We start from the raw sequence: 56,167 nt of genomic DNA, 5'->3' as shown, positions 1-56,167 counted from the left end.
CGCAACGCCGAGACCGAAGGCTTTGCCGTGATCTACCGCCGCCGTGACGGGAACTATGGCCTGATCGAACCCTCTTGAACTCGAGCCAAAATTCTGGTGCGGTCAACTGGCCGCACCATTTTTGTTATGAAGCCGTCGTACGCCAAACGCCAAACGCCGAAGATTACCAGCCCTCGAGCCTCGACGCGCCCTGCCCTCGGCAATCTCAGTAATACCGCGAGGGGTCAACCTGCACACCGTCGTCATTGGCTACGGCGAACCACAGGGTATCGGCGGGGATGAGGGCGGCGCCCCCTGTATAGCCGATGCGCTGGCCCTTGCTCACCTGCTGCCCTTTTTGCACCAGCGGGGATTGCAGGCCAATGTAGAAACTCGTTACGTTGCCGTGGGCGATGATGATCCACCAACCCGTGTTGCTGACGGGATACTCGTCCAGCACGACCCCGCTGGCCGCCGCGACCACCGGGCTGAAGTCGCCGGGCCCCTGGATCACCTGATAGGTGCCCTGCAGGCCAAAGGGCGCGACGATCCTCCCGCCGGGAACCGGGAATTGCAGGGTGCCCACGACGACGTTGGGGATGATGGCGAGCGGCTCGAGGCCGGAGTTGTTCTGCTGGGCGGCGAGTTGCTGCTGGCGGCGGCGTTCGGCGGCTTCGCGCTCTCGCTGCCGGCGGGCTTCCTCTTCGCGCCTGCGGCGTTCTTCGGCCAGGCGGCGCTGTTCTTTGGTGATGGCGGCCACCACGCTGTTGAGCTGGTTCTGGAGCTCGTTGCGAGCGATGAGCGACTCGCGCAGCAGCACCTTGCGCCCTTCAGCCTGCTGCCGCAACGCCGCCAGGGTGGCCTGGAGCTGGCTGCGGCTGGCGGTGAGCTGGTTGATCTTGTTCTGGCGATCGGCCTGTTTGGCGTTGAGGTCGCGCACCAGCAAGATCAGGCGCTCTCTTTGGCTCGCTAGCTGCTCGAGCAGGAAGTTGATGCGCTGGATGAGGTTGGTCTGCTGGTTGCCGAGGTAGCCCACCCACCTCGCCCGTACCGAGAGGTCGGTGAAGCTCTGGGCCCGTAGCAGCGGCAGGTAGCGCCCGGCCTGCTCGCGGTAAAGGCTGTTGATCAGGGCGGCGAGACGTTTCTTGAGGTCGGCGAGCTGGGCCTCGTTCTGGGCGATCTCGGCTTCGGTTTCCCTGACCTGCTGCTGCAGGAGGTTGATCTGCCGCCCCAGATCGGCCCTTTCCTTTTCCAACTGCTGGATCTGCCCCTCCAGGGACCTCAGGTCCCTCAGGCGCTGGGCGGTGAGGGCGTCGAGGTTGGCCAGCTCGCGGTTTAGCTTTTCGATGCGCTGTTGGTTGGCTTTTTGCTGCTGGAGGGTTTGCTGGCGCTGGCGCTCGAGTTCGCTGAGGCTCTGCGAGAACACGCTGGCAAAGAAAAGGGCGCACAGCACGAGGAGGGACAGACCCCAGATTCCCCCTCGGACGCCGCTGCGCTTCATAAGTCGCTCTCCTTGAGGTTAGCACGGCTCGACAAATAGGCCCCACCCACCCCCAGGACCACCGCCAGCAGCACCAGCGCCCCCGCGGCCAGCAGCAGGTCGTTGGTGCCCAGCACCGGCAAGAAGGGGAGCAGTTGTTGCAGGGCCGCAGCCAGGAACCTATAGGCCAGCAGGCCCAGCCCCAGCGCTGCCAGCGAGGCCAGCAGAGTCAGGAACAGGCCCTCCACCACGAAAGGCCCCTGGATGAAGCGCCGGGTGGCCCCCACGAGCTGCATCACCCGCAGTTCCTCGCGGCGGTTTTCGATGGAAAGCCGGATGGTGCCCATCACGCTGAAAAGGGTGTCCAGCAGCAGCAGGCCGATCAAAAGCAGGGCCGCCAGGCGCACCCCGCCCAGCACCTTCAGCAACTGCTCGGTGATCTCACCGCCATAGGTCGTGCTCTCGATGCCCTCCAGGCGCTCGATCTTGCGCGCGGCAGCGCGCACTTGGTTGGGGTTTTTGAGCACCACCCGCAGGGTGTTGGGCAGAGGGTTTTCGATGAGCTCGCGGGCCTGGGAGAGGTAGGGGTAGGAGAGCTGGAGTTGGGCCAGGGCCTCTTCCTTGCTCACGACCCTCACCTCGAGCACCTCGTCGAAAGCGGCGACCTGCTCGCGCAGGGCGCTGACGTCGCTGCCGGGTTTGAGAAAGGCCGCGATCTCGACCTCGCGCTCGAGCGAACTGACCACCTTGCCCAGGTTCCATAACACCAGGCCCAGCAAAAACAGCAGGGTAAACGAGACCAGCGAGGTGGTGAAGGTGGCGAGGGTGCTGGTGAGGTGATGGCGCAGGGCACACAGCGCCTGAGAGATGGCGTACACGCCCTTTAGTCTAAGGGTCAATAAGCCAGAAGCGTGAGCCTGGGCGGCCTTAGATGAAAAGAAACCTCAAGCCAGGCCCGCCACGGCCTCGATCAGCTCCCGTGGGCTCTCGCAAAGCAGGCTGGCTCCATGAAGGGTGAGTTCCTCGCGACTGCCATAGCCCCACAAGGCCCCGACGCAGGCCATCCCGTTGGCCTTAGCCCCGATCACGTCGAACTCCCGGTCCCCGACCATCACCGCCTGTTGGGGGCTGAGGCCATAGTCACGCAGGATGCGCCCGATCAGGTGGGCCTTGGGCTCGGAGAGCTGGGGCGGCGTGACGCCGTAGATGGCTTTGAAGTAGGGGGTGAGGCCGAAGCGCTCCAGCATCTCCTCGGCGAAGACCTGCCGCTTGGAGGTCGCCACGATGAGGGTGTGGCGGCAGGCCAGTTCGCGCAAGGCAGCTTCGATCCCCTTGAACACCGTGGCCTTGAACTTACCCTCGAGGTCGTAGCAGCGCCGGTACGTTTCTACGGCTTCCTCGACGTGGGCCGCCCCCACCAGCTCACGCCAGGCCTGCTCGAGGGGCGGGCCGATGAAGCGGCGTAGCTCGGCGTCGGTCTGACCGGGCAGGCCAAAGTGTTCGAGGGTGTGGCGAAGGCAGGCCAGGATGCCGGGCTCGGTGTCGAGCAGGGTACCGTCGAGGTCGAAGAGTATGGCAGCGAGCCGCATTCAAACCACCTTGCCCGGATTGAGGATGTTCTGCGGGTCGAAAAGCCGCTTGAGCTGCCGCATCCACTCCAGCGCCGCCCCGTGCTCGTGGGCCAGGTACTTCTTCTTGCGCAGGCCCACTCCGTGCTCACCCGTGCAGGTGCCGCCGAGCTCGAGCGCTTTCTCCACCAGCCGCGCCGAGAAGGCCTCGGCTTTGGGGTAGTCCTGCTCGCCCGTGGCGACGAGGGTGTGGAAGTTGCCGTCGCCCACGTGGCCCACGATGCTGCCACCCAGACCCATTTCCCGCAGCAGCCTTTGCGAGTGCCGCACGAGTTCGGGCATGCGGGAGAGGGGGACGGCGGTGTCGGTGATCATGAACTTGTGGCCGGGGTACTGAGCCACCAAGGCCCAGTAGAGCTGGTGGCGGGCTTCCCACTGCGCGTTGCGCTCCTCGGGGGTCCGTGCGGCGTCCACGGCGACGGCTCCGGCTTCACGCATGAGCTCGAGGGCCATCTGCGACTCGGCCTCGAGGGCTTCGCGGGTCGAGGAGTGGAACTCCACGAAGAGGGCGGGCTTTTCCGGGTAGCTTCGCTGAAGGTAGCGGTTGATGGCGCTGAGGCTCAGTTCGTCGAGCAACTCAAGCCGCGCCAGCGGCAGCCCCGAGCCCATGAGGGCATAGGCGGCGTCGGCGGCGGCCTCGAGGCTATGGAAAAAGACCCGCAGGGTGTGGACGTGGCTGGGCAGCGGGTGCAGCCGCAGGGTGAGCCGGGTGATCACGCCCAGGGTGCCCTCGGAGCCGATGAAGAGATCCTTGAGGTCGTAGCCTGCGCTGGTCTTGCGCACGGCCCGCCCCAGCTCCAGCACCTCCCCGTCTGCCAGCACCACCTGTAAGGCCAGCACGTTGTGGTGCATCCCGCCATAGCGCACCGTGGTCGTGCCGGAGGCGTTGGTGGAGGCCATGCCGCCCAGCGAAGCGTTGGCGCCGGGGTCCACGGGGAAGAACAGCCCCGTGCCCTTGAGCGCGGCGTTGAGCTGCTCGCGGGTCACGCCGGGCTCGACTATCGCCAGGAAATCCTCGGGACGAACCTCCAGCACCCGGTTCATACGGGAGAGGTCGAGGCTGATGGCCGGCCCTTGCGGCAGGACGTGGCCCTCGAGGCTGGTCCCCGTGCCGAAGGGGATCACCGCCAAGCCGCTTTCCCGCGCCCAGTCCAGCGTCCGCACCACGTCCTCCAGGCTCTGGGCGTAGACCACTGCCTGGGGCAGCGAACGGATGGGGTAGGCCTCGTCCTTGCCGTGGGTCTCGAGGTCGGTGGGTGCGGTGCTGACCTTGTCCGCCAATGCGGCTTTGAGGCTATCGAGCATGGCTCGAGTTTACCTGCTTGGGGCGCGGGGGAGGGAAGCGGGAAGCCGTCAGCTATCGACCATCGACATTCCCCTCGCCTTCCACGCCTCGAGCAACTCCGCTTCGCGTTCGCGGCTGATCCCGACGACCCTGACCTCGGGGAGGTTCTTCAGCCAGGTCAGTGTGTCCTGTACGGTCTCGAGCAGGCTTCGGTACTTCAGGCCGGCTTGCTGGCTGCGCCCGGTGGGGGTGTGGGAGAGGCCGTCGCCTGGGATCCAGGCGGGGAGGTCGACCCAGGGGCGCACGCCTTGTTGCTGCAAAAACCCAGCGTCCACCCACACAGGCTCGAAGGCGTTGCCGGTGGCCTGGGCCAGGGCCGATCGCAACTCGGCGAGGGTGAAGTGGGGGCGGGCTCCGTTGTAGGTGCCGGGGGTGTCCTGCTCGAGGAGGTGCACGACGAAGGCGGCGAGGTCACGGGCGTCGATGAGCTGCATGGCGTCTTCGGGCGGGGCCGGAAAGAGCATCTCCCCGCCCTGCGCGGCCCGCCAGGGCCAGTAGGAGAAGCGCCCGGTGTGGTCGTGGGGGCCCACCACCAGGTGCGGGCGCACGATGGTGGCCTGCTCGCCGTAGGCCTGCCGCACGATGTCCTCGCAGATGGCCTTGAGCCCGCCGTAGACCTCGGGGGTCATCTCCTGGGTTTCGGGGTTTTCCACCTGCCGCACGGGGCCGTCCTCATCGGTGCGGTTGGGGTCGGCGTAGACTGAGACCGTCGAGATGAACAAGTAGCGGCCCACCCGGCCTCTCAGCAGCGAGGTGCTCTGCCGCAACTCGCGGGGAAAGTAGCCGTTTACGTCCACCACCGCGTCCCAGGTGCCCTGCTCGAGCGCCCCCAAATCCCCGGCCCGCCGGTCCCCGATAAGCTTGCGCACCTGGGGGAAAAGCTGAGGGTTGGTCTTGCCCCGGCTGAAGCTGCTCACCGTGTGGCCGCGCTCCAGGGCCGCTTCGACGATGTGGCGCCCGACGAACTGCCCACCGCCCAGCACGAGAAGGTTCATGGCTTCGATTGTGAAGGCCCGTTTTCCAGTGAGACGTTTCTGAGCCGAAGATCGGGTCCTTTGGTGACGAATTGCCCATCCTCCGAGTGTTCCTTCGGCTACGCTGGGTCGAGTGATGGGCAGCTTCTGCCCGCTTGTGTTGGTTCGTCGGTGGGGAACACGCCTGGAACGTGTGATCCTGCCGTGCTTTAGGGTCTTCTACCATGAAATGCGACGCCTCCACCACCTTCCCTCCTCACCCACAAGAGGCCCTCTCCGATCTGCTCGGCCAGGCCCGGCACTACCTGCTCCACGACGAGCCGGGGCGGGCTTTGCGCTACGCCCAGCAAGCCGAACACCTCGCCCGCCGCACTGACAACCCTCCTCAGTGGGCGAAGGCGCAACTGCTGTGGGGAATTGGTTGCTTGCAACTCGAGCGCCCTGATGTGGCAATCCTGGTCCTGACAGGTGCTTTGGGGACTTACCGCCTTCTGGGCGATCGCGAGGGGGAATGGCACACCCTGCGGCTGATCGCCCGTGGCTGGGAAGCCATGAAGGACCTCGAGCAAGCTGGGCAAACCCGACAGGCCGCCGACGCTCTGGATGTGTTTCCCACCGACGGGTGGCTGGAGGACTTAGTCGATTTGGTCGCGCTATAAGCAATCTTTTTACCGTGCCATGGCTACTGAGCGGGATCGAGGCAAATCGCGCGGATGAAGGGCGTGATGGGTTGGCCTGGGTCATTGACACTCTAGGAGGTGAATTGTCAGGCACAATTTTCGGTTTGTGCCGTCCGGATCGGGTTATTTTCGCTTGACAGCTCGAGATAGCTGTTGCACGCTGAGGTATGGAGCGTCGAAAGACAGAAGTTTGGGAAGACGTCGAGGTTCATCTCGAGCTGGCGTTGGAGTTTGACCCCGAACGGCTCCAGAAGGAACACCCCGGCTTAGGCCTGGTGCTGGCCGAGTTGCTGGTTGGGCCGCCGCGGCGCTGGCGCGATGTGGCCGATCTCTGGCCCTATGCGGGTCTGAAGAGCCTCGAGGCTCACCTCGAGCGCCTGCGCTTCAACCCGCTCGAGACCCGCCGCCTGGGCCAGGTGCTCGACAAGCTCTTTACCGCCCTCGAGTTCGAGATCGTGGGGCAGAAGGTGATCTCGGTGCCCCTGCCACCCAACGTGGAGTTCCCCGAGGGGTGGCGGGCCAGGAGCGGGGTGTGGCTGTGCCATCTGCCGCTGGCTTCGTAAGCTTGCAACCCGCCACACCTACTTCGCCGGGTTGAGGATGCTCTCGATTTGCTCCAGGGCCTCCGGCGGCAGGTCCACTCCGGCGGCGCCGAGGCTTTCTTGGATCTGCTCGGGTTTGGTGGCTCCCGTGATGGCGCTGCTGACCCCTTTGTGGCGCAGCACCCAGGCCAGGGCGAGCTGGGTGCGGCTGAGCCCCAGGGAGTCGGCCACCTTCTTCAGGGCCTTGACCTTCTTGCGGTTTTCCTCGGTCAGGAAGCGGTTGGCGAACTGCGGGTAGCGCTCGAAGCGGCTGCCCTTGGGGATGCCCTTGTCGTAGCGCCCGGTGAGCATGCCCTGGGCCAAAGGGCTCCAGACTACCGCGCCCATATCGTAGCGCTCGAGTTCGGGCAGGATCTCTTTCTCGAAGCGGTCGTGGGCGAGCATGGAGTACTGCGGCTGTTCGACTATTGGCGGGTGCCAGCCCCCGGCCCTGGCGACCTGCACCGCCTCGACGATGCGGGCGGCGGGCCACTCGGAGGTGCCCCAGTACAGGATGAGGCCCCGGTCGATGAGGTTGCTCATGCTCGAGACGATCTCCTCCATGGGCGTCTCGGGGTCATAGCGATGGCAGAAGTACAGGTCCACGTAGTCGGTGCCCATGCGCCTCAGGCTGCGGTGGATGCTCTCGTGGATGTGCTTGCGCGAGAGGCCGCGGTCGTTGACGTCGTCGGACATGGGCCAGAAGAGCTTGGTGGAGAGCACCAGGGTGTGGCGAGGGAAGTCGGCGAGGGCCTTGCTCATCATCTCCTCGCCCTGTCCCTTGGCATAAGCGTCGGCGTTGTCGAAGAAGTTCACGCCCCCGTCATAGGCCAGCTTGACGATCTGCTTGATGCTTTTGAGGTCCTTGACCGCGTCGCCATAGGTGGTCCAGGCCCCCAGCGAGATCTCCGATACCTTGATGCCCCACTTTCCAAGTTTGCGATAGCGCATTGCCATAATCGGTACCCCCAGGCAATCTAACCCTGCCCTAGTTCAGCGAAATGTGAGGCTGAGCCGCTCGAGGCCGCCAATCGTCGCGCCTCAGAGCCTGGAAACATCGAGCACCAGGTCTTCGTCGAACTCGATCACGGCTGCCGGGGCCACGAAGCCGTTGGTCTTGTGGGTGCTGTCGCAGAAGGGCTTGTTGGCCGAGCCCCCGCAGCGGCACAGCGAAACCCTGGGTTTTTCAATGACCCTCTCCCCCTGCGCGTCGCGGAAAACGCAGCGTCCGCCGGTTTCGATGACGATGGGGCCGTTTTCCTTGAACTCGAGCTTCACTTTGCATCACCCCTGACCTGTCTTCAGTCTAGCGGTACTGGGCCCCTGCGAGCCAAGACCTGTGGCGGCTTGCGCATAGAAGCGCCGAGCTGTGAGCAAAAACCCTGTCGCGTGGGAGCAAGCCGCCGTTTCCTGAGCGCCATTTGACGCCGGGCAGAGCGCGTTTGACAATACGACCGATGTACACGACCCGCCTGGCCTACGTTCACCTCAAGGTGCGGCAACTCGAGGCCGCCGTGACCTTCTACACCCGCTTCCTCGACCTGCAACTGTGTGAGCGCTTCGACAAAACCTCGCTGCTGGTCTCTTCCGAAAGCGAGACCCACTTCGAACTCGCCCTGACCGAGGGCGAGCCCGCCGGGCCCGTCACGCTGGGCTTCGCCGTGGCTACGCCCGAGGACTTCGAAGCCGCCCGCAGGTTCGTGGAACTCGAGGGCGTGCGCCACGGGCTCGAGGACCGGGGCATCGCCTGGGTGCTGTGCCTGCAAGACCCCGACGGCAACACGGTCGAAGTGTTCCTTGATCGCCGGAAGTCGGGTGGAAGCGCCTTCTGGCGAGGGGAAACGGCTCAGCTTACCTAAAAAGCCTCAACGAAGAGCGGCTGGCCGATAGCCGCTCGCGTTTTGCGTCTTGCGTACGACGTACGACCTCTCAGCATCCCTTTCACTCCCCAGGCGTATACTTGTACTCAGTAAAAGGGGGTAAAATGCGCCGACTGCTGCGTTTTTTGGGTCGCCTGTTGCTGTTTTTCGTCGTCTTGGTGGTCCTCGCTGGAGGAGTAGGGTGGCTGTGGCTGCGGGGAGCCACCCTTCCTCAGCACAGCGGTCGCCTGGCCCTGCGGGGTTTGATGGCTCCGGTGGAGGTGCTGCGCGAACCCAGCGGGGTGGTGCACCTCAAGGCCCACAGCGAGGAGGACCTGTTCTTCGCGCTGGGGGTGGTGCACGCCCAGGACCGGCTGTGGCAGATGGAGTTCCAGCGCCGGGTGGGTGCGGGGCGATTATCGGAGGTGGTGGGTCCGGCCACCGTCAACCAGGACAAGTTCCTGCGCACCTGGGGCTTCTACCACGCTGCCGAGCAGGCTTATGACAGCCTTTCTCCCGAGGGCAAGGCGATCGTGAATGCCTACGTCGCCGGGATCAACGCCTATTTGGAGACCGATCCCCCCCTGCCCCTGGAGTACCGCCTGCTGGGCTTCCGCCCTGAGCCCTGGAAACCTGCCGACGTGCTGGTGTGGGCCAAGATGATGGCCTACGACCTCTCGGCCAACTGGGAGGAAGAACTCGAGCGCTACCGGCTGCTGGCCAGAGGGATCAGGCCCGAGCGATTGGCCCAGCTCCTGCCCGCCTATCCGCAAAATGGCGTGACCATCCTCCAGGCTGCCGACCTGCCCCCTTTGCCCAAACCCCAGCCTGCGCCTGCCCCCGCACCCAGCCCCACTCCGAAACCCGACGCCGCGACGCGGACTCAGGCCGAGGCGCTGCTCGAGCTCGCCCGGAGCATTCCCCGCTTCATGGAAGCTTCCAACAACTGGGTGATCGCGGGTTCGCGCACCACCACCGGCAAGCCCCTGCTGGCCGACGACCCCCACCTGGGCCTGGGGGTGCCCTCTCTGTGGTACCTGGCCCACCTCGAGGCCCCCGGCTACAACGCCATCGGGGCCACCTTGCCGGGTCTTCCGGGCGTGGTGATCGGACACAACGACCGCATCGCCTGGGGCGTGACCAACGTGGGCGCCGACGTGCAGGACCTCTACGTGCTGGAGGACAACGCCTCGACCGGTTACCGCTACAAGGGGCGGCTCGAGCCCTACCGCATTCGCAACGAGGTGATCAAGGTCAAGGGCGAGCCCGATGTGGCGCTGAAGGTGCGCGAGAGCGTCTACGGCCCGGTGATCTCCGACGTGGTGAGCGACGTGCCGGGCAGCAAGCCCCTGGCCCTGCGCTGGACCGCGCTCGACGCCCAGGACCGGCTGCTCGAGGCCTTCGCGGGCATCAACCGGGCCAGGAACTGGACCGAGTTCACCGAGGCCCTCGCACGTTACTCCACCCCCAGCCAGAACTTCGTCTATGCCGATATAGACGGCAACATTGGCTATATCGCGCCGGGCAAATTCCCCATCCGCAAGGCCGGGCACAGCGGCCTCACCCCCGTTCCCGGCGATGGCAGCTTCGACTGGCAGGGGTACGTGCCCTTCGAGCGCTGGGCCAGGGTGCTCAACCCGAAGGAAGGCTTCATCGTCACGGCCAACAACCGGGTGCTGCCGCCGGGCTATCCCAACCAGATGTCGCTGGAGTGGGCCGAGCCACTGCGGGCCGAGCGCATCCGGCAGTTGATCCTGTCCAAGGAGAAGCTCAGCCCCGAGGACATGCAGGCCATGCAGCAGGACCAGTACTCGCTGCTCTACCGCGACTTCCGCCCGCTGCTGCAAGCTCTGAGCGCGCTCTCTGAGCGGGCCAAGACCTGGAGGGCACGCTTGCTGGCCTGGGACGGCAATATGCGCCCCGACTCGGTCGAGGCGACGGTCTTCCAGACCTGGTACACCGAGCTCACTCGCCTGCCCGCGAAGGAGGTGGGCCAGGAGTTCTGGGACGAGCCCCGCTACCTGTTGCAGGCCATGCAGTCGGGCGACCCCAACTGCGACCAGAAGGAGACCGAGGTGGTGGAGGGCTGCCTGGACTTCGCTGCCCTTGCTCTCGACACCGCCCTCGACCGCCTGGGCGACAATCCCCCGGCCTGGGGCAGCTTGCACCAGGCGGTCTTCGACCACCCCATCCTGACCAACAGCCCCCTGAAGCGCTTCTCCGACCGCAAGGTGCCTTTCGGCGGCGACCGCTACACCGTCAACGTGGGGCCTTACAACGCCAAAACCTTCGAGCAGACCCACGGCCCCAGCTACCGGCATATCGTGGACTTGGCTGACCTGAACAACTCCCGCTTCATCCACCCCATGGGCCAGTCGGGGAACCTGCTCTCGGCCCAGTTCGACGACCTCTTGCCCATGTGGCAGAAGGGGGCCTACCTGCCCATGCGCACCGAAGGCTACCCGGTGCGGGAGCGGCTGTCGCTCGAGCCCGGTCGCTGAATCCCTCATTTCCGCGGGGGCGAACCACCGGCCTGCCGTTGGGGAGGGCTGGTGTTCAGCCATCAGCTATTAAGTACCCCACGGGAAGCTTTCCATCGTAGGCGGTTTGTGAACCGAAGCGCTCCTTTGGTATGGCTAAACGCTTCCCGTGGGGGCCCCAGGATGGGGACAAATTAGTTGGAGGGCACTTAGCTATCGGCTATCGGCTATTGACACTCCAGCCCCTTTAGCCTAGTGTACTAGTTAGCTAGTGCACTACATAGGAGGTCAAATGGTTCAAGCAATTCCCAAAACTCAGCCCATCCTGAAGGCGCGGGGAGAAACCGTACTGCGGGTCGAGGGGCTGAGCAAGCGCTTCGGGGGCGTGCTGGCGGTAGAGGGGGTGGACCTCGAGGTCCGCCGCGGCGAGATCTTCGGCTTCCTGGGGCCCAACGGGGCGGGGAAGACCACCACCTTGGGCATGATCCTGGGGCTGGTTGAGCCGAGCGCGGGGAAGGTGGAGCTGCTGGGGGAGCCCGTCCGGCCGGGGCGCACGCACGCGCTGCGCAAGGTGGGGGCTCTGCTGGGGGCGCCCGCGATCTACCCGCACCTGAGCGCGCGGCAGCACCTCGAGCTGATCGCGGGGCTGCAAGGGGGTGTTTCACGGCAGCGCGTCGAGGAGGTGCTCGAGCAGGTGGGGATCGCCAGGGCCGCGCACCGGGCGGCGGGGTCGTACTCCACCGGGATGAAGCAGCGGCTGGGCGTCGCGATGGCGCTGCTGGCTGAGCCCGAGCTGCTGATCCTCGACGAGCCCTCTAACGGTATGGACCCATCGGGCATGAAGGAGATGCGCGAGCTGATGCGCTCGTTGGCCACGCAGGGCGTTACCATCATCTTCTCGAGCCACATCCTGCACGAGGTTGAGCAGGTCTGCGACCGCATCGCCGTGATCCACAAGGGCAAGCTGGTGGCCCAGGGGGCGGTGCGCGACCTGCTGGCGCGCGGCGACGGGGTGCGGGTCCGGGTGGAAAGCCCCGAGGAGGCGGCGCTGGCCCTCGGCGGGCTGGCCGAACGGGCGGAGGTGCAGGGGGAGTACCTGCTGGTGCGTGGCCTCGAGGCCCGGGCCGTGGTGACCCGGCTGGTTCAGGCCGGGCTGCCGCCCAGCGAGGTGGTGCCCATCGAGGGCGGCCTCGAGGAGCTGTTCCTCGAGCTCACGGGAGGTGGGCAGTGACGATGGGAATTCTCAAGGTGGAGGCCGACAAGGCGTTCCGGCGCAGGGGCGCTTGGCTACTGCTGGCCTTCGCAGCCGCGTTGGTGGGGCTCGTCGAGTACCTGATGCTGCGGGAGCAGGCTCCTGCCCGCCACTACGCCCTCACGCTGCTGCTGAGCAGGGAGGCCGCGCGGAGCCTGGGCATCTTCGCCGCCGCGATCCTGGGTGCTTGGACGGCGCAGGAGTATAGCTGGCGGACCCTGGCCCTGCTGTTCTCCCGGGGCACCCCGCGCGGAGCCTGGCTGCTGGCGCGCTGGCTGGCGATGCTGGGCTCGCTGGCGCTGGTGGTGGCGATGCCGTTCGGGGTGAGCCTGACGGTCCTCAGCTTCTACGCAGGGGGTTGGCCCGCGCAGTTGCAGACCGACGGGGCCCGCATAGCGGCGACCGTTTTGCAGACGGCGGTGGCGGAGCTGCCGTACCTGGGCCTAGCACTGTTGCTGGCGGTGGCGGGGCGCTCGGTGGCTGCGGTGCTGGGCGGCGTGCTGGGCTACGCGCTGGTGCTCGAGGCGGTGATCCTGTGGTTCTGGCCCGAGGTAGGCCGCTACCTGCCGGCGGCGCTTAGCGAGGCCTGGCTGGGTGGCGGGGCCGGGCTCGGCGCCGAACTCGCCGGGATCGTGGGCTACGCGCTGGCCTTCGTGGCGCTCTCCTGGGCCGTCCTGCGCCGCCAGGACCTGGGGGGTTAGCCGTGGGCTCCCCCCGGCTTTCGCAGTCCATCGGCACCGTGCCGGTCTTCCGGGCCGGCCCAGGAGGTGGGTAAGCGTGTGGCAACTCGACACTGAAGCCGGACCCATCTACGCACAGATCGTTCAAGGGGTGAAACGCATGCTGGCGAACGGAAAGCTCAAGCCCGGAGACAAGCTCCCATCGGCCCGGGACCTGGCGACCGAACTCAAGGTCAACCCGAACACCGTCATCCATGCCTTCAGCGAACTCGAGCGCGAGGGGTTGAGCGAAACCCGGCGCGGGCTGGGTACCTTTGTCAAGGAGGATGTCGAAGTGCAGCGGCTCAGGCATTCCCTGTTGGTCGAGGCCGCGCGGCGCTTCCTGGCCGAGGCGAGGGCCCTGGGCTTGAGCAAGGAGGAGGCCCAGCAGGCTTTGAAGGAGGTGGCGGATGAGTAACGGGCCTACGGCCTCTGACCTGCTGGCTAGGCTCGAGGCCGTCAGCAAGCGCTACGGCGGGAAGGAGGGGCTGCATGAGGTCAGCCTCGAGCTGCCCCAGGGACAGGCCATCGGGCTCTTGGGGCTCAACGGGGCGGGCAAGACCACCCTGCTGAAGCTGCTGGCCGGGCTGCTGGTGCCCAGCCAAGGCAGGGTGGAGGTGCTGGGTGGCAGGCCCAGGGCCATGCGGGCCCACGTGGCCTACCTCTCCGACGCCGAGACCTACCCCTGGCTCTCGCCCGCCGACGGCGAGCGGCTGATGCAGGGGCTCTACCCCGACTTCAACCGGGTGCGCTATAAGGAGTTGCTGGCCTTTCTCGAGGTGCCCGCCCGCCCCTCGCGTTCGATGTCGCGCGGCCAGAGGGCCCGGTTGCGGCTGGCTATGGTACTTGCCCGCGAAGCCCGGCTGTTTTTGCTCGACGAGCCGCTGGCGGGCATCGACCTGATCTCGCGCGACCGCATTCTCAAGACCCTGGTGCACCAGTGGCGCGAGGAAGCCACCTTGGTCCTCTCCACCCACGAAGTGGCCGAGGCCGAGGGCATCTTCGATCGGGCGGTCTTCCTCAAGGAAGGGCGGGTGGTGCTCGACGCGAGCGCCGAAGAACTGCGCGCGCGGGGCAGGAGCGTGCGCGAGACCTTCGTGGAGGTGTTGGCATGAGCGCCCTGCCGACTTTGCTGTGGCTGGAGTTTCGCAAGTCCCAGTCCTTCGTGGCCGTACTGGCGGGCATCCTGCTCCTTACCGCGGTGGGCCTGGCCCGGCTGGGGGCCAATCCTTTGAACCAACCGGAAGAAGAAGCCATCGCCCTGTTCTCGGTCGCCGCGACCGTCGGGAGCACCTTGCTGGTGGTGGCGCTGTTCCTCAGCGCCCGGCAGGACGGTACGGGTTTGCTGCCCAGCGTGCCCGGCGGCCTGGTGCACCAGCTGGCTCGCTTCGTGTACTGGGGCGTGCTGGGGACGCTGTTTGCCCTGGTGCTGACGGGGTTGCTGTGGGCTTACTTCGACCGGGTGGTGCCGGGGATGCCTGGGCTGAGCAGCACGATGACGCTGCTGTTCTACGGGCTGGGTCTGTTCTGGCTGCCGGGCGTGGCTTATTTGCTGCTTGCCTTCAGCTACGTGCAGAGCTACCAGCTCTCGAGGCTGGGCTGGCTGGCGGGGCTGGTGGCCTTCCTGGGCTTCTTCTCACTGGCTGGCGCGCTGGTGCAGGTGGGCTCGAAGGTCGCCTACGCGGCGCTGCCCCCGCTGACGCTCTCCTTGCAGAGCCTGAACAACCGGCTCGACGACATCCGGTTGCCGCTCGAGCCGCTGCTGCTGAGCCTGCTGCTGGCTGTGGGTTTGTTGCTGCTGGCCGGGCGGGTGTGGGACGAGGTGGAAGCATGAATTTCACCTTCTTGAACTTGGTGGGATACACCCTGCTGGCGGTGGTGGCTTTTTTGCTGTGGCGTGGCAGTGCCAGCCTGAGCGCACGGCTGGTGAGCCTGGGGCTACTGGGACTGATCCTATGGGGCCTGCTCAGCGGCGACGGCACCGCGGAGGACAGCCGGTTCCGGGGCTACCAGGAGGATGCCTTTGAGCTCAGCTCAAGGGCCGACTGCGTGGGTTGCTCGACGGGCAAGCGCGATGGGGTCTGGTTCGTGCGGGGGACGGTGCTCGATGGGGTGATGGTGCTCAAAGCCAAGCGGGCCGTGGCCTACAAGATCGTCTGGGCCGGCGGCGGCGGGGTGTACGTGGACGGCAGGCTGCGGTCTGGGAACTGCTTTAGCCAGCAGCTAGGGCCCCAGGGTATCGCCGACCTCCGCCTTGACGGCGCCCTCCAGGCCCGGTTGGAGGTGGGGCCGGGCCTCGGTTGCGGCTGAGCGAAGGCATGACTTTAGTCAGTAGGCTAGGCCACGACAGTTTCCTATACTCGCCGCTGGAGGTGGAACATGCTCGAGGTATTGATTCAACCCACCCGCTTCTTTGAAGCTTTGCGCGAGCGCAAACCCAACCTGCTGCCTCCGCTGCTGGTGGTGGTAGGGGCCCTGGTGCTGACGGCGGTGGCGGGACAGATTTCCCTCCGATTGCTGCCGGCCCTGTTTCCCGGCGGGGCCATGCTACAACTGATCTTTTCCCTCGTCGGGGCGTTGTTCTTCGGGCTGGTCGTGTGGGCCATCGGCGGGGGGCTGATCCGCCTGCTGGCCGGGGAGGGCTCGAGGGCCTGGGAGCTATATGGCTGGGCTTCGGTTCCCGCGCTGGTGCTGGCTCTGGTGTTGCTTCCCCTGGCCGCGCTCTTTCCGGTGACGGGCGACCTGACCCCCCCTCCCCCCCTGACCGACGCCGAAGCCCTGCGGCGCTGGCAGAGGGAGTACCAGGACCTCGTGGCCTCGGCCCCCGGCACCCGGATTCAGCAGGTCTTGAGCGCGCTGGCTACCTTGTGGAGCTTGTGGATCATCTACAGCGGGCTGCGGGTGCTGGCTCCGGCACGGGCCGTGCTCGCTAGCGTGGCCGTGGCGGTGCTCACGCTAGGCCTGCTGCTGTGGAGCTTGTTGCAGGGAAGGATTCTTGGATGAAGCGATTGTGGTGTTTTGGCCTAGTCCTGCTTAGTCTGCCGGTGCTGGCTTTCGGGCCGCAGGAGGCCCTGGCCTACCAGAGCCCTGAGCTGGCTCCGGCCCGCAAGGCGCTCGAGGCCGCCCGTCTGCAGGCCGGGAGCACTGCGCTGGGGCTGGGAGCCAACTTGGGCTACGAGCGGGCTAACGAGAACAACAGCTACAAGGTGGGGCTGGGCTGGCAGTGGAACTTCACCGCCCGCCTCGAGGCCGAACAGGCCGTAGCCCGTGCTCGGCGCGAGGTGCGCCGGGTGGAACGCGAGGGGCAGAAGAACGCCCTGCTGGCCCACGCCGCCGCCTGGCAGGCCCAGTCGCGGCTGCTGGCGGCGGAGGGGCGGCTCGAGGCCGCCCGCGACCGGCTGGCCGAGGCCGAGCGCAAGGCCGCGCTGGGGGCCATCTCGCCCCTGCAACGCGAGGACGCGGCTTTGGCCTTCAAGCAGGCCGAGCTGAACTTGCGCCAGGCCCGCAACGCCCTGCGCTCGGCTCAGGCCGATGCCCTGCGCTACGGCCTGCGCGGGAACGCCGAGCCCCGCACGGTGCGCTTCGTCCTGCCCGCGGCCACCCCGGAGCAGACCGTGGCCTACCGCGAAGCGCTGGCTGCCCTCGAGCTCTCCAGGGCTCGGGTGGAGGAGGGGTGGCGCCGCCTGTGGCCCGAGGTCAGCCTGGGAGCCAGCTACAACGGCAAGGACGCGCTGTTCCAGAGTGGCTTGAGCTGGAGCGCCAGCGGCCCCGGAGCCAGCCTGGCGCTGGGCACGCCGCTGAGCGTGCTGCCCGGCACCCCCGAGGAGTGGAAGTTCACGCTGGGCCTCAAGCTCGATCTCCTGCCCCAGGCCTGGGCCGCGGTGGTGGCCGGAGAGGCCGACCTCGAGGGGGCCGCCCTGCGCTTAGAACGCACCCGCGAGGAGATGACCCTGCGGCTGGCCCAGGCCCGCGAGGAGGTGGCCCTTGCTCTGGAGGGCCTCGAGCTGGCTCAGGAGCGCCTGGCACTCGCCGAGCGCCTGGCCGCCAATGCCGAGGCCAAGCTCAAGGCGGGCATCGGCACCGCGCTCGAGCGACGGGAGGCCCAGGCCAGCCGCGCGGAAGCCGAAGCGGCGGTAGCCCAGGGCTGGCAGGGCTATATCCTGGCCGTTGCTGCTTATCTGGACCTGCTCGACGACGACTCGAGCAGCTGGACCATCCAACCTTAGAAACGGAGACGCCATGCACAGAAGCCTGATTTCGCTGCTCACCCTCATCTTCTTCAGCCTGGCCCAGGCGCAGTCCCTGGACGCTTTTCTCAAGGGGGCCTACCTCAAGGACTCCAGCTACCTCGAGGCCGGGCGCGCGCTCGAGGCCGCCCAGGACGAGCTGAGAAGGGTGCAGGGCGACCCCGAGGCCGCGCCCTTGAGCCTCACCCGTGCCCAAGAGGGCGTGGCGCTGGCCCAGGCCAAGCTGGTCCAGGCCCGCAAGGAAGCCGATGCCCGTGCCCTCGAGGCCTACACCGGGGTGCTTCTGGCCCAGACTGACTTCAACCTGGCCCGTGCCCGCAAGGAACTCTCGGCCCTTCAGCTCCAGGCTGCCGAACTGCGCTTCAAGGCCGGGGCCATCTCGGCGACCGAACTGGCGCGGGTGCGCGACCAGGACAACCAGGCCGCCAATGCCCTCAGCGCTGCCGAGCGCGCGCTCGAGCAGGCCCGATCTCGGCTGCGCCCTTACGGCGAGGTCGGGGTGCAGGCCCTGCCCGAGCCCGACCCGCTGGACCCAGGAAAGTTCAGCCTCGAGGGGCACGCCCGCCTGCTGGAAGCCCAGCAGCAAGTCCGGGAGGCCGAGCGGGCGCTGGTCCTGGCCTCCGGCCCCGATACCGCGCCGCTGGACAAGAGCGCCCGCGAGCGCGACCTCAGCCGGGCCCGTGCCGCGCTCAGCGACCTGCAGCGTACCCTCGCCGATGCCCTCGAGGCCGCCAGGAATCGCTACCGGAGCGCCGTAGAGAGCTATAGGCTGGCTCGCGAGACCCAGGCCCGCAGCGCCAGCGAGCTCGAGGCTGCCCGCAAGCGCTTCGCCGCCGGCTCCATCGCCCAGCTCGCCCTCAAGCAGAGCGAGATCACCAAAGCCGAGGCCGACCGGGGCGTGCTGGCCGCGCAGATTGAGCTGTGGCAGGCCATCTATGGCCTGAGGGTGGCGGGGAATGGATAGAAGTTGCCCATGGCCAATGGTCGATAGCCAATAGCCGATGTTATAGGAGGCACATGCGACGCTGGATTTGGATCGTGCTGATTTTGCTCTCGGGGGGGCTGACGCTGTGGGGGATTTTCCGGCCCCAGGGCCAGCAGGGGCTGGCGGTGAACGTGGTGCGGGCTGAAGAGGGGGAGTTCGTGCGGGAGGTGCGGGCCAGCGGCTCGGTGGAAGCGAGGCTCTACGCCCTGACCTTCCCGCGCCCCGGACGGGTGGCCGAAGTGCGGGTCAAAGAAGGTCAGACGGTGAGGGCGGGTCAGGTGCTGGCGGTGCTGGAGACCGCCGACGACCGCGAGAAGCTGCGGGCTAGCCGCGAGAGCCTGGCCGCGCTGCAAAGCCGGCTGAGTGCCCAGGAAGCCGACTACCGCTCCAACTCCGGCAAGCTCGAGCGCCAACTCGCCGAGGCCCGGCGCAACCTCGAGCTCTCCGAGCGGCTGCTGGCGCTGGGCAGCGTGGCTTCCAGCGAGGTTGAGCAACTGCGCCGCCAGGTGGCCGACCTCCAGGCCCAGCTCTCGAGCCTGGCCCAAAGCCACCGCAGCAGCCTGGCCGACCTTCAGGCCCAGATCGCCGCCCGACGCTCGGAGATCTCTGCGCTCGAGCGCAGCCTGGCCCAGGCTGCGTTGCGCACTCCCGTGGACGGGACGGTCTCGAGCGTGAGCTATCTGGTGGGCGTGGACACCGGCACCGGTCTCATCCGGGTGGTAGAGGCCGGAAGCCTGCGGGTGCAGGCCCGTCTGGCCGAGGCCGACGTGGGCAAGGTAAAGCCGGGCCAGCCGGTGCGCATTGAGCTCGACGCCGCACCCGGCGTGGCGCTGGAGGGCAAGGTGGAACGTCTGGGCGTGCAGGCTGAGGTCGCAGGTGGTGGGGGGAGCGCGGTGTTGCCGGTGTTCATCCGCTTCCTCAACCCCGACGCCGAGAACTGGGCCAAGCCCGGCCTCACCGCCACGGCCCGCATCACCACCCTGCGCCTGGCCCAGGCCGTCAGGGTTCCGCTGGAGGTGCTCGTCGAGGAAGACGGCCAGAGTTACGTCTGGCGGGTGGAGGAGGCCAGCAAGACTGCCCGGCGCCAGGCCGTGAGGGTGCGGGCCCGCAACCTCACCCACGCGGCGGTGGAGGGGCTCGAAGCCGGCACCTTGCTGGTCTCGCTGCCGCCTGAAACCCTCGAGGACGGCCAGAAGCTCAGCTACCGCCTACCCGAGCCCCAGAAGGAGTGAGCATGGCTGCGGTGGTGGAAATGCAGGGCATCACCAAGACCTACCGCTCTGGCAGCGGCGCCCGCACGGTCGAGGTTCACGCCCTGCGGGGAGTCGATCTCACCATCGAGCAAGGGGAGTACGTGGCCCTGATGGGTCCTTCCGGCTCGGGCAAGAGCACCCTGATGCACATCATCGGTCTGCTGGACTCGCCCAGCGGGGGCAGCTACCGGCTGGGAGGGCGATCGGTGGAGGGCCTGAGCGAGGTCGAGCTGGCCCGCATCCGCAACCGGCGGGTGGGCTTCGTGTTCCAGGCCTTTTTCCTCCTGCCCCGTCTGACCGCGCTGCACAACGTCGCCCTGCCCCTGGTCTACCGGGGGGTCTCGAGCGCCGAGCGCTTGAAGCGGGCCAAGGCCGCCCTGGAGTCGGTGGGCCTGGGTGACCGGCTCGACCACCTGCCCTCCGAACTCTCCGGCGGGCAGAAGCAGCGCGTCGCCATCGCGCGGGCACTGGTGCAGGAGCCCGATCTCCTGCTGGCCGACGAGCCTACCGGCAACCTCGACTCGCGCTCGTCGGAGGAGATCCTTGGGCTCTTCGACGAGCTACACCGCCAGGGCAAGACCATCGTGATGGTGACCCACGAGCACGACGTCGGAGCCAGGGCTCAGCGCATCGTGCGTCTGAGGGACGGCAGGATCGCCGATGGAGGCCACCCATGAACCCGCTCGAGAACTTTCGCATGGCCTTCGAGTCGCTGTGGGGCAACAAGCTGCGCAGCTTCCTGGCTCTGCTGGGCATCGTGATCGGGGTCTTCGCGGTCACGGCCATGATCAGTCTGGGGCAGATGGCCTCGGCGGGCATCACCCAGGACCTGGAAGCCATCGCCGGGCGCAGCATCTTCGTCCAGCCCAACTTCAACGAGGGCCAGAACTTCGACTCCGCACCCATCCGTGACGAGGACGTGGCCGCTTTACAGGTGCTGCCGGTCAAGGTGCTGCCCCAGCTTTTCACCAGCGCCCAGTACGAGAGCAAGCCCGGTGAGCGCCGCTCGATCACCCTGCAGGGCACCCCCGGCGACCTGCCCCGGCTCGACCCCACCAACAAGGTTGCCCGGGGCCGCTACTTCACCCAGGCCGAGGCCCAGGGTGGGCTGGCGGTGGCGGTTCTCTCCGACCGGGCGGCCAAGGACCTCTTTCCCAACCGCGACCCCATCGGCCAGGTGGCGCGGCTGTTCTACCCCAACGGGGGCCGCCTCGAGGTGACGGTGGTGGGCGTGCTCGAGCCTCCCAGCGGCCTGTTTGGCGGGCTGTCCTCGAGCGCCACCGTCTACGCGCCCATCCCCCTCATCTGGAACACCTCACCCCTCGCCCGCAAGGGACAGTACGACTTCCTGGTGCTCAGCCTCAACAAGGGGGCTAGCGCCCAGGAGGTCTCAAATCAGGTGCGCCGCATCTTCGAGGGGCGCTATGGCAAGGGCAAGTACTCCATCCAGTCCACCGAGAGCTTCCAGGACACCCTGCGCTCCATCACCGTGATCCTGCAGGCGCTGCTGGGGGCCATCGCGGGCCTGAGCCTGCTGGTAGGGGGCATCGGGATCATGAACATCATGCTGGTCTCGGTTACCGAGCGTACCCGCGAGATCGGTCTGCGCAAGGCTCTGGGCGCCACGGCGGGGCTGGTGCGCCAGCAGTTTTTGATCGAGGCCGTGGTGCTGACGCTGGTGGGCGGGGTGTTGGGGGTGGCGCTGGCCGCAGGTCTGCTGGTGCTGATCACCGCAACGGTGCCCTTCTTCAAGGTCTTCATCCTGAGCCCCACCACCATCCTGCTCTCCCTGGCGGTGAGCGCTTTGATCGGCCTGTTCTTCGGCGTGTGGCCGGCGGCTCGAGCCGCTGCCCTGGACCCCATCGAGGCGTTGCGGTACGAGTAGGGTGGGGGGCAGTCGTACGCAAGACGCTTTAGCCCTCGACCCTCGGCGACCTTACTGGCGGAGCCATTCATGCGCTGGCACTGTCCAGCAGCCGCATTTCATCCTCGCTGAGGCGCAGGCTCAGCGCACCTGCGTTGGCCCTGGCCTGAGCCGGGGTTTTGGCTCCGGGAATGGGCAGGGTACCCTTCTGAATGCACCAGCGCAGGGCTACCTGCGCGGGCGTGGCTTCGTGAGCCTGGGCGACCTCCTGCAAAACCCGGATGAGCCCAGGGATTTTGCTTTCCTTCGCGCGGTACTTGCGGCCTCGCATGACCCCAGTCGGCGGGTTTTGCAGGCTGTACTTGCCGGTGAGCCAGCCCATTCCCAGCGGGCTGTAGGCCATGAGCACGGCACCCTCAGCCCGCAGGGCCTCGAGCAGCCCGCTGTGCTCGGGTCTGCGCTCGAGCAGGTTGTACTCGAGCTGGTTGGCGGCCAACTTTACGTTGTGCCGGGCCAGGACCCGGCTCACCCGCTCCGTCTGGGCGAGGTCGCAGTTGGAAACCCCGACCGCACGGGCCAGGCCCAGTTCGTAAGCCTCGGCCAGCGACTCGGCCCACCCCTCCAGCGGCACGGGCGGCCAGGGCCAGTGCAGCAGGTAGAGGTCGAGCCGTTCCACTCCAAGCCGCCTCAGGCTGCCTCTGAGGGCCATGATCAGGCTCTTGCGGCTGAAGCGCCAGGGGAAAGGAAAGCACTTGCTCACGATCAGGGGCCTTTGCCCGCACGCGCGCACGAATTGCCCCAGCAAGCGCTCGCTCTTGCCCCTGCCGTAGACCTCGGCGGTGTCATAGAGCCGGATGCCCGCCGCCAGTGACTCTTTGAAGGCGGCCTCGAGGTCGCTGTCCTTGTAGTCCTTGCCATAGTCCCAGAACAACGTGTCTCCCCACTGCCAGGTACCCAGGCCGAGCGGGGGGATGGGCTCGAGGCCGGGAATTTGAATGGTCTCCACGGGTTTTAGCCTATTGGAGCTGCACGCCCGACGCAAAACGCAAGTAGCTATTGACCATCGACGCTCGGCAGCCCTAGTCCCGCTCCCCGTGCTCCCCGTTCTCGAGGTCGCGGAAGTGCTCGAGGCTCTGGCGCACCTTCTCGTGTACCCCGCCGAAGCCCTCGGCCCGTTTGCCGGTGAGGAGCTCGATGGCCTCATCGACCGTCTCGACCGTGTAGAGGTGGAAGCGTTCGTTGCGGATAGCTTCCAGCACCTCGCTACTCAGGGTGAGGTTGCTGAGGTTGCTCCTGGGGATCACCACGCCCTGGTCTCCCGTGAGCCCCTGGGCCTGGCACAGCCGGAAAAAGCCTTCGATCTTGGCCGTCACCCCACCCACCGCCAGCACCTGGCCGCTTTGATCCACCGCCCCGGTCACGCCCAGGTCCTGCCGCAGGGGCACCCCTCCGATGGCCGAGAGGATCGCCAGCAACTCGGCCAGGCCCGCCGAGTCGCCCTCGATGGAGGCGTAGTTCTGCTCGAAGACCAGGCTCACCGTAGCCGAGAAGGAACCCACCTCGGCGTAGTGACCGCGCAGGTAGCCACTGAGGGCCAGCACCGCCTTGTGGAAGATGTGCCCGCCCAGCCCAGCCTCGCGGTCGATGGAGAGCACCCCGTCGCGTCCAGGAGCGGCACGGGCGGTCAGGCGGGAGGGGCGGCCCCAGGGTGGATCAGTCTCGAGCACCACCAGCGCGTTGATTTCTCCCACGGCCTTCCCCTTTAGCCGGAAGCTCCAGGTGCCCTCACGCACTGCCCGCAGGAACTCCTCCTCGGAGTGGAAGGCCCGCTCGTCCCTGGCAGCGATGGCCCTCTCGACATCCTCGGCCCTCAGCGGCCCTTTGGCCAGCACCGCGGCCTCCTCGGCTATGGCCCTTAGCTCGACGAGGCGGGCGTCGAAGCGATCGCGCTGCTCGGCCATACGGCGGCCCTCGTCCCACAGCCGGGCCAGAGCGCCTTCGGTAAGCTGGAAGCCCTGTTGGCTCAGCCAGCCGCCAAAGGCCTGATAGTGCTCGGGCGTGGCGGGGAGGGTGGGGGAGAACTCCACCCGGATGCGAAACAACTCGCTGAAGGCCGGGTCGTGCTCGAGCGGCTCGAAAGCCTCGTGGCTGCCTACCAGTAGGACCTGGACCTGCACAGGGAAGGGTTCGACCTCCAGGCCCCCCGGCCCGTCGGCCTCGGTGACCGGCTCCACCTGCCCGTTGCGCAGGGCCCGCTTGAAGGCTTCCCAGGTGCCCTCGCGCACCAGGCTCGAGGCGTCGAGGATGAGGAACCCTCCCTGGGCGCGGTGGATCGCGCCGGGCCGGATTAGCCCGACGTGGGTGCTGCGCACGCCCCGCTCGGTGTGGTAGTCCAGCCGCCCGAACAGCCTGGGCGCGGTGGCGTAGGGCTCGAACACCACGGGGGGCGGTGAGCCGGTGCTGGAGGAGGTGAGCAGGTTGGGCCGCCAGGGGGTGGGGTCGAAAGACTCCCCGCTCTCGGCGGCGCGGGCCAGGCGGTCGCGCAGGGCCTCGAGGTAGGCCCTGGCCTGGGGAAAACGCCGGATGAGGGGCTCCACGCGGGTGTTCAGGTAGTGGCTGGCCCACTCCCGCCGCAGGCGACGCAGGGCCTGGGCGGCTTCGGCGGAGAGGGCCAGGTTGTGCAGCGTGACCTCCTCGAGGTGGGCCGCCAGCTCGGTGGGGACGCTGCCCTGCCCGCTCAGCTCGATCCCCTCCTCGCCCACGAGCAGGCTGAACCCGGCGGCCTGGGCCTCGCGGCGCAGTTGCTCGATCTGCTCCTCCTGCTGCTGGCGAAAGCGCGACTCCAGCCGCGATTTCTCCTGCAGGAAGGATCTCTGGCGAAACAGCGCCTCCAGGCGGTTGCCCTCCTCGAGCAAGCCCTCGATGGCCTCGGCTAAATCGTTTTCCTTGCCGCTAGGAAGGGTCAGCACGGCGGCGCGGCGCTCGGAGAGGGGCACGTAGAGCAGGTCGGGCGGGGTCTCCACCCGCTGCTGCTTGAGGTACTGCAACAGCGCCTCGTGCTTGCCTAGGCTGGGTGGCCCCACCACATAGGCGTGAAACCCCCCTTTCAGGGCCAGCTCGAGCGCCGCCCTGGCCCGCTCCTGCCCGAAGAAGGGCGGGGGGGCCGGGTGGTTTACCTCAACGGAGGGGTCGGCGGGAAAGGTGCGCCACTCGAGGTCTTGGTAGGAAATTCGCTGAGCCGACACGCAGAAGAGTCTACTGTAGCCAGGGAGATGGGAGCAGGTATGGGATGTCGATGCTCGATAGCTGATGGCTGACATCCTATCCCGATGACAGATTTCCGTTATGCTATTCAAAAAAGGAGGCGGGATGAGCGCTAAGTTGAAGGTCCTGGGGATGATCCTGGCCGGTGGGCAGGGTTCTCGTCTATTTCCGCTCACTGCCAAACGGGCCAAACCGGCGGTTCCGTTTGGCTCGAGGTATCGCATCATCGATTTCGTGCTCAACAACTTCGTCAACTCGGGGATCTACGGCATCTACGTGCTGACGCAGTTCAAGGCCCAGTCCCTCACCGAGCACATCCAGCGCCACTGGCGCTTTGGCGGCTTCCTCGACGACCATTTCATCATCCTGGTTCCGGCCCAGATGTACCGCTACGAGGAGTTGGGGCCGGTGTGGTACCGGGGCACTGCCGACGCCATCTACCAGAACCTGCACCTGGTCAACAACAACAAGCCCGAATCGGTGGCGATTTTCGGTGGCGACCACATTTTCAAGATGAACGTCGCTCACATGGTCGAGTACCACAACGACACACGGGCCGATCTGACCATCGCAGGCTACCCGGTACCCATCAGTGAGGCCAGCCGCTTCGGCGTCTTGCAGGTAGACGATCAGTGGCGCTTGGTGGGCTTTCAGGAGAAGCCCAAAGATCCCACCCCCATCCCCGGCAGGCCGGAGTGGGCGCTGGTGAGCATGGGCAACTACGTCTTCCGCACCGAGGCCCTGCAGGAGCTGCTCGAGTACGACTCACGCGACACCGCCTCCTCGCACGACTTCGGCAAGGACGTCATTCCCCACGCTCTGAAGGAGGGCTACCGCATTCAGGTCTACGACTTCAAGCGCAACCCTATCCCCGGCCAGGAGGGCCCCAACACCTACTGGCGCGACGTGGGGACCCTGGATGCTTATTTCGAAGCCAGCATGGACCTTGTCCAGGTCACTCCGGAGTTCGACCTCTTCAACCCCGAGTGGCCCCTGCGCACGGCCAACTACTTCAGCCCTCCGGCCAAATTCGTGCATGAAGCGGGCAACCGGATCGGCCAGTCCCTCAACAGCCTCGTCGCCGGCGGCTGCATCATCTCGGGCGGCACCGTGCGCGAGTCGGTCCTCTTCCGCCGGGTGCGGGTCAACTCCTACAGTCTCGTCGAGCGCAGCGTGCTCTTCGACGAGGTGGAAGTCGGGCGCAACGCCAAGATCAGGAACGCCATTATCGACAAGAACGTGAAGATTCCCCCCGGCACCGAGATCGGCTACGACCTCGAGGCCGATCGCGCCAGGGGTTTCACCGTCACCGCCTCCGGCATCGTGGTGGTGGCCAAGAGCTTCCGCTTCACCCCGGCGCTGGTTTGAGCGGGTGGCCGATAGCCCGTAGCTGGGCGCGGGTCGTACGTCCTACGTCGTACGTAAGACGCAAAACGCAAGACGCCCTTTGCTTACCCCCCTTAGTAAGGGGGGCCGGGGGGATATTCCCTCCCCGCCGGCGGGGGGGCTGGGGAGGGGTGACCACGAGCCACACGCCACCAGCCACGAGCCGAGCCTTCAGCCGAGGAAGCCTCGAGGTTGGCGTGCAGTCCTCATCTTTAGCAACGTAGCGAAGGCTGGAAATTTCTCCGTGCCTTGCGGTAGCCTGTTCGCCAGTACACCGCTGCTTATGGACAAGCACCCTGGCAAACTTTTCTACCGCCTTACCCGTCTATTCCCTGGAGATGGCTTGCCGGGGGGGCGCGCGCCTGCGGCCAAGGTGTATGCCAACCCGCTGGAATCGGTAGACCTGCCCACTCCCAGCAAGGAGGGCGGAGCCCCGGTGTGGAAGGTGCTCTCGAGGCTGGCCCCCCAGCCGCCCAAGGTGGGCTCCTCGATCAGCCAGGCCGAGATTTCCCAGCTTTTGCAGCCGTTGTCGGTGCGCCGGGGCGGGCGGGGCTACCCTTCGGCGGGCGGGGCCTACCCCCTCGAGGTCTACCTGGGGGTGCAGAACCTGCAAGACACCTTCCCCGGCATCTACCACTACGCCGCCAAGTCCCACCAGCTCGAGCAGCTGTCGGCCAAGCTCAACCTGGCGGCCTGGCGCGAGGCGCTGATGGACCTGGAGTCGCTCGAGCAAGCTGCCGTGTTCCTGATCTTCACCGCCGTCCCCGACCGCAGCGAGGCGGTGTTCGGGCTGCGGGGCTACCGCTACGCGCTGCTGGAGGCGGGCTACGCGGTAGGCGAGGTGATGGTGGCCGCCACCGCCTTGGGCTTGCAGGCCTACCCTGCCGAGACCTTCTACGACGAGAACGTGCGCGCGCTGCTCTCCTTGCCCGAAGGGGAATACCCGGCGGTGGTGCTTCTGCTGGGGCGATAGCTGTGGGGGTTCTATCTGCCTCGAGCGCTGCTCGAGGGAGCGACGTGCCCACCTTCTGGCGGGTAGCGTCCGCCTTCAGGCCGATGAGAACATCTTGACCCTTCGATGAGAGGGGCTTAGTCTATCGCCATGACTAAAGGAGGGATGGCGTATGTGGCGTAAATTCCAGCGTTTGGCAAGCCTGGGAATCGTGCTGGGCGCTCTGGCGGTGGCTCAGGACCGCACCAGTACCTTGATTTACGGCGGAGACTGGTCGGACCTGATCACCCTGGACCCGCAGGTGGCCTACGAGTTTTCCGGTGGCCTCATCACCGACAACCTCTACGAGACGCTGGTGAAGTTCGAGGGGGCCGATCTCTCCACCCTCAGGCCGGGTCTGGCCGAAAGCTGGAAGGTCGAGCGCGGGGGAGACTCCTGGGTCATTACCTTCAAGCTGCGCAGGGGCAGTAAGTTCTCCACGGGGCGCGAGGTCACTGCTAAGGACGTGGTGTTCAGCTTCGACCGGGCCATCCAGCTCAAAGGACCCTCTTCCTTCCTCTTCACCGACATCGCCCAGCTCAAGGTGGGAGGCACCCGGGCTGTGGATCCCTACACCGTCGAGGTTCGCATCCCCAAGACCGCTTCGCCGGGCTCCTTCCTCAGTATCCTCACCTTCAACATTGGCGGGATTGTCGATAGCGAGGAGGTGCAGAAACACGCCAAGGGTGGCGACTTCGGCAAGGAGTGGCTCACCAACAACTCCGCCGGGTCGGGACCCTTCCGCCTGGTGCGCTGGGACCGCGGCTCGCAGGTGCTGCTCGAGGCCAACCCCAACGCCCGCCTCAAGCCCAAGCTCCAGCGCATCATCATGCGTGAGATCAAGGAGCCCACGGTGCTGCGCACCGCGCTCGAGTCCGGCGAGATCGACATCGCCGAGGGCCTCACCCCCGAAGCCCTCAAGGCCATCGCCGCCAACCCCCGCTTCAAGACCCTCAAGGCCGACAGCCTGCGGCTGAACTACATGGGCATGAACGTCAAACCCGGCAGCCCCTTCGCCAACCCCAAGGTGCGCGAGGCCATGCGCTGGGCGGTCAACCAGGACGAGTTGGTCAGCGGCTTGGTCCAGGGCAATGGCGTCAAGATCCAGACCATCATCCCCAAGGGCCTGCTGGGCTACAACAACGCCCTGCCCTACAAGTACGACCCGGCACGGGCCAAGAAGCTGCTGGCCGAGGCGGGCTACCCCAACGGCTTCGAGTTCGAATTGCTCACCAGCACGGGGTTGTGCGGGGGCGGCATCCCCTGTCAGGACATCGCCACCAAGATCCAGAGCGACCTGGCCAAGGCCGGCATCAAGGCCAACATCAAGGCCATCGCCAACGCCGAGGCCCTGAAGATCTACCGCGCGCAGAGCCATCAGGTCTACCTAGGCGGCTGGAGCCCCGACTTCCCCGACCCCGACGGCAACGCCACCCCGCTGGCCGACTTCACCGCCAAAAGCTTAGCCTGGCGTAACGTCTGGGACGACGCCACCGCTTCCAAGCTGGCCAACCAGGGCTCGCTCGAGACCGACCCCTCCAAGCGGGCCGCGCTGTACAAGTTGCTCACCGACTACGCGCTCAAGAGCGGTCCCTACGTCATCCTCTACCAGCCCTCCATCCCGCTGGGCTTCTCGGCCAAGGTCGAGGGGTACGTGCGCAACGCCCAGGGCCAGGTGCGCTTCGAGAACATCAGCAAACTGCCCTGAGGCAGGGCCCCGTGGGGACGGGTGTCGGGCCGGGGGAAGGATTTTCCCGTCCCGGCACCCGAAACCCTGAACCCCATCATGCTTTCCTACATCGTCCGGCGCCTCTTCTTCGTGCTCTTCGTGGTTTGGGGGGTCACCTTCGCCACCTTCTTCATCGCCCAGGTGGTGCCCGTGGACCCCGCCATCGCCGCGCTGGGCGAGAACGCTCGCGAGGAGCAGCTCCAGGAGTTCCGCGAGCGCTACGGGCTGAACAAGTCCAAGCTCGAGCAGTACCTCATCTACATGGGCCGTCTGCTCTCGGGCGACCTGGGCCAGTCGTTGCGCACGGGACGAGCAGTGGCCGAGGATTTGCGTGAGTTCTTCCCGGCCACGCTCGAGCTCTCCCTGGTGGCTTTCGCCTTGGCCGTGCTGCTGGGCATACCGGCGGGAATCCTGGCGTCGCTGTTCCCCAACCGCGCTCCCGACGTGGCGGTGCGCATTCTGGCGCTGCTGGGCGGCGCCACTCCGGTCTTTTTCAGCGCGGTCCTGCTGCAATACCTGCTGGCTCAGCGGCTCGATCTCCTGCCTGTCCAGGGCCGCCTGGACGGCTTCTTGTTCCCCCCGCCCCGCGTCACGGGCATGATGAGCCTCGACGCGCTGCTGGCGCGCGACTGGACCGTGTTCCTCGACTCGCTCGAGCACCTCATCCTACCCGCCTTCGTGCTGGGCATGTTCTCGGCAGCCATCCTCGCCCGCATGACCCGCGCGACCATGCTCGAGGTGCTCGCCCAGGACTACATCCGCACCGCGCGCGCCAAGGGGGCGGTGGCCTCGTCGGTGATCTTCCGCCACGCCCTCAAGAACGCCTCCTTGCCCATCCTCACGCTGCTGGGTAGCCTGCTGGGGGGCCTGCTCTCGGGCGCGGTGCTGACCGAGACCATCTTTAGCTGGCCGGGCATCGGACGCTACGTGACCCAGTCGGCCACCAGCCTCGACTTCCCCGCCGTGATGGGCGTGACGCTGCTGGTGGGGCTGGTCTACGCCCTGGTCAACCTCGTCACCGACCTGCTGTATGCCTTCCTCGACCCCCGCATCCGCTACACCTAGAGGACCCCGATGGCTGCCGCCGTGAACGCCCCCTCCGACCGCCGCTCGAGGCCCCTGCGACGCTTCCTGCGCAACCCTGGCGGCTTGATAGGACTGGCGCTGCTGGTGCTGCTTTTGCTGGTGGCCCTGCTGGCCCCGGCCATCGCCCCCGACCCCATCGAGCAGAACATCCTCCAGCGGCTCAGCCCGCCCTCGAGCGCCCACCTCCTGGGCACCGACCAACTCGGTCGCGACGTTTGGGCGCGGGTGGCCCACGGCGCGGCCATCAGCCTCAAGGTGGGCTTCGGGGTGGTGCTGCTGTCGGTGCTCATCGGGGTGGTGATCGGACTGCTGGCGGGAAGCCTGGGCGGGGTCTGGGATAACCTGCTCATGCGCCTGACCGATATCTTCTTCGCCTTCCCCTCCCTAATCCTGGCCATGGCCATCGCGGCGGCGCTGGGGCCCAACCTGGGCAACACCATCCTGGCGGTGGCTTTAGTGAGCTGGCCGGTTTACGCGCGGCTGGTGCGGGCCAACGTGCTGGCCCTGCGCGAGCGGGAGTTCGTGGAGGCCGCCCGGGCGCTGGGCGTGCCGCAGTGGCGGCTGATGCTGCGCCACCTGCTGCCCAACACCCTCACCCCTGTCTTCGTGCAGGCCAGCTTCGACGTCGGCGGGGCCATCCTCACCGCCGCCGGGCTCTCCTTCGTGGGCTTTGGGGCCCAGCCGCCCATCCCCGAGTGGGGCGCGATGGTCTCCGAGACCCGCAGCTACATCGCCGAAGCCTTCTGGGCCCCCACTTCACCCGCCGTGGCGATCCTACTTACGGTGCTGGCTTTCAACCTCCTGGGCGACGCTTTGCGTGACGTGCTGGACCCCAGGGCGAACGCTTGAGGAAAGACGCTGATGGTCGGACGCTGGGCGGGGGTCGTACGTCCTACGTCCTACGCAAAACGCCAGACGCAAAACGCAAGACGCCTCAGCCCTCGACGCCGGCGGGGAGGGGTGACCGCGAGCCATCAGCCTTCCGCTGACTGCTGACGGCTTCCTTAGCGCGGCACTCCCGCGATGGCCCCGGCCCACATCCGCTGCACGAAGCGTTTTTCTGAGAGCCTGCCAGCCAGGTAATCGCTCACGTCCTTGGGGGCTCTGCCCGCGCTGATCATCTGGGCCAGGGGCCAGAACTGGTCGCGGCGGATGAGGGCCTTGAGGCGCAGGCCCCCGATTTTGACCAGCCGCTTGTCCTGCTGGGGGTTGGGGGGTACCTGGGGAATAGCCCCTGAGCGCACCAGCAGCACGAAGCCGGGCTCGCCCAGGGTGCCCTCGAGGTAGAGCCGGAAGTCCTCGGGGAGCTTGGGGGCCTCGAGCCAGCCCATCAGGGCGTCGAAGGCGTCGCCGTGGATCTGGCCCAGGCGCAGCAGGTTGCCCAGGCGGTTGCGGGTGACGACCACCGGGTTCTGCACCAGCCTGAACTCGTTGCCGGGGCCGTAGAGGCGGGGCGTCTGGATTTTGCCTTTTTGCCTCGAGTAGCCCTCTACCTTCCCTGCGAGGTACTGAAAGGCTTCCTGTAAGGTTACGTAGCCGTCGCTGTTGACATCGCCCTTACCGCTCATGGCCTCGAGCAAAAAGGCCGTGAACACCCCCCCGCCCACCTCCTCGTCCTCCCAGGAGGGCTGGGTTTCGCTGCTGGAGGCTAGGAGCGTGTTCTGCTCCTCGACTCTGGGCACCTCGGCCAGTTGGTACTCTCCTGGAGGGGTGAAGCTACGCGAGCCCGCCTGGGACTGGCCGCTGAAGCAGGCATCGAGGATGAGCACCAGACGCCCCTGCCCCTGGCTGTACTGCCGGACGATGGCCTGAAGGCGCTCGAGGGGTAGCCAGGTCTCCTCGTCGGTGATGCGGGAGTCGGAGGGGATGAGGCTGGCCTGCCCCTCGCGGTTGGGCAGGCCGTGCCCGGCGTAGTAGACGATGAGGGTGTCGGCGGGTCCCAATCGGCGGGCTAGGTCGCGCAACTCGGCCTCGAGGGCGTTCTTGGTGGCCTCGTCGTCGAGCAGCAGCCGCAGGCGGGTGATGTTTCCCAGGGCCTTGGCGAACTTGCGGGCGTCGCTTTCGGCGTAGTTGAGGCCAGGCAGGGGGGGAATCTCCGGGTAGCTGCGGTAGTTGTTGATCCCCACCACCAGCGCATACACCCGTCCCGGCGCAGGTCCTGCCCACGCCAGGGGCGACAGCAGCAGCAATGCCAGGCAAATCCAGGCCATATTGCGCTCCCAAGAACGGGCCAATCCGAGCTGTGCTCCGGAGTTAAGGCTCGATGAATGCAGAGTGTGGAGCGGCTAATCGAGGGAGAGCTTACATTATATACCTTGAATGTAGCCTGAGAGAGTTGCCTGGCGCTTGCTCTACAGGAGTGACCCATGGCCCGGACGTGGAAAGCAACCGCGATCACCCTGGCGTTGGCGATCGGAAGCCTGAGCTTGGCTGCCCCAGCCAAAGTGGAACTGGAGGGAAAACTGCTCCTGGAGAGAGCCGATAAGACCCAGCAAAGCTATACCCGCAGCGGTGGAAGCCCCCTGAGCCTGAGCCTCGAGCCCGGCGACCGGGCCTGCGTGACCCAGGGCAGAGCCAGGCTCATCTACGGCAACCGGGTCTTTACCCTGCAAGCCCCCAAAGCCTGCTTCGAAGTCGCCCGGCCCAGGAGCTTCTGGGACAAGCTGGTGCAGGCCTGTCAGGACGTGGGGGTGTGCCAGCGGGAGGCCGAGGCCGCTTTCGCCAAGCCTGCCCGGAGCCGGGGCGAGTCTGGTGGTGCTCCGGCCCTCTACGTGCCCGAGTTTTTCGACCTGCCCACCCTGCGCCTGCCCATAGCCGGGGAGCGCTACCCCAAGGTGCTCAAGCTGCTCGACGCCCAGGGCAAGGAGATCTACCGGGAGGAGATCGCCCGGAAGGACCTCGAGGGCGCTTACAGCCTGCCCGCCGACAAACTCCGCCTCGCCAGTCGGGTGCAGGTCAAGAGCACCGACAACACCTTCTTCTACGAGGCTCCGGTGCTGTGGGTGCAGGGCGAATGGCTCGGCCTGCCCACCCTGCGTGAGCGTGGCCTGAGCCTGTTCTTGGGTCAGTCGCTGAGCTACGCCCCGGCGGCTTACAGCTACTTCCTGGCTTCGGGAGATGTGCAGCTTGCCCAGACGCTCGAGAGGCAGATCCGGGAGTCCTTCGCAGGAACGGCGAGGTAGGGTTTTTGTGGGAGTTGCAGATAGCCGGGCGCGGGTCGTACGTCTGATGCGGGTCTTACGTCGTACGCAAGACGCAAAACGCCTTGGCCCTGGACCCTCGACCTCGAGCGCCAGACGCCACTATCCCCGTCCTCGCCTCTCAACGTTTAGCAGATAACGCCAGCAGCCCGCTCACGGCGCGCTCGAGCGCCAGCCGGGGGTCGCCGCCGGTCTTGGCCTGTTGCTCGGCTTCCAGCAGGATTTGCAGGGCCGCGGCCACTGCCTCGCCTGGGGCCTGCTTGGCGAGCGCCAGGGTCTGCTTGGCGGCGAAGGGGTGCATCCCCAGCAGGCCGGCGGCCTCGCCCTCGCCCAGCAGGGGCTTTTCTTGCAGGTAGGCCCAGGCCCGCGCCAGCTTGCTGTACTGCCAGGAGAGCGCCCCCAGCGTGCGGATGGGGTCTTCGCCGCGCTCCATCTGGTTCTGCAGCTGCTTGAAGGCCACCGCTCCCTTGCCCTCGGTGACGGCCCGCACCAGGTCGAAGCCAGAGAGGGGGGGCTCGAGCGCCACCACCGCCTGCACCTTCTCCAGCGTGAGGGGCGGGTCGAGCAGGGTGAGCTTCTTGAGTTCCTGGTCGAGGGCTTCCAGGCCGTAGGCCGGGTTCTCGTAGCTGCCTTTGCCGCCCACGAGGCTGCCCAAGAAGTTGGCGATGGCGGCGGGCAGCTTGAGCTCGTAGAGCCGGGCACGGTTGGCGACCCACTGCGCGAGTTCCTTGGGGCCAGGGGTGGGGTTGTCGCGCTTTTGTGCGTGCTCGCCGTACCACTTGCTGCGGGCGGCGGTGGGCCGGGGGTCGAGTAGCAGCACCAGCGCGTCCTGGGGGAGCTTCTCCAGCACCTCCCGCAGGGGCTTCCACTCGCCCTCGGCCACCTCCCGCAGGTCCACCAGCGCCCCGCTGGGCCCGAAGAGCCCGCCACTGGCCTCCTGCGCCACCAGGCCCGGCTCGGGCGGCAGCAGGCGGGGAGCTAGCCCCTGAAGCCGGGCTTCCTGCAGCAGGGCCTCTCGAGCCAAAAACGCGTCGCCAGTAAACACCTCGATCACAGCCCCTCCAGTCTAAACACGCCGGCCACGGAACGCCCATATCCATATCCCATTCACAGTGGGCCGCTAATCTGGAAACGATGCGCCGGAGAATCGGGATCGGGGTGCTGGTAGTGCTGGGACTGGGCCTTGGCGCCTATCTGGCCGCGCTGGGCTACGTCGTGCTCAACATGAACCGCAGCACCTTGCAACAGGCCGACGTGGCGCTGGTGTTGGGCTCGAGGGTCTACCGGGGCGGGCAACTCAACCCCTGCCTGGTGAAGCGGGTGGAGGAGGGGGTCGAGGTGGTCTGGCAGGGCTGGGCCCGCTGGCTGGTGGTCTCGGGCGGGGTGGACCCCGAAGACGGTGCCATTGAGGCCGAGGCCATGGCTTCGATGGCGGCACGGCTGGGCCTGCCCGAGGAACGCGTCGTGCTCGAGCCCAAAGCCCGCTCCACCTACCAGAACCTCCGCTTCACCCGGCAGATCATGAAAGAACGCGGCTGGAACACCGTGGTGATCGTGAGCGAGCCCTTTCACCTCCCCAGGGCCGCCCTGATGGCCCGGCAGTTGGGGCTCGAGTTCGCCCTCGCCCCTTCCCCCCACTGCCCACAGAACCTACCCGCCTTCCTCCGCGAGCCCCTGGTGCTGCTGTACTACGCCTTACGGGGTTGGAAGGAGTAGTCACATCCGTAGGTAGCGCTGTGTAAGATAGATTTCTTGTTGACATAATAGTTACAGTCATGTAGCCTCGACCCGGAGGCTGTTCTAAGATATGGGCCAATATCCTGTAGGTCGCTGGTTATACCTTGTCCAGCTTTGTCAACATAACTGATGCCCGGGCAGCTTACGGTGGGGCTTGGGGTTTGTACAGTAAGTAAGAGGCTTGCCATGAAACTTGATGTTTGGTCATTTTCCGGTTTGCTGGTGCTGCTGGCAGGGTGTCAACCCTGGGTCGGTAGCTCGTTCCAACTGATCTATGCTCCCAGCGGTGTGTGCTCGGCGCTGGAGTTTACTGATTACAGTGGGCTGGTTTCAAGTATCACAAACCCCAGTGGCGACGAACTGAGGGTCAGCAAGGGACAGCCCGTGCAGCTTCAGGCCAAAAGCAGTACGACCTACAACGTCGGGTATGGGCCTGTGATCGCCACTGCAACCGTCGAGTTGGACCTGGAGTTCCGTTGCCTGCCAGATAAGCCTCCTGTAAGGGGTAGGTACAGGGTGAATGCGGATAAGCCCTCAGAGCGCTTGAAGGTCTCCGAAAATGCCGCAACGCCTAGTGGGTTGGAAATCGTGTTTGAAACTTACGATCCGTGAATGTGACGTGATGGAGCGGACTGGAAACCATCCGGCCCGCTCTGCCTTGACTGTGCCGCGCGTTTACCTGCTGCCCAGCCCCGCCCAAGCCTTCCCGCTCCACCGTGCCACGAATACCTTGCGTTGCCCGTCCTTGCCCTCGTGCCACGCCACGAGGGGCCGGTCGTCGGGGCCCATCGCCAGCGAGAAGGCCGCGGCCTCGTTGGTGCTCACCGCCGGGCCCAGGCGCACCCACTGTTTGCCGTCCCAGCGCGCCACGCGCAGCTCGAGCCGCCCCGCGTTCTCGAGCCAGCCCACCACCGGGTTGCCCCTGGCGTCAAGCACCACCTTGGGCTGGGAGCCGCCGCCGCTGAGGGCGTTGACACTCTGGCCGAACTGCACCCAGCGCTTGCCCTCCCAGCGCTTGACGTAGACGTTGTAGCCCTTGCCGCCCCCGGCTTCGTGGTAGGCCACCACCGGGCGGTCCTGACGGTCGATGGCCACCGAGACCCCGGCGGCGTAGTTGTAGGGGTCGGCGTTGAGCGACTGGCCGAAGGGGATCCAGTTCTTGCCGCCCCAGGTGCCCGCGTACACGTTGAACCCCAGCGGTCCCTCGCCCTCCTTGTAAAGCTGGATGCTCCAGGCCAGGACGGCTTGGCCCTTGGAGTTCACCGCGATGTCCCTCGAGCGCGACGAGCCGCTGATGTCGGTGCTGAGGGAGCCGTTGTCCACCGTCTGCCACTCGAGGCCGGTCCAGCGCTCGACGTAGACGCTGTCGCCGTTGAAGTCGGGGGTCATCTCGCTCCACTGCAGGTAGGGGTTGCCCTGCGGGTCGAGGGCCATGCGGGGGATGTCGGAGGTGGTGAGGGGGCTGTTGCTGGGGGAGTTGCCCAGCATTTGCCAGGCCTGGCCGTCCCAGCGGGCGGCGTAGAGCTTGCCGTTGCCCGCGAGTTTGCCCTGGAACACCGGGTTCTTCTCGGTCCAGGCGGCCACCGGCTGGCCGTCGGGGCTCACGCGCACCAGGGCATACGAGGCATTCCAGGTGCCCTCCCGGTTGAGCGCCCCTCCCAGCCGCTTCCAGCCGCTGCCCTCCCAGCGGCGCACGTAGGCTTTGTAGACCCCGTCGGTTTTCTCCACCCAGGCCACCACCGCTCGGCCCTGCCGGTCGATGTCCAGCGAGGGCTGTATCGCGTCTTGAGCGGGGTCGAAGTTGACCGGCGTGGGCTTGGAGAGGGCGAGGGAAGTCAGCAGGCTACAGGCCAGGAGGAAGATGGGTATGCGCATGGTTCTTGCTTCTCCTTTCAGCAAAGCTGGCGACCGGGTTGTTTGCAGAAGCTGCGCTGCACTTGGCCGCTGCGGGCGAACTCGAGCAGTTGGGGGTAGCTGAAGAGCATCTCGGTAGTCAGGGCAGCGCGGTGGCATTCCAGGCAATCTCCCGGCAACTCCACGCCGGGCTCGGGGGCTCCGGTCCTGGGCTCGAGGGCCTCGAAGCGCCACGACGAGCTACCCTCTCCCTCCAGGCGGGTCATGACGTGGACGTAGGGCTCGTCGGAGGCCCGCACGAAGAAACCGCCCTCCCGCACGAACCCACCCCTGCTGGTTGGCTTAGCCTGGTGCAGGTCCACCAGCACCACCGTGCCCGGCGGTAGGGGCTTTCGCTGGCGCACGGCCTGCAGCGCCTCGGGCGAGATGTAGATGTCGCGGATAAACCCGTCGATCCGGTCCACGGTGGCGTAGTGCACCAGCCGGTTTTTATAGTCGGCGAGCGCCGATTCCTGGGCCAAGCCCACCCAAAGCCCGAAGATCAGAAACACGAGCCCCAGTGCCTGTCTCAACATCAACCCCCGCATTTCACAACAGCAGCGCAACGTTTCTGCCGCCTTTGCGCGAACCGAGCGAGTAACACTCGAGGCTTTGTGTGCTGTTTTTGAGTAACGATACTCCTGGATTTCGCGCCTAATGATAACACATCAGGCTCGAGCTTCCAGGGCTTCGGCCAGCCGGGCAATGCCTTCCCTCAGCCCTTCCGCGCCCACGGCGGCGTAGCTCAGGCGCAGGAAAGGCCCGGAGGGCTCGCCGGGGAAGAAGATGCGGCCCGGAAAGACCTGCACTCCCGCCAGCATGGCCCGTCTCGAGACCTCCACGTCATCCCACCCCTCGGGCAGCCGTAGCCAGAGGAACACGCTTCCGGTGGGCAGGCTCCAGGGCCGTAGTTGGGGTAGGAACTCCCGCAGGTGCTCCAGGGCGCTATCCCTGCGCCGTCGCAGCTCGTTTTGCAGGCGCTGAAGGTGTGTGCGGCGCGAGGGGGAGGTCAGCACGTCCACCGCGACTTCCTGGAGCAGGGCCGAGACGAAGTGATCGTCCAGCACCCGCAGCGAGCGGATGCGCGAGGCGGCGGGGCCTCTGGCTACGATGGCAGCCACGCGCAGGCCGGGCGCGGTGGTCTTGGAGAAGGGGCGGATGTAGACGACTCGGCTGGGCTCGAGGGTCGTCAGGGGCGCAGGCGGGTCACCCTCGAAGCTCAGCCCGCGGGCGTAGTCGTTTTCCACCACGAAGGCCCCGGCGGCTTCGGCCACCCTCAGCACGGCCCTGCGGCGCTCGGGGGAGAGCACTGCACCGCTGGGGTTGGAGTGCAGCGGCTGGCAATAAAACACCCTGGCCCCGCTCTGGGCAAAGGCCTCCTGCAGCAGCTCGGGCCGCACCCCATGGGCGTCCATGGGGACTGGTATAGGGCTGAGCCCCAGGCTGCGGGCCACGCCGATGGCCCCCGGATAGGTGGGCGACTCCATCAGGATGGGGCTTCCCGGTGCCGCCAGCGCCCTGAACACCGTCGATAGCGCGGCCTGGGCTCCCGGCGTGATCTGCACGTCGCGTGAGGTGGTGCCTGCACCGAGTTCCCCCGCCACCACGCTGCGCAGGCTCTCCAGGCCCTCGGCGGGGGCCCAGTCCCAGACCTCGAGCCGCCGCGCCACCCGGCGGGTAGCGGCCTGAATTTCCTTCAGCGCCGTGAGGGAGCGGTCGGGGTAAGCCTCGCCCAGCGGGATCATCCCAGCTTTGGCCGGAACCATCAGCTCCCGGATTCCCGCCGTGGGGTCGAGCCGCTGCCCCAGCGCGATTTCCTGCCAGCCGTAGTCCTCCTGTGCGGCCTTGCGCTCGGCCACGTAAGTCCCGCTGCCGGGCCGCACCACCACTAGCCCCTGCTGGGTGAGCTGGCTGAGCGCTTTGTTCACCGTCACCGGACTCACCCCGTACTGTGCCACCAGTTCCCGCACAGTGGGCAGGCGGGAGCCGGGCTCGAGCCCCCGCAACGTCTCCTTGAGTTGCTGGGCCAGGGTCTGGTGGGCGGGGGAGCGAGAGGCCATCTCGGACTGAAGCTACCACAAAGGTCGAAGGGGTAGCACGGTGGCTACCCCTTCGATGGCGCTCGAGCCTCAATCTGCGGCCTGCTGTGAAGGCTCGGCCTTGGACTCGGGCCGCGCCAGGATGAAGAACCACAGCAGGCCCAGCCCTCCGGCGACCAGGTTGATGTACCAGGAGGGGGTGAAGCAGGCTATGCCCAGAATGCCCAACACCCAGCTTTCCCAGCGCTGCAGAGTGCGGCGGGTATAGCCCACGGTGGATGCCGCGAGGAAGATGATCCCTACCCCCACGGCCAGGAAGCGCTCGAGGATGATCCCCCATTTCTGCACTAGGGTTAGCCCCAGCGTGGCATCTTGCAAGACGGGTAAGATCAGCAACCCTGTCCCGGCGAAGGCGAAGAGGAAGAAGAAGCCCACCAGGTACTTCGACAGCGCCACCCGCGCGGCGTAGATCCCCGTCACCAGCGGGTTGGTCTTGAACACCGAGGCCGCGGCGTACGCGGAGAGCGCCACCGGCGGCGTCACGTCGGCGAGCACCGCGTAGTAGAAGAGGAACATGTGGGTCGCCAGCAGCGCGGCCCCGGCGGGAATTCCGTTGGCCTCAGCGATTTTGACGATGGCCGGGGCGGTGAGTGAGGAGGTGAGCACGTAGGTGGCGGTGGGCGGGATGCCCATGCCCAGGATCAGGCTGAAGATGGCAGTCACCGCCGTAGCCAGCAGCAGGCTCTCGCCTGAGACCTGCCCCAGGAAGATCGAGAACTTCGAGGGCAGACCGGTGATCACCATCATCCCGAAGATGAGGTTGGCCGCCACGATGGCCGTGCCGATGGGGATGAGCTGGCGGAAGCCATCGGCCAGCCCGTCCAGGATGGGCATGAGGCCCCTGGGGCGCAGGGTGGGGTCGAGGTAGGTGATGAGCACGAAGCCCAGCATCGCCAGGCTCACCGCCGTACTGACCTCGAAGCCGCGGTAGAGCATGGCGATGATGAGCAGGATGGGCAAAAAGATGGTGCTGTAGCGCAGGATGTAGCGGCGGCGGCTCATCTCGAGCTCCGCCCCCACCGGCGGCAGCTTGGCCTTGCGGGCGTAGAACTCGTTGAAGGCCAGTACCGAAAGCAGGTAGAGGAGGCACGGCCCAATGGCCATGATCACCACCGTGAGGTAGGGGATTTGCAGGATCTCCACCATCACGAAGGCGATGCTGCCCAGCACCGGAGGGGTGATGAGGGCGATGGTGCCCGCCGTGGCCACCAACCCCGCCCCGATCATGCGGTCATACCCGGCACGCTCGTACAGCGGCTTGGTCAATGTGGCTACGAACTGGGTATCGGCAGCCCCTGAGCCGCTGAACATGCCCATGAAGACCGAGGCTATCCCGGTCGCCCGTCCGGGGGTCATGGGAGTGCGCCCCACCATGGCCAGAGCCAGGTTGGCCACAATGCGGCCCAGGCCCAGCGCCCCGATGAGGCCCGAGAGGATAGTGAAGTAGACCAGGTACTTGGCCGAGACCCCGGTGATCAGGCCGTAGATGCCCGCTTCGGTCTCGTTGTAGGTCTTGCCCAGGATCAGGTCGATGCCGTTTTTGGCTCCCCGGAAAGTGCCAGGCACGTACTGTCCGTAGAGGTTGTAGGCCAGGAAGATCAGCACCAGCGAGGGCATCACCGGGCCCAGCAGGCGGTAGACCAGCCCCAGCACCAGGACGATAATGCTGAAGGACATGGCCATGTCCCAGCCTGCCGGGATCACCGCGCGGTAGACCAGCTCCTCGTAAAAGCGCATCTGGTAGACCAGCGGGGCGATGCTCAGCAGGGCCGCCAGGATGTCGCTGACGCGCCCCAGGTTGGGTAGCAGGGCCGGAAGCACCGCCAGGGCCCAAGCCAGCGTGCCCACCAGCTTCCCAGCCAGGGGAATATTCACCCCCGTGACGTTGGGAACCCAGAAGGTATAGAGAAACACCAGGCTCAGCAGGGCGAAGACCCAGCTCCCCAGGGTGCGCTTGTGGGGGGTCTGGCGGGCGGTGATGAGATAGCCGGCGAACATCAGGAAGAACACGTGTACGGCCCGCTCGAGCTGCACGATGTCCAGGATGGGGATGTCCGCTTTCGAGAGCGGGGTAAAGGGGTGGATGACCAGGTAGATGCTGTAGAGGGCAGCCGCCAGCAGCACTCCCCAGAGCACCCACCCCAAGGGGGTTCTCTTGCTTGAACTATCCTGAGCTAGCTCCATAGTGCCTCACTTACTCTGGCTTTTAGGGCAAAGCTCCCTGGCCGCTTGGGCAGAGGCAGGGAGCTTGGGCAAAGCTTAGGGGTTGAGCGCTTACTTGATGGCCCCGGCTTCCCGCAGGTACTTAAGGGCTCCGGGGTGGAAGGGGATGAGGGTCTTGGCCGCGTAGAGGTCGGCGGTGTTCTTGAGGGTGGTGTCCCGGGCTGCCGCCGTGGCCGTGACCAGGGTGTTGAGGTTGCTGAACACCGTCTTCACGATAGCTGCGGCCAGGTCGTCGGGCATGGAGGCCGGGCACAGGAAGACGTTGCCGGTGTACAGCGCGGGGACGTTGGCAGCGGTGCCGTAGACGCTGGCGGGCACCGTGCCGGTGCTGACGATGCCGGGGAAGCGCTTGAGCAAAAGCTGAGCGGTGGTGCTGTCCTTGGTCACGGGGATCAGGCGAATCCTCTTGCCGGTGCGGGCCAGGGACTGCCCGACTTCCACCACGCTGGCCGTGGGCACGCCTCCGACCCAGAAGTACGCGTCAATGGTGCCCTCCGAGAGGGCCTTGGCGCTTTCGGCAGCGGGCAGGCGCTCGCGTTTGGCGAAGCTCTCCGGCTTGACGCCAGCGCCCTGGAGCACCAGCAGCGCCAGGTTCTCGGTCGAGGAGCCCGGCTGGCCGGTGGAGACCCGCTTGCCCCTGAGGTCTTGCAGCACCTTGATCCCCGACTGCTCGGTGGTGACGATGTGGATCAGGCTGGGGTACATGTAGAACATGATGCGCTGCATGTCGGCCTTCTTCTGCGTGAAGCGGGGCTCCTGGCCGGTGTAGGTCACCAGAGCCGAGTCGGTGGTGGCCAGGGCGCAGTAGTAGGTGTTGGAAGCCGGATCGGTGCGGTCGCGCAACAGCAGCAGGTTGTCGTACGAACCGCCGGTCTGCTGGGCGGTGGCGTCGGCTACGCCGGATTCGGTCAGCAACTTGGCGATGGCCTGCCCGTAGAAGAAGAACACGCCTCCCGTGCTGCCTGTGGGGATCACCACGCGGGGTTTTTGCGCCAACACAGTGCCCGCCAGCACCACTGCAGCCAGTACGATCCATACTCGTTTCACAAGCTCACCTCCAAGATATTTGCTCGCCATTGTACCGGGCTCGAGCCCGACACCCCAGGCGGGGGTTGCATGGATTTACAAAGTAACGAGTGGATTATAAGCACATTGCATGTAAAATGTAAACACAAGCTCTACGGAACCGCCCTGAGTGCAGGTGTAGCGAAGCGATCGTTATGAATATTCCTATGCTACCCCCTACTGAGCGCGTGGTCGATGCCGTGCGCGAGACCTTGCGCGAGGCCATCCTCGAGGGCCGCCTGGCGCCTGGGCAAAAGCTCAGCGTGCCCGAACTGGCCCGCCAGATGGGCGTTTCGCGCAGCCCGGTGCGCGAGGCCATCCTGCAACTCGTCGCAGAGGGCCTGGCGGTCGAGCGCACCCGCCGAGGAGTGGTCGTGGCCAAGCTCAGCGTGCGCGACCTCAGCGAGATTTACGAGATCCGCGAAGTGCTCGAGACCCTCGCCGTGCGGCTGGCGGCCTGGCGTGTACGCCCCGAGCAGTTGCGAGCGATGTGGGCAGTGCTGGAGCAGCAACGCCAGGCTATTGAAACCCACAATCCCCAGCTCTACAGCCAGACCAACCACCAGCTTCACACCCTCATCAGCCAGAGCAGCGGCAACCCCCGGCTGCACCGCATCCTGGCCCTGCTTTTTGGCGAGATGCAGTTAGCTTTCCGCACCCTCTCCAACAATCCAGCTCATACCATGCGCGGCCACCAGGAGCACCGCCAGATCGTCGAGGCCCTCGAGGCCCGCAACCCCAGCGCCGCTGAGGCCGCCATGCGCGTGCACCTCAACAATACACGGCTCGAGATCGACCGCCTCAGCCGGGCGCAGCGCTGAGGTAGGTGCCCTGTCTCAGCCACACGGGCGGGGTGTGGCTTAGCATTGGGTCGTGCTTGCTCTGGCTCTGCTGCGTGACCCTCGATACCGCAACTACTGGATCGCTCTGTTCATCTCCCAGCTCGGAACCTGGATGCAGGCTGCCGCTCAGGGTTGGCTGGTGCTCGAGCTCACCGGCAGCGCCGAACGCCTGGGGTTGGTGATGGTCTGCCAGTTTCTGCCCTCCCTGCTGCTTTCCCTGCCTGCGGGCGTCTTGGCTGACCGCTATCCCCGCCGTAACCTTCTCCTGCTCACTCAGGGTGGAATGGCCGTTCTGGCGGGGTTGATGGCCCTGCTGATCCTCACCGATCTGATCCGCTACGAATACGTGCTGGTGTTTGCCTTTGCGTACGGTGCCTTCAACGCCATTGACCTGCCCGTGCGGCAATCCTTCACGGTGGAACTGGCCGGGCGGGAACGCTATCCGGGGGCCATCGCCCTCAACTCCTTTGGCTTCAACGTCAGTCGGGTGAGCGGCCCAGCGGCGGCGGGTTTGCTCATCGCCAGCTTTGGCTTGGGCTGGGCCTACCTGCTCAACGCCCTTTCCTTCGTGATCATGTTGGTGTTGCTGCTGCGGACCGCAAGCCGTACTACCGAGCCGGTTCACGGCAGCGCCCTACAGCAGGCCCTCGAGGGCCTGCGTTACGTGTGGCATGAGCCGCTGGTGCGACAGGTGGTGCTGACGGTGGGGCTGGCGAGCCTGTTTGGCATGAACTTTCAGACCCTGGTTCCAGCCTACTCGAGGCTGGTGCTGGGCCTCGATGCCCAGGGTTATGGGTTTTTGATGTCGGCGGTAGGGGTTGGAGCCATCGCGGCGGCGCTGCTTCAGGCCCTCACCTCTCGCGCCCGCCCCATCCGCACCCTGGTGGGCTCGGCCATCCTGGCGCTCTCGCTGGCCCTGCTGTTCCTGCCTCTGCCGCCGTGGGGGGTGGCCGTGGCGCTGGCGATTTGCGGCTTCGGCATGATCACCACCCTGGTCAACGCCAATACCACCGTGCAACTGCTGGTGCCCGACCGCCTGCGGGGCCGGGTGATGTCGGTCTACTCGATGGTGCTGCTGGGCGTGGCCCCCCTGGGCGGCTACCTCACCGGCTCGCTCATGGACACCCTGGGCGGACGCACCGCCAGCCTGGTGCTCGCCGGGCTCTTGGTGCTCTCGGCTTTGTGGCTCTCCCGCCACCCCTGGCCACGCATGGTGGAAGATCAGCCACGCTCGGTCAGCAGCTAGAGCAGCCGTGCCCGCCCCTACGGAAGTCGCCGATGGCCAAAGTGTGCCAAATGCAAAACGCTAGGCGGGCGTTTGGCGTATTGCGTACGACGCAGGACGCCTGGCAACAATATTGCGATAGACTTGCACAGGCTTATGAAGCGCGTCGTCCTTGCTTTCGGAACCCGGCCCGAGGCCACCAAGATGGCCCCGGTGTACCACGCTCTGCGGGAAATACCCGGCCTCGAGCCCGTGGTGCTGCTCACCGGGCAGCACCGCGAGCAACTGCTCCAGGCCATCTCGCTGTTCAATGTGCCAGCCGAGCGCAACCTCGACGTGATGACCGAGCGCCAGACCCTGCCGGAGCTGGCCGCGCGCATCCTGCCCCAGGCGGCCCGCTCGCTACGTGAGCTGGAGGCCGACTACGTGCTGGTACACGGCGACACTCTCACCACCTTCGTCGTGGCCTGGGCGGCTTTCCTCGAGCGGATTCCCGTGGGCCACGTAGAAGCCGGGCTGCGCAGCTTCAACATGGCCGAGCCCTTCCCCGAGGAGGCCAACCGCCGCCTCACCGACGCCCTCACCGACCTCGACTTAGCTCCCACCCCCCTGGCCAAGCAAAACCTGCTGGCCGAGCACAAGAACCCCGAGCAGGTGCTGGTCACCGGTCAGACCGGCATCGACGCGGTGCTCTATGCTGCCAGGGTGGGAAAGCTTCCTGATGGAGTGCCAGAAGGTAGGCTGGTGACCGTGACCTTGCACCGCCGAGAGAACTGGGAGGTGCTGGGCGACCTGGCCCACTCCCTCGCTCGAGCCGCCCACGACCACCCCGACTTCACCTTCGTCTTCCCGGTGCACCTCAACCCGGTAGTGCGCGAGGCGGTGTGGCCGGTGCTGGGACGCGTGCCCAACTTCTGGCTCACCGACCCGCTGGAGTACGGCCCCATGTCGGCGCTGCTGGGCAAGAGTGAGCTGATCGTGACCGACTCGGGCGGCTTGCAGGAGGAGGGAGCGGCTTTGGGGGTGCCGGTGGTGGTGCTGCGCAACGTCACCGAGCGCCCCGAAGGGGTAGAGGCGGGCATCCTGCGGCTGGCGGGCACCGATCCCGAGAAGGTCTACCAGATCGTCACAGGGTTGCTTGGCGACGAAACTGAGCGTAAAAAAATGGCCTCGGCCAGGAACCCCTACGGCGACGGGCAGGCGGCCAAACGCTGTGCGCAGGGCGTGGCCTGGCGCTTGGGGCTGGGCGAGCGTCCGGCTGACTGGCAGCCCTAGCCCTTGCGGCATACGAACCCTGCCTCGAGGGTTGGAGGTGAGGGGTGGGGCTTTTATGCCGAAGGAAGCTGGCTCTCGAGTAGCCTTTCCTCGCGCCACACCGCCCGCAGTTTGCGCCAGACGGTAAAGGCCAGCAAAGCCGTGGTTCCCAGCGCCGAGGTGACGACTACCACCGGGGAGACGCTGGGCTGAACCAGCATCGCGACGATATTGAAAGCCAGCGTCAGCGCCCACAGCACCAGCGTCGTGCGCCGCTGCGACAGGCCCCTGGCCAGCAGGACGTGGTGGATGTGATCCTTGCCCGGCGTGGACATGGGGTTTTGCCGACGGATCAGGCGGCGAATGATCACTCGAGCGGTGTCGAAGATGGGCAGCAGCAGGAAAAGCGCGGTGGGAATCAGGGAGAACACCGTGGTCACCTTCAGGCTGCCCAGCAGCGCGGTAGCAGCCAGCACGTACCCAAAGAAGTAAGCTCCGGCGTCGCCCATGATGATCTTGGAAGGATGGAAGTTGTGCCGCAGGAAGCCCAGGGCTGCTCCGCTCATGGCGGCGAGTACCAACGTCGCGGCAGCCCAACGGGGGTCCTGCGCCGAGACGGCCAGCAGGCTCATCGCGGTGATGTAGCTGATCCCCCCCGCCAGCCCGTCCACCCCGTCCATGAGGTTGATGGCGTTGGTGATGCCCATGACCCACAAGACGGTGAGGAAGGTGCCCAGCAAAGGGTCGAGCGCGGTGCCAAAGGCCGTGTCGAAGCGGATGCCTACCGCCACCAGCAGCAGAGCCGCCAGAAACTGTACCACCAGGCGAAAGACCGGCGGCAGGCTGAACTGGTCGTCGATGAAGCCCACCAGCACCAGTATCGATCCGCCCAGCAAAATGGCGAGCACCTGGATCTGCACCTGCTGGATCAGGATGGGATTGAGCGCGGTGGCCACGATCATCGCCGCGACTACCCCGGCATAGATCGCCAGCCCTCCGGCATTGGGCAGGGGTTCTTTGTTGAGGCGGCGGGCGTTGGGCTGATCGGCCCAGCCCACCTTGAGGGCAAAGCGCCGCACGCTGGGGATGAAGCGCCAGGTGATGACCCAGGCCACCAGGAAGGTGAACACCACCGTCAGCCAGCCCGTGCCGGTGGGTTGGGCAATCCCTATGGATTTGAGAAAATCGATCATGGCTTGACCAATAGCTTATAGCCGATAGTCGATAGCCGATAGCCTTTAGCCATCAGTTATCCGCCATTGGCTATAAGCCTCACTTCGTGCCGTAAATCCGGTCTCCCGCGTCGCCCAGGCCCGGCACGATGTAGCCGTGGTCGTTGAGGTGGTCGTCCACGGCGGCGACCACGATATCCACGTCCGGATGGGCCTTCTCGACCCTTGCTACTCCTTCGGGAGCGGCGATGATGCTCATGAGCTTGATGTGGGTTGCCCCACGCTTTTTGAGCACGTCGATGGCGTGAACGGCGCTGCCTGCGGTCGCCAGCATGGGGTCGGTGAGGAAGACCCGGCGGCCCCCGATGTCCTCGGGCAGCTTGGCGTAGTATTCGACCGGATTGAGCGTCTGGGGGTCGCGGTAGAGCCCGATGTGCCCGACCCTCGCTGCCGGAACCAGCTTGAGGATGCCATCTACCATGATCAGCCCGGCACGCAGGATGGCTACTAGGGCCAGCTTCTTGCCCGAGAGCATGTGGGCGGTCATGGTGGCGAGGGGTGTTTCGATGGTGACGGGGTCGAGCTCGAGGTCCCTCATCGCCTCGTAGGCCATGAGCATCGAAACTTCCTCCATCAACTCGCGGAAGTCCTTGCTTCCGGTGTTCTTGTCGCGCAGGATGGCCAGTTTGTGCTGAACCAGCGGGTGATCTACGACGGTCAGCTTCATCTGGGAAATCGTAACACTGTTGCTGCTCGAGTCGATAGTCGATGGCTGCAGTCGCACGTCCTGCATCGTGCGCCAAACGCAAGGCGCCAGCCCCCTTAGAGCTCAGGAAATTCCCAGTAAAAGCGCAGAGCCTTGGGCATTTTCTCGGCCACCGCTGCCTCGAAGCCCTCCGGCTCGTTGGTGCGAAACCAGTGCATGTCGTGCAGGTAGGTCAGGGGAACCCAAAAGCGCAGGCGCGGCCAGAGTGTGGCGGCATCGGGGTAGCCCCGGACGATGAATCGCAGGGCCGAAAGGGCCTGCTCCTCGCCCAGCAGGTCGAGGGTTCCGGTGGTGAGGATGGCCAGGTCGCGGGCGGGGTCGTCGGGGCAGGCCCGCACCCAGTCCACCAGGAAGGCCGCCGGAACGTTGGAAGGTGCCCCAGGATCGCGCAGCAGGACGTTGCCCGCGTGAGGATCGCGATGGCAGAAGGCCTGTGGGGTGCCCGCTACCTCCTCGAGGTGCCCTTCTAGCCGCTCCACCAGCGCCTGTGCCTCGCTGAGGTCGTGCAGGGTGCCTCCAAACTGTTCCAGCCGGGCCTCCAGCCGCTGCCGGCTGACTACGCCCATTTCGGGGATCTGATGCAACTGGCAAAAGAACTCCTGCAGGCTCTTCAGCGCTTCCGGTGTGAAGTTTTGGGGCTCGAAGTTGTGGCCGGGAAAGCGCCGGGTGACCAGGATGCCGTGTCCGTCGAGTTCGAAGGCCTCGACCACCCAGGCCCCCAGGCCGGCCTTGCTCATGTTGGCGGCCTCGAGGTGAGCCGCATAAGCCCCGGCGGGCTGGTGGGGCCAGGCGGGCTTGGGGCCGTAGATCTTGCACACCAGGCCGTCGGTGCCGAAGGTACGGGCCTCACTTCCCTGGGTCAGAGGCTTCAGGGCATGGCCAAAGTGTTGCTCGAGCCGACGCAGCAGATCGGTCACAACGGCATTCACCATACCAGGATGTCTCGCTGGTCGATAGTAGCTGATAGCTAAACGCCAAAAGCCGCAGCCCATCAGCGTTTAGCGCTTTGCTTTTTGCCTTGAGCCTGGTTAGCCATCGGCCACAACCATCGACATTGATCCGGAGCATACTCGCCTGGCGGGTGTAGCGGTATCCTGAGGGGTATATGCTGGAGAAGCTCAATCAACTCGAAGACGAGTATCGGCAACTCGAGGCCAGCCTGGCCGACCCGGCTGTGCTCTCGGACCAGGCCCGATACCAGCGCCTTTCACGACGATATGCCGAGATGGGCTCGCTCATCGAACTCATCCGCCGCTACAAGAAGGCCCTGGAGGACCTGGAGGGGGCCAGGAGCCTGGTGTTCGACCCCGAGATGGGGGAGGTGGCCAGGGCCGAGGTGGCCGAACTCGAGGAGCGCATCCCTCAGATGGAGAAGGAACTCGAGGTGATGCTCCTACCCAAAGACCCCGCCGACGAAAAGAACGCCATCGTCGAGATTCGCGCCGGTACGGGTGGGGAAGAAGCCGCCCTCTTCGCCCGTGACCTCTACGAGATGCTCACGCGCTACGCCCAGCGCCTGGGCTTCCAGACCGAAACCCTCGACTCCCAGCTCACCGACCTGGGGGGGCTTTCCAAGATATCCTTCGAGGTGCGGGGGCCTGGAGCCTACGGGGTCTTCAAGTACGAGTCGGGGGTCCACCGGGTCCAGCGGGTTCCGGCCACCGAGACCCAGGGCCGCATCCACACTTCCACCGCCACCGTGGCGGTGCTGGCCGAAGCCGAGGAGGTGGACGTGAAGATCGACCCCGCCGACCTCGAGATCACCGTCTCCCGTGCCAGTGGACCCGGCGGGCAGGGCGTAAACACTACCGACAGCGCGGTGCAGGTGCTGCACAAGCCCACCGGGATCATCGTCAGTTGCATGGAGTCGCGCAGCCAGATCAAGAACCGGGAAAAGGCCCTGACCATCCTGCGCTCGAGGCTCCTGGAGATCAAACGCGCGGAGGAGGCGGCCCGCTTGCGGGAGAACCGCTTAGCCCAGATCGGCACCGGCGAGCGCAGCGAGAAGATCCGCACCTACAACTTCCCCCAGTCCCGTGTGACCGATCACCGCCTGGAGGGAGAGGACAAGAACCACGACCTCTACACCGTCATCGGCGGCGACCTGAGCGAGTTGCACGCGGCCTTGCGCAGGGCCGACCAGGAACGTCAGCTCGAGGCTTTGACCGAGCGGGTTTAGAAAGGGGCGAAGCGATGACGGTGAACACTGGGTTCACCCCGTGGCCCCTTTTGCGAGGGATGCCATGAGCGCCGGGTTGCGGCGTGAGTTGCTGGTGGCGGCGGCAATTCTGCTGGATAAGCAGGGAAGGGTGCTGCTGGTCGCCAACGACTGGAATCGCCGGGGCCACGTGCGCTACACCCTGCCGGGGGGCGCGGTGGAGGCGGGGGAGAGCCTCCTGGAGGCCGTAGCCCGCGAGGTGCGCGAGGAAACCGGGTTGCGCGTGCGCAGCATCGAGCACCTGGCCTATGCCGTGCAGATCGAGGATGCCCGCAAGGCCGAGCGCACCATCGCCATGGCTTTCAGGGCCAGCTACGACGGCCTGCTCAACCCCCGCGATCCCGACGGGCATATCGTCGAGGCCCGCTTCTTCAGCCCGGAGGAGGTGGCGCAGAAGCTCGAGGAACACCGCCCCCTGCGCGAGCCGCTGCTGGACTACCTACGCGGGGAGCGGGGCCGTTTTTACGTGTATCCGAGTTGGGGTGGGGAAGGGTGGAAAGTTTGAGCGGAGGTCGGTGGCTCGTTGGGTCGTACATTGCACGCCGAGCGCTAAACGCAAGACACCAGCCCCCTTAGTTGCCAAACCACTCGCTGACTTTCTGCCGGGCCTGCTCCTTGACGGCGGGGTTGATGTAGGTTGCGACGGTACCCACGGCGATCATGAGGACCGTTAAGTCATCGGTGTAGCCTACCCCCGCCAAAATGTCCGATATGGCATCCACCGGAAGGATGAAGTAAGCCAGGGCGCCCAGGATGGTGCGCTTGGCCCAGGCGGGGGTTTCCGGGCGCTGGTAGGCGTAATGCAGCCACAGCGCCTTCTCCACTACCTCGCGGCCTGCTTTGCGGGCGAAGCGCTGGACTTTGCCCCAGAACGAAGGCTCGTTCAGGCGCTCGGTGGTCTCGAGTTCGGGGGGAGAGAAAAGCTGGATTTCTTCAGTCATGTCTGGATCCTCCACATGCAGCCATGGGGTGCTTGAACCATCCTAGCAACTCGAGGGGGGCGGTTGCCTTTATTCAAGCCCTGTGTATACTTTTGGCGTAGTCCAAACCACGCCTCTCCCATCGCCTGCATGCCCATGGCGATGTGGAGTAGGGGGTTTCACGTGGTGAAAGGAGTGTGAGGTATGAGACGTCAGTGGCTAATGGCCTTGGCCCTTAGTGCCCTCGCGAGCGCCGGTCTGGCTCAGAAGACCCTGGTGTTCGGGCACGAGGGAGAGCCGGTCAACCTCGAGTCTGGCAACATTACCGACGGGGTTTCCATCTACGCCCAGCGCCAGATTTACGACACCCTCGTAGACTTCAAACCCGGTTCCAGCGACCCCGTACCGGCGCTGGCAACGAGCTGGTTCGCCTCGCCCGACGGCAAGAGCTGGACCTTCCGCCTGCGCCAGGGCGTCAAGTTCCACGACGGCACCGACTTCGACGCCAACGCCGTGCTCTTCAACGTCAACCGCTGGTGGGATCCCAAAGACCCCACCCGCATCCAGGGGGGAGCCAACTACGAGATCTGGGGTGAGCTGTTTGGTGGCTACAAGGGCACCAGCGGGAGTTTCCTCAAGAACGTGCGGGTAGTGGACAAGTACACCATCCGCTTCGACTTCGGTGCTCCCATCCCCTACTTCCCCGTAGCCATCGGTTCGGGTTACTTCGGCATCGCCTCACCCGCGGCCATCAAGGCTCAGGGCGCCAAATACGGTACCCCGGCGGGTGGCGCGGTGGGTACGGGCCCCTTCCGCTTCAAGGAATGGCGGGTGGGGGATCGCCTTATCCTCGAGAAGAACCCCAATTTCTGGAAGCAGGGCCTTCCCAAAGCCGACGCCCTGGTGATGCGCTTCATCAAGGACCCCGCTGCCCGTCTGGCCGAGCTCAAGGCCGGTTCCATCGATCTGACCATCCAGATTCCCCCGGCCAACCTGGGCGCTATCGAGGCCGACCGCAACCTCGACCCGGTACTGCGCCCCTCCTTCAACGTGGGTTACCTGGCCCTCAACCCTGCCTACAAGCCTCTCTCCGACGTGCGGGTGCGCCAGGCCATTGCCATGGCCATCAACAAGAAGGCCATCGTGCAGGCTTTCTGGAGCAAGCTGGGCGAGACTAACGGTCACTTCACTCCCACCGCCTTCAAGACCTACTGGTCGCCGGAAGTGACCGACTACGAGTACAACCCCACCAAGGCCAAGCAACTGCTGGCCCAGGCGGGCTATCCCAACGGCTTTGACCTCGAGTTCTGGTACATGCCGGTCTCCCGCCCCTACTTCCCCACGCCCAAGGAGATCGCCGAGGCCATGGGCGCCGACCTCTCGGCCATCGGGATCAGGGTCAAGTTCCAAACCAAGGACTGGGCCACCTACCTCAACGACCGCAAGGTTGCGCCCGGCTTCCAGGCTTACATGCTGGGCTGGACCGGCGACTACGGCGACCCCTCCAACTTCTTCGACCCCCACTTCGCCTCCCCCATTACCGACCTCTTCGACAGCGCCGGAAAGCCGCTCGACGTGAAGGAACTCAACGCCCTTCTGGCCAGGGGCTCGAGCTCTTCCAATCAGGCCGAGCGCATCCGGATCTACCAGCAGGCCGACAAGATGGTCTTCGACCTGGCCCTGCGCATCCCCATCGTCCACAGCCAGCCCTTGAACGCCAAGCGCAAGAACGTTACCGGCTGGGTGCTCTCGCCCCTGGGCAGTGAGAGCCTCGAGGACGTTGACAAGAGCGGTCTGTAAACCCAGTTTTGAATGTGTTGAGGGGGCGGGAGCATTCTCGCCCCCTAAACGTTCATGTGTATTTGTCACACTCAATCCAGGAGAACAGGTTTACTGTTTTTGGAATGTTGCGTTTTCAACTACACCACAGTTATGAACAAAGAAGCACACACCTTATTCCTGATCCATCGGGAATCAATGTATGGGTTCACTCAGGAGGATGTGCTTTATGAAGGTAGTTCGCCAGGTTGACCGTACAGACTGCGGTCCTGCTTGCCTCGCAACTGTATTGGGGTACTGGGGGCGGGAAGAGCCGCTCTATCGCTTACGTGAACTTGCAGGTACCACCCAATCAGGCACCTCGCTACTGGGACTGATGCGGGCTGCGCAAAAAATTGGAGTTGAAGCGAAGGCGTTCGAGGCTGACCTGGAGGGCTTAGCTACGCTTCGTCTGCCTGTAATCCTTCATTGGGAGCATAATCATTACGTCGTACTTACCCGCCTTGCTCCAAAAAAAGCTAAGCTAGCTGACCCTGCTTCAGGATTGCGCTGGGTTTCCACAGCCGAATTGCTCCAAAAGTGGACAGGTAAAGTATTAGCTTTACAGCCCGGCTTGGCCTTTGAGCGGGGTCGCTTTATGGGTAGGCGTGGTTTGAGTGGCCTGATAGCCCATTTGTCTCACTTCAGAGGTCTCGGTCCAACTTTGATTGAGCTGGCCTTAGGAACTATGGTGCTCGGCTTACTGGGATTGGGTTCACCTTTGCTGAGCCAGGTACTCTTTGACCGAGTGCTCACTTTCCGCGAAGAAACCTTGCTGCCGTACTTGTTGGCCGCCATTTTTTTGCTTGCTTTATTTCAGAACCTCCTTGGTGCAGTGCGAGTCCATCTGGGAAGTCACCTCTCGATGCGACTTAATTATCGCCTCCATTTGGGCTATTTGGATCATCTACTATACTTGCCGTTGCGAGTTCATGAAACCCGTTTGGCGGGCGATCTGCTCTCACGTTTCAGTGACCTAAGCCGGATACGAAACATATTAAGCAGTTTGATCATAGGGTTGCCTACCGCCTTTTTGACCCTGCTCCTCAGCTTTGCTTTGTTGTTCACCTATAACACCAAGCTGGCCTTGATTGCTCTCGCGTCCATCCCATTGCATATGCTTTATCTACTCTGGCTATCACCACGTTTGCGGGACAACAGCCGTAGAGTTTTGCGGAAAGGGGCTGAGGTGCAGAGCTACCTTCTTGGTAGCCTCGAGGGCTTCTCCATGCTTAAGGCTCTGCGAGCCGAAAGCTGGGCTTTGATGCGAGGTCGGGACCAGATTTCTGGACTGAACGATTTATCCTGGCAAGGCTTCTTGCTGAGCAATTGGGGTGGAGCCAGTTTAGGGCTTCTGGGAAACGCCTTTAGCATGTTCTTGCTCTGGTATGGGGCAGGGCAAGTGTTGCGCCTGGAACTCACGGTAGGGCAACTAGTGGCCGCGTATGGCTTGCTGCAAAACGCTTTAGGAGCGCTTTCTACCATCACGAGGAGTGTAGCCACCGTACAAGAGGGCATTGTTGCCTCGGATCGTTTGGCGGAGATCTTGGAGTTGGAGCCGGAGCCTAGGAAGCTCAGCGGCGAATTGGACGCCTTACGGCGGGGCCTTGAGGTTGAGGGGGTGCGATTCGGCTACCAAATAGATCGCCCAACCCTGAATGGTATAAGCCTGAGTCTGCCCAAGGGTAGTTGTACCGTTCTTCTGGGGCCGAACGGGGCTGGCAAGAGCACGTTGGCTCTTATCCTGGCCCGGATGCTCGAGCTAGAGGCTGGCCGGGTACTGTGGGACGGGCGTGATCTGGCTGAAGTCTCGCCCCATGCTGTCCGTGGGCGCGTTGTTTATGTGCGCCAGGAAGTTCCTCTGCTCTATGCCTCCTTGCGGGACAACTTGGCCGTAGGTCAGGAGATTCCTGACGACAAGCTTTGGGCGGTGATCGAAGCTGTGGGCCTTGGTCAGGTGGTGCGACGCCTCCCCGAGGGGCTGGACACCACTGTGGGCGGTGAGAGCCCATTCCGTTTCTCGAGCGGGGAAAAGCAAATGCTTGGCCTGGCTCGAGCCCTTCTAACCGAAGCCGACGTGCTGGTTCTGGATGAGCCTACCGCTACGCTCGATCCCCACCGCGAACGTGGGATAGTTCAGTTGCTGGCGAAGCTCAAGGGCCAACGCACGCTGCTGATAATCACCCACCGCCCGGCCCTCCTGGAACTCGCCGATCAGGTTTTCGTGCTGGAAGGCGGTTCCATACAACCTTACAGAAGGGAGGTGCAGGCATGACCCTGGATTGGGAAAACCCACATCCGAGAACAGCACGCCTAACACTTTGGCTGATGATGGCTATGGTTATAGCGGCCATCGCCTGGGCCTCCTTGACCCAAATTCAGGTCTACGCCCTGGTTTCGGGAAGCCTAGAGCCCAAGGGGCGGCTGATCGAGGTTACTGCACCATTGTCCGGGAGGGTGACTAAGGTTCAGTTGCAGCGTTGGGGGCACGTAAAGGCAGGAGAACTCCTCGCCGAAATCGATAGCGTGGGAGCTTCTGCTGAGGAGACAGAGTCCCAGCGGCAGAACCTTCTGGCGCAGGTCCGGGAGAAAGAGAGTGCGTTGGCATTGGCCAGGACCGACCTCATCGAGCGGCGACGGATAGCCGTGCAGCAACGCCTGCTGTGGGAGGGAGGGGCCACCAGCCGGAATGCCTATGAAGAAGCCACCGCCAACTTGGCTCGAGCCAAGCGAGCCCTAGAGCAGATCACCGCCCAGATCGCCGCGCTGAGGGCCCAGCTTGAAGTGCTCGACGTGCGCCGCAAGGTTGAGATACGGGCACCTGTCGATGGCCGGGTGGCCCAGCTCGAGGTACGCCATCCAGGGGTGCAGGTGAGCACGGGACAGGTGCTGCTGCAAATACTCCCGGAGGGAGTGCCCTTGGTGTTCCGGGGTTACGTGCTCGAGCGCGAGCGGCCAAAGGTGCGGGTCGGGGCTGAGGCCGAAGTTGCCTGGAACAGCTACCCCCGGCAGAAGTACGGGGTAAGTCACGGAAAGGTACTTGGGGTTTCACCCACCACCACTGCGCTAGAAGCTCTGAGGGGACAAAGCGTTTACGAGGTCGAAATAGGACTCGACAGCCTGAAAATAGGCGAACAGACGATCCTGCCCGGAATGGCTGGAGAAGCCAGGGCCTTGGCTACTAAAAAGACGGCCCTGGCGTTGTTTTGGGACTGGGTACGAGGGGTGAACCCATGGGAGTAAACCTGAACCAAGGCGGTGTTTTGCCTAGCCGATCCACCCTCAACCTCAGCATCGTAAGCGGAGCAGCCCTTGCCGCTGAAGCTCTGCAACTTGCCCTTAAGGACTTTGCTTTGCCTGTACCTACAACCCTGATTCTGGACTCCCCACCAGGCTTTGCGTTTAGCGCGTGGCCCGCAGGAGAGCATCCTGTTTTAATTGTCACTCCTTCGTGCTCACCCCACTATTTGCACGACTTGCTGGCATTGCACCCCGCCCCTGCGGGAGTTATGCACGAGCCTGTGACTCTTTCCCAGCTTCAAGCAGCTCTCAAGGTAGTTGCCCGCGGCCAGGCCTTCCACCAGATTCCACCATTACCCCATAACGACCTGAGCCCGCGCGAACGTGAGGTATTGCGCTGGGTAGCGCTCGGCTTGGAGAACGAGGCCGTGGCTGACAGGTTGGGAATCAAGGTTAAGTCGGTAGCCGATATGCTCTCACGCGTCAAGTGGAAGTTGGGTTTGCAAACGCGGGTGGACTTAGCTCGCTACTATCTTGGACTGCACCTGGTAACCCTCTAAAAGGTTTTATGGCTTCTTCAGGAATTATACCAATTCTACGACGAGGTGACACATAAAGCCTCTTGAATCCAAGGCCAGAAGCAAAGCTGCTTGACCCTGGTTGGGTCAGCCGCAAGCTGGGTGAGAAACTGCTCGGCAGCCAGGCGCTTGTGC

Annotated in this window: 54 protein-coding genes (1 of these 54 cut by a window edge); 34 read left to right on the top strand and 20 right to left on the bottom strand. The window is 65.4% G+C overall.

Translation table 11 applies throughout. From position 1 onward, the window contains the following. Positions 1 to 78: the 3' portion of a ribosome hibernation-promoting factor, HPF/YfiA family gene (gene hpf, locus Mrose_RS04890; protein ID WP_119276307.1), read on the top strand. It extends 483 nt beyond the left edge of the window; only the last 78 of its 561 coding nucleotides appear in the window; the start codon falls outside the window, past its left edge; its stop codon occupies positions 76 to 78. A 127-nt stretch (positions 79 to 205) separates the two neighbouring features. Here the strand turns inward: hpf and Mrose_RS04885 are convergent, their stop codons facing one another. The 5 genes from Mrose_RS04885 to Mrose_RS04865 form a co-directional block, all read right to left on the bottom strand. Beyond that, entirely contained in the window at positions 206 to 1,480 is a 1,275-nt protein-coding gene (locus tag Mrose_RS04885) for a murein hydrolase activator EnvC family protein (RefSeq protein ID WP_119276306.1), read from the bottom strand. Next, entirely contained in the window at positions 1,477 to 2,337 is an 861-nt protein-coding gene (locus tag Mrose_RS04880; protein ID WP_119276305.1) for a cell division protein FtsX, read from the bottom strand. The genes Mrose_RS04885 and Mrose_RS04880 overlap by 4 nt, the downstream gene beginning before the upstream one ends. Positions 2,338 to 2,403: 66 nt before the next feature. Next, complete coding sequence (locus tag Mrose_RS04875) at positions 2,404 to 3,048, bottom strand: HAD hydrolase-like protein (protein ID WP_119276304.1); 645 nt, start codon at positions 3,046 to 3,048, stop codon at positions 2,404 to 2,406. Beyond that, positions 3,049 to 4,392: an FAD-binding oxidoreductase gene (locus Mrose_RS04870; RefSeq protein WP_119276303.1), complete on the bottom strand. Its 1,344-nt coding sequence runs from the start codon at positions 4,390 to 4,392 to the stop codon at positions 3,049 to 3,051. A gap of 48 nt (positions 4,393 to 4,440) precedes the next feature. Beyond that, entirely contained in the window at positions 4,441 to 5,427 is a 987-nt protein-coding gene (locus tag Mrose_RS04865) for an NAD-dependent epimerase/dehydratase family protein (protein WP_119276302.1), read from the bottom strand. 203 nt (positions 5,428 to 5,630) lie between these two features. Here Mrose_RS04865 and Mrose_RS04860 point away from each other — a divergent pair, with 203 nt between their 5' ends. Further along, positions 5,631 to 6,065: a hypothetical protein gene (locus tag Mrose_RS04860; protein ID WP_119276301.1), complete on the top strand. Its 435-nt coding sequence runs from the start codon at positions 5,631 to 5,633 to the stop codon at positions 6,063 to 6,065. Between the two features lie 188 nt (positions 6,066 to 6,253). Next, positions 6,254 to 6,649, top strand: coding sequence for a hypothetical protein (locus Mrose_RS04855; protein ID WP_119276300.1), 396 nt, complete (start codon positions 6,254 to 6,256; stop codon positions 6,647 to 6,649). Positions 6,650 to 6,667: 18 nt separating this feature from the next. Here the strand turns inward: Mrose_RS04855 and Mrose_RS04850 are convergent, their stop codons facing one another. Both Mrose_RS04850 and Mrose_RS04845 read right to left on the bottom strand, forming a co-directional pair. After that, complete coding sequence (locus tag Mrose_RS04850) at positions 6,668 to 7,618, bottom strand: aldo/keto reductase family protein (RefSeq protein WP_182482675.1); 951 nt, start codon at positions 7,616 to 7,618, stop codon at positions 6,668 to 6,670. Positions 7,619 to 7,708: 90 nt separating this feature from the next. Continuing rightward, the gene (locus Mrose_RS04845) at positions 7,709 to 7,945 is read right to left on the bottom strand and encodes a CDGSH iron-sulfur domain-containing protein (RefSeq protein WP_119276298.1); all 237 of its coding nucleotides are present in this window, start codon (positions 7,943 to 7,945) and stop codon (positions 7,709 to 7,711) included. A 179-nt stretch (positions 7,946 to 8,124) separates the two neighbouring features. On the opposite strand from Mrose_RS04845, the gene Mrose_RS04840 reads away from it, so the two are divergent. The 14 genes from Mrose_RS04840 (at position 8,125) to Mrose_RS04775 (ending at position 21,347) form a co-directional block, all read left to right on the top strand. Beyond that, entirely contained in the window at positions 8,125 to 8,526 is a 402-nt protein-coding gene (locus Mrose_RS04840) for a VOC family protein (RefSeq protein WP_119276297.1), read from the top strand. 125 nt (positions 8,527 to 8,651) lie between these two features. Then, entirely contained in the window at positions 8,652 to 11,027 is a 2,376-nt protein-coding gene (locus Mrose_RS04835) for a penicillin acylase family protein (RefSeq protein ID WP_119276296.1), read from the top strand. 271 nt (positions 11,028 to 11,298) lie between these two features. Beyond that, the gene (locus Mrose_RS04830) at positions 11,299 to 12,237 is read left to right on the top strand and encodes an ABC transporter ATP-binding protein (RefSeq protein WP_119276295.1); all 939 of its coding nucleotides are present in this window, start codon (positions 11,299 to 11,301) and stop codon (positions 12,235 to 12,237) included. Beyond that, positions 12,234 to 12,959, top strand: a complete 726-nt coding sequence (locus Mrose_RS04825; protein ID WP_147371572.1) for a hypothetical protein — start codon at positions 12,234 to 12,236, stop codon at positions 12,957 to 12,959. The genes Mrose_RS04830 and Mrose_RS04825 overlap by 4 nt, the downstream gene beginning before the upstream one ends. Before the next feature lie 76 nt (positions 12,960 to 13,035). After that, positions 13,036 to 13,395 carry a GntR family transcriptional regulator gene (locus Mrose_RS04820; RefSeq protein ID WP_119276293.1) on the top strand — a complete coding sequence of 120 codons (360 nt, stop codon included), beginning with the start codon at positions 13,036 to 13,038 and terminating at the stop codon, positions 13,393 to 13,395. Then, entirely contained in the window at positions 13,388 to 14,092 is a 705-nt protein-coding gene (locus Mrose_RS04815; protein ID WP_182482673.1) for an ATP-binding cassette domain-containing protein, read from the top strand. The genes Mrose_RS04820 and Mrose_RS04815 overlap by 8 nt, the downstream gene beginning before the upstream one ends. Next, positions 14,089 to 14,811 (top strand): hypothetical protein, encoded by a 723-nt coding sequence (locus tag Mrose_RS04810; protein WP_119276292.1) that lies wholly within the window; start codon positions 14,089 to 14,091, stop codon positions 14,809 to 14,811. Before Mrose_RS04815 ends, Mrose_RS04810 begins: the two co-directional genes overlap by 4 nt. After that, the gene (locus Mrose_RS04805; protein WP_119276291.1) at positions 14,808 to 15,287 is read left to right on the top strand and encodes a hypothetical protein; all 480 of its coding nucleotides are present in this window, start codon (positions 14,808 to 14,810) and stop codon (positions 15,285 to 15,287) included. The genes Mrose_RS04810 and Mrose_RS04805 overlap by 4 nt, the downstream gene beginning before the upstream one ends. A gap of 69 nt (positions 15,288 to 15,356) precedes the next feature. Then, positions 15,357 to 15,980, top strand: a complete 624-nt coding sequence (locus Mrose_RS04800; RefSeq protein WP_119276290.1) for a YIP1 family protein — start codon at positions 15,357 to 15,359, stop codon at positions 15,978 to 15,980. After that, entirely contained in the window at positions 15,977 to 17,203 is a 1,227-nt protein-coding gene (locus Mrose_RS04795) for a TolC family protein (RefSeq protein ID WP_119276289.1), read from the top strand. The genes Mrose_RS04800 and Mrose_RS04795 overlap by 4 nt, the downstream gene beginning before the upstream one ends. Positions 17,204 to 17,216: 13 nt before the next feature. Then, a complete protein-coding gene (locus Mrose_RS04790; protein ID WP_119276288.1) occupies positions 17,217 to 18,188 on the top strand; it encodes a TolC family protein in 972 nt (323 codons plus the stop codon). A gap of 53 nt (positions 18,189 to 18,241) precedes the next feature. After that, complete coding sequence (locus Mrose_RS04785) at positions 18,242 to 19,441, top strand: HlyD family secretion protein (protein WP_119276287.1); 1,200 nt, start codon at positions 18,242 to 18,244, stop codon at positions 19,439 to 19,441. A 2-nt stretch (positions 19,442 to 19,443) separates the two neighbouring features. Next, positions 19,444 to 20,139, top strand: coding sequence for an ABC transporter ATP-binding protein (locus Mrose_RS04780; RefSeq protein WP_119276310.1), 696 nt, complete (start codon positions 19,444 to 19,446; stop codon positions 20,137 to 20,139). After that, complete coding sequence (locus Mrose_RS04775) at positions 20,136 to 21,347, top strand: ABC transporter permease (protein ID WP_119276286.1); 1,212 nt, start codon at positions 20,136 to 20,138, stop codon at positions 21,345 to 21,347. The genes Mrose_RS04780 and Mrose_RS04775 overlap by 4 nt, the downstream gene beginning before the upstream one ends. A 67-nt stretch (positions 21,348 to 21,414) precedes the next feature. On the opposite strand, the gene Mrose_RS04770 is transcribed toward Mrose_RS04775, so the two are convergent. Next, entirely contained in the window at positions 21,415 to 22,332 is a 918-nt protein-coding gene (locus tag Mrose_RS04770) for an aldo/keto reductase (protein WP_119276285.1), read from the bottom strand. A 73-nt stretch (positions 22,333 to 22,405) separates the two neighbouring features. After that, positions 22,406 to 24,571, bottom strand: coding sequence for an AAA family ATPase (locus tag Mrose_RS04765; protein ID WP_119276284.1), 2,166 nt, complete (start codon positions 24,569 to 24,571; stop codon positions 22,406 to 22,408). A gap of 124 nt (positions 24,572 to 24,695) precedes the next feature. Between Mrose_RS04765 and glgC the strand changes: the two genes are divergently transcribed. From glgC to Mrose_RS04740, 5 genes are all read left to right on the top strand, one after another. Continuing rightward, complete coding sequence (gene glgC, locus Mrose_RS04760) at positions 24,696 to 25,958, top strand: glucose-1-phosphate adenylyltransferase (RefSeq protein ID WP_119276283.1); 1,263 nt, start codon at positions 24,696 to 24,698, stop codon at positions 25,956 to 25,958. A gap of 301 nt (positions 25,959 to 26,259) precedes the next feature. Then, complete coding sequence (locus Mrose_RS04755; RefSeq protein ID WP_119276282.1) at positions 26,260 to 26,949, top strand: SagB/ThcOx family dehydrogenase; 690 nt, start codon at positions 26,260 to 26,262, stop codon at positions 26,947 to 26,949. Positions 26,950 to 27,100: 151 nt separating this feature from the next. Continuing rightward, positions 27,101 to 28,675, top strand: coding sequence for an ABC transporter substrate-binding protein (locus tag Mrose_RS04750; protein WP_119276281.1), 1,575 nt, complete (start codon positions 27,101 to 27,103; stop codon positions 28,673 to 28,675). Between the two features lie 78 nt (positions 28,676 to 28,753). Further along, entirely contained in the window at positions 28,754 to 29,761 is a 1,008-nt protein-coding gene (locus Mrose_RS04745) for an ABC transporter permease (protein WP_119276309.1), read from the top strand. A 9-nt stretch (positions 29,762 to 29,770) separates the two neighbouring features. After that, positions 29,771 to 30,631 (top strand): ABC transporter permease, encoded by an 861-nt coding sequence (locus tag Mrose_RS04740; RefSeq protein WP_119276280.1) that lies wholly within the window; start codon positions 29,771 to 29,773, stop codon positions 30,629 to 30,631. 155 nt (positions 30,632 to 30,786) lie between these two features. Here the strand turns inward: Mrose_RS04740 and Mrose_RS04735 are convergent, their stop codons facing one another. Beyond that, positions 30,787 to 31,992: a caspase family protein gene (locus Mrose_RS04735; protein ID WP_119276279.1), complete on the bottom strand. Its 1,206-nt coding sequence runs from the start codon at positions 31,990 to 31,992 to the stop codon at positions 30,787 to 30,789. Between the two features lie 156 nt (positions 31,993 to 32,148). On the opposite strand from Mrose_RS04735, the gene Mrose_RS04730 reads away from it, so the two are divergent. After that, the gene (locus Mrose_RS04730; RefSeq protein WP_119276278.1) at positions 32,149 to 32,964 is read left to right on the top strand and encodes a hypothetical protein; all 816 of its coding nucleotides are present in this window, start codon (positions 32,149 to 32,151) and stop codon (positions 32,962 to 32,964) included. A 139-nt stretch (positions 32,965 to 33,103) separates the two neighbouring features. Here the strand turns inward: Mrose_RS04730 and holA are convergent, their stop codons facing one another. Next, entirely contained in the window at positions 33,104 to 34,036 is a 933-nt protein-coding gene (gene holA, locus Mrose_RS04725) for a DNA polymerase III subunit delta (protein ID WP_119276277.1), read from the bottom strand. Positions 34,037 to 34,116: 80 nt separating this feature from the next. On the opposite strand from holA, the gene Mrose_RS04720 reads away from it, so the two are divergent. After that, positions 34,117 to 34,698, top strand: a complete 582-nt coding sequence (locus Mrose_RS04720; protein ID WP_119276276.1) for a YdcF family protein — start codon at positions 34,117 to 34,119, stop codon at positions 34,696 to 34,698. Between the two features lie 207 nt (positions 34,699 to 34,905). Continuing rightward, a complete protein-coding gene (locus Mrose_RS04715; protein WP_147371571.1) occupies positions 34,906 to 35,331 on the top strand; it encodes a hypothetical protein in 426 nt (141 codons plus the stop codon). A 63-nt stretch (positions 35,332 to 35,394) separates the two neighbouring features. Here the strand turns inward: Mrose_RS04715 and Mrose_RS04710 are convergent, their stop codons facing one another. From Mrose_RS04710 to Mrose_RS04690, 5 genes are all read right to left on the bottom strand, one after another. Beyond that, entirely contained in the window at positions 35,395 to 36,594 is a 1,200-nt protein-coding gene (locus Mrose_RS04710; RefSeq protein WP_119276274.1) for a hypothetical protein, read from the bottom strand. Between the two features lie 17 nt (positions 36,595 to 36,611). Next, positions 36,612 to 37,148 carry a cytochrome P460 family protein gene (locus Mrose_RS04705; protein WP_119276273.1) on the bottom strand — a complete coding sequence of 179 codons (537 nt, stop codon included), beginning with the start codon at positions 37,146 to 37,148 and terminating at the stop codon, positions 36,612 to 36,614. Between the two features lie 132 nt (positions 37,149 to 37,280). Beyond that, complete coding sequence (locus Mrose_RS04700; protein ID WP_119276272.1) at positions 37,281 to 38,672, bottom strand: aminotransferase-like domain-containing protein; 1,392 nt, start codon at positions 38,670 to 38,672, stop codon at positions 37,281 to 37,283. Between the two features lie 69 nt (positions 38,673 to 38,741). Beyond that, positions 38,742 to 40,895, bottom strand: a complete 2,154-nt coding sequence (locus Mrose_RS04695; protein ID WP_119276271.1) for a TRAP transporter permease — start codon at positions 40,893 to 40,895, stop codon at positions 38,742 to 38,744. 90 nt (positions 40,896 to 40,985) lie between these two features. Continuing rightward, complete coding sequence (locus tag Mrose_RS04690) at positions 40,986 to 41,981, bottom strand: TAXI family TRAP transporter solute-binding subunit (protein WP_182482672.1); 996 nt, start codon at positions 41,979 to 41,981, stop codon at positions 40,986 to 40,988. A gap of 185 nt (positions 41,982 to 42,166) precedes the next feature. Here Mrose_RS04690 and Mrose_RS04685 point away from each other — a divergent pair, with 185 nt between their 5' ends. From Mrose_RS04685 to wecB, 3 genes are all read left to right on the top strand, one after another. After that, on the top strand, positions 42,167 to 42,820 hold the full coding sequence (locus tag Mrose_RS04685) for a GntR family transcriptional regulator (RefSeq protein ID WP_220452283.1): 654 nt from the start codon (positions 42,167 to 42,169) through the stop codon (positions 42,818 to 42,820). Between the two features lie 52 nt (positions 42,821 to 42,872). Continuing rightward, complete coding sequence (locus tag Mrose_RS04680) at positions 42,873 to 44,087, top strand: MFS transporter (RefSeq protein ID WP_119276268.1); 1,215 nt, start codon at positions 42,873 to 42,875, stop codon at positions 44,085 to 44,087. 135 nt (positions 44,088 to 44,222) lie between these two features. Continuing rightward, on the top strand, positions 44,223 to 45,341 hold the full coding sequence (gene wecB / locus Mrose_RS04675; protein ID WP_119276267.1) for a non-hydrolyzing UDP-N-acetylglucosamine 2-epimerase: 1,119 nt from the start codon (positions 44,223 to 44,225) through the stop codon (positions 45,339 to 45,341). 53 nt (positions 45,342 to 45,394) lie between these two features. Here the strand turns inward: wecB and Mrose_RS04670 are convergent, their stop codons facing one another. The 3 genes from Mrose_RS04670 to Mrose_RS04660 form a co-directional block, all read right to left on the bottom strand. Continuing rightward, complete coding sequence (locus Mrose_RS04670; RefSeq protein ID WP_119276266.1) at positions 45,395 to 46,513, bottom strand: MraY family glycosyltransferase; 1,119 nt, start codon at positions 46,511 to 46,513, stop codon at positions 45,395 to 45,397. Positions 46,514 to 46,592: 79 nt separating this feature from the next. Continuing rightward, positions 46,593 to 47,219, bottom strand: a complete 627-nt coding sequence (upp, locus tag Mrose_RS04665; RefSeq protein ID WP_119276265.1) for a uracil phosphoribosyltransferase — start codon at positions 47,217 to 47,219, stop codon at positions 46,593 to 46,595. Positions 47,220 to 47,314: 95 nt separating this feature from the next. Further along, entirely contained in the window at positions 47,315 to 48,190 is an 876-nt protein-coding gene (locus Mrose_RS04660; protein WP_119276264.1) for a phosphotransferase family protein, read from the bottom strand. Positions 48,191 to 48,363: 173 nt separating this feature from the next. On the opposite strand from Mrose_RS04660, the gene prfA reads away from it, so the two are divergent. Continuing rightward, positions 48,364 to 49,437 carry a peptide chain release factor 1 gene (prfA, locus tag Mrose_RS04655; RefSeq protein ID WP_119276263.1) on the top strand — a complete coding sequence of 358 codons (1,074 nt, stop codon included), beginning with the start codon at positions 48,364 to 48,366 and terminating at the stop codon, positions 49,435 to 49,437. A gap of 76 nt (positions 49,438 to 49,513) precedes the next feature. Then, complete coding sequence (locus tag Mrose_RS04650; RefSeq protein WP_026234452.1) at positions 49,514 to 49,981, top strand: NUDIX hydrolase; 468 nt, start codon at positions 49,514 to 49,516, stop codon at positions 49,979 to 49,981. 67 nt (positions 49,982 to 50,048) lie between these two features. Here Mrose_RS04650 and Mrose_RS04645 read toward each other — a convergent pair whose 3' ends face one another. Then, entirely contained in the window at positions 50,049 to 50,417 is a 369-nt protein-coding gene (locus Mrose_RS04645; RefSeq protein ID WP_119276262.1) for a YkvA family protein, read from the bottom strand. 183 nt (positions 50,418 to 50,600) lie between these two features. Between Mrose_RS04645 and Mrose_RS04640 the strand changes: the two genes are divergently transcribed. From Mrose_RS04640 to Mrose_RS04625, 4 genes are all read left to right on the top strand, one after another. After that, complete coding sequence (locus tag Mrose_RS04640) at positions 50,601 to 52,196, top strand: ABC transporter substrate-binding protein (RefSeq protein WP_119276261.1); 1,596 nt, start codon at positions 50,601 to 50,603, stop codon at positions 52,194 to 52,196. A gap of 208 nt (positions 52,197 to 52,404) precedes the next feature. Beyond that, positions 52,405 to 54,489, top strand: a complete 2,085-nt coding sequence (locus Mrose_RS04635; protein WP_119276260.1) for a peptidase domain-containing ABC transporter — start codon at positions 52,405 to 52,407, stop codon at positions 54,487 to 54,489. 53 nt (positions 54,490 to 54,542) lie between these two features. Next, positions 54,543 to 55,457: an HlyD family secretion protein gene (locus Mrose_RS04630; protein ID WP_182482671.1), complete on the top strand. Its 915-nt coding sequence runs from the start codon at positions 54,543 to 54,545 to the stop codon at positions 55,455 to 55,457. After that, positions 55,448 to 56,014, top strand: coding sequence for a LuxR family transcriptional regulator (locus tag Mrose_RS04625; RefSeq protein WP_119276258.1), 567 nt, complete (start codon positions 55,448 to 55,450; stop codon positions 56,012 to 56,014). The genes Mrose_RS04630 and Mrose_RS04625 overlap by 10 nt, the downstream gene beginning before the upstream one ends. The last annotated feature ends 153 nt before the right edge of the window (positions 56,015 to 56,167 follow it).

The sequence above is a fragment of the Calidithermus roseus genome (genome assembly GCF_003574095.1).
Taxonomy (GTDB): domain Bacteria; phylum Deinococcota; class Deinococci; order Deinococcales; family Thermaceae; genus Calidithermus; species Calidithermus roseus.
This window is presented reverse-complemented; position numbering and strand designations above follow the sequence as displayed.

Coding starts and splice junctions, on each gene's coding strand:
- Mrose_RS04885 (WP_119276306.1), bottom strand. CDS start 1,480: ATGAAGCGCAGCGGCGTCCGAGGGGGAATCTGGGGTCTGTCCCTCCTC.
- Mrose_RS04875 (WP_119276304.1), bottom strand. CDS start 3,048: ATGCGGCTCGCTGCCATACTCTTCGACCTCGACGGTACCCTGCTCGAC.
- Mrose_RS04870 (WP_119276303.1), bottom strand. CDS start 4,392: ATGCTCGATAGCCTCAAAGCCGCATTGGCGGACAAGGTCAGCACCGCA.
- Mrose_RS04865 (WP_119276302.1), bottom strand. CDS start 5,427: ATGAACCTTCTCGTGCTGGGCGGTGGGCAGTTCGTCGGGCGCCACATC.
- Mrose_RS04860 (WP_119276301.1), top strand. CDS start 5,631: ATGAAATGCGACGCCTCCACCACCTTCCCTCCTCACCCACAAGAGGCC.
- Mrose_RS04855 (WP_119276300.1), top strand. CDS start 6,254: ATGGAGCGTCGAAAGACAGAAGTTTGGGAAGACGTCGAGGTTCATCTC.
- Mrose_RS04850 (WP_182482675.1), bottom strand. CDS start 7,618: ATGCGCTATCGCAAACTTGGAAAGTGGGGCATCAAGGTATCGGAGATC.
- Mrose_RS04840 (WP_119276297.1), top strand. CDS start 8,125: ATGTACACGACCCGCCTGGCCTACGTTCACCTCAAGGTGCGGCAACTC.
- Mrose_RS04835 (WP_119276296.1), top strand. CDS start 8,652: ATGCGCCGACTGCTGCGTTTTTTGGGTCGCCTGTTGCTGTTTTTCGTC.
- Mrose_RS04830 (WP_119276295.1), top strand. CDS start 11,299: ATGGTTCAAGCAATTCCCAAAACTCAGCCCATCCTGAAGGCGCGGGGA.
- Mrose_RS04815 (WP_182482673.1), top strand. CDS start 13,388: ATGAGTAACGGGCCTACGGCCTCTGACCTGCTGGCTAGGCTCGAGGCC.
- Mrose_RS04810 (WP_119276292.1), top strand. CDS start 14,089: ATGAGCGCCCTGCCGACTTTGCTGTGGCTGGAGTTTCGCAAGTCCCAG.
- Mrose_RS04805 (WP_119276291.1), top strand. CDS start 14,808: ATGAATTTCACCTTCTTGAACTTGGTGGGATACACCCTGCTGGCGGTG.
- Mrose_RS04800 (WP_119276290.1), top strand. CDS start 15,357: ATGCTCGAGGTATTGATTCAACCCACCCGCTTCTTTGAAGCTTTGCGC.
- Mrose_RS04795 (WP_119276289.1), top strand. CDS start 15,977: ATGAAGCGATTGTGGTGTTTTGGCCTAGTCCTGCTTAGTCTGCCGGTG.
- Mrose_RS04790 (WP_119276288.1), top strand. CDS start 17,217: ATGCACAGAAGCCTGATTTCGCTGCTCACCCTCATCTTCTTCAGCCTG.
- Mrose_RS04785 (WP_119276287.1), top strand. CDS start 18,242: ATGCGACGCTGGATTTGGATCGTGCTGATTTTGCTCTCGGGGGGGCTG.
- Mrose_RS04780 (WP_119276310.1), top strand. CDS start 19,444: ATGGCTGCGGTGGTGGAAATGCAGGGCATCACCAAGACCTACCGCTCT.
- Mrose_RS04775 (WP_119276286.1), top strand. CDS start 20,136: ATGAACCCGCTCGAGAACTTTCGCATGGCCTTCGAGTCGCTGTGGGGC.
- glgC (WP_119276283.1), top strand. CDS start 24,696: ATGAGCGCTAAGTTGAAGGTCCTGGGGATGATCCTGGCCGGTGGGCAG.
- Mrose_RS04755 (WP_119276282.1), top strand. CDS start 26,260: ATGGACAAGCACCCTGGCAAACTTTTCTACCGCCTTACCCGTCTATTC.
- Mrose_RS04750 (WP_119276281.1), top strand. CDS start 27,101: ATGTGGCGTAAATTCCAGCGTTTGGCAAGCCTGGGAATCGTGCTGGGC.
- Mrose_RS04745 (WP_119276309.1), top strand. CDS start 28,754: ATGCTTTCCTACATCGTCCGGCGCCTCTTCTTCGTGCTCTTCGTGGTT.
- Mrose_RS04740 (WP_119276280.1), top strand. CDS start 29,771: ATGGCTGCCGCCGTGAACGCCCCCTCCGACCGCCGCTCGAGGCCCCTG.
- Mrose_RS04735 (WP_119276279.1), bottom strand. CDS start 31,992: ATGGCCTGGATTTGCCTGGCATTGCTGCTGCTGTCGCCCCTGGCGTGG.
- Mrose_RS04730 (WP_119276278.1), top strand. CDS start 32,149: ATGGCCCGGACGTGGAAAGCAACCGCGATCACCCTGGCGTTGGCGATC.
- Mrose_RS04720 (WP_119276276.1), top strand. CDS start 34,117: ATGCGCCGGAGAATCGGGATCGGGGTGCTGGTAGTGCTGGGACTGGGC.
- Mrose_RS04715 (WP_147371571.1), top strand. CDS start 34,906: ATGAAACTTGATGTTTGGTCATTTTCCGGTTTGCTGGTGCTGCTGGCA.
- Mrose_RS04710 (WP_119276274.1), bottom strand. CDS start 36,594: ATGCGCATACCCATCTTCCTCCTGGCCTGTAGCCTGCTGACTTCCCTC.
- Mrose_RS04705 (WP_119276273.1), bottom strand. CDS start 37,148: ATGTTGAGACAGGCACTGGGGCTCGTGTTTCTGATCTTCGGGCTTTGG.
- Mrose_RS04700 (WP_119276272.1), bottom strand. CDS start 38,672: ATGGCCTCTCGCTCCCCCGCCCACCAGACCCTGGCCCAGCAACTCAAG.
- Mrose_RS04695 (WP_119276271.1), bottom strand. CDS start 40,895: ATGGAGCTAGCTCAGGATAGTTCAAGCAAGAGAACCCCCTTGGGGTGG.
- Mrose_RS04685 (WP_220452283.1), top strand. CDS start 42,167: ATGCTACCCCCTACTGAGCGCGTGGTCGATGCCGTGCGCGAGACCTTG.
- wecB (WP_119276267.1), top strand. CDS start 44,223: ATGAAGCGCGTCGTCCTTGCTTTCGGAACCCGGCCCGAGGCCACCAAG.
- Mrose_RS04670 (WP_119276266.1), bottom strand. CDS start 46,513: ATGATCGATTTTCTCAAATCCATAGGGATTGCCCAACCCACCGGCACG.
- upp (WP_119276265.1), bottom strand. CDS start 47,219: ATGAAGCTGACCGTCGTAGATCACCCGCTGGTTCAGCACAAACTGGCC.
- Mrose_RS04660 (WP_119276264.1), bottom strand. CDS start 48,190: ATGGTGAATGCCGTTGTGACCGATCTGCTGCGTCGGCTCGAGCAACAC.
- prfA (WP_119276263.1), top strand. CDS start 48,364: ATGCTGGAGAAGCTCAATCAACTCGAAGACGAGTATCGGCAACTCGAG.
- Mrose_RS04645 (WP_119276262.1), bottom strand. CDS start 50,417: ATGACTGAAGAAATCCAGCTTTTCTCTCCCCCCGAACTCGAGACCACC.
- Mrose_RS04640 (WP_119276261.1), top strand. CDS start 50,601: ATGAGACGTCAGTGGCTAATGGCCTTGGCCCTTAGTGCCCTCGCGAGC.
- Mrose_RS04635 (WP_119276260.1), top strand. CDS start 52,405: ATGAAGGTAGTTCGCCAGGTTGACCGTACAGACTGCGGTCCTGCTTGC.
- Mrose_RS04630 (WP_182482671.1), top strand. CDS start 54,543: ATGATGGCTATGGTTATAGCGGCCATCGCCTGGGCCTCCTTGACCCAA.
- Mrose_RS04625 (WP_119276258.1), top strand. CDS start 55,448: ATGGGAGTAAACCTGAACCAAGGCGGTGTTTTGCCTAGCCGATCCACC.